Annotated in this window: 33 protein-coding genes, 1 tRNA gene, 2 rRNA genes, 2 pseudogenes, 1 riboswitch and 1 other annotated feature (1 of these 40 running past the window's edge); of the genes and pseudogenes, 24 read left to right on the top strand and 14 right to left on the bottom strand. The window is 50.4% G+C overall.

Translation table 11 applies throughout. The features are described 5' to 3' along the window. From DS739_RS08160 to DS739_RS08150, 3 genes are all read left to right on the top strand, one after another. Positions 1-1,748, top strand: a 23S ribosomal RNA gene (locus tag DS739_RS08160); it begins 995 nt to the left of the window's first position. Between the two features lie 106 nt (positions 1,749-1,854). Beyond that, positions 1,855-1,970 (top strand): 5S ribosomal RNA (rrf, locus tag DS739_RS08155). Positions 1,971-2,027: 57 nt separating this feature from the next. Then, positions 2,028-2,104, top strand: a tRNA-Met gene (locus DS739_RS08150). A 170-nt stretch (positions 2,105-2,274) separates the two neighbouring features. Here DS739_RS08150 and DS739_RS08145 read toward each other — a convergent pair. After that, positions 2,275-4,542 (bottom strand): annotated as a pseudogene (locus DS739_RS08145) (error-prone DNA polymerase); the annotation flags it as partial. A 53-nt stretch (positions 4,543-4,595) separates the two neighbouring features. On the opposite strand from DS739_RS08145, the gene DS739_RS08135 reads away from it, so the two are divergent. Continuing rightward, positions 4,596-5,806, top strand: a protein-coding gene (locus DS739_RS08135) for an IS3 family transposase (protein ID WP_096884300.1) whose coding sequence is annotated in 2 segments (ribosomal slippage) — positions 4,596-4,881 and positions 4,881-5,806 — 1,212 coding nt in all. Because the reading frame shifts where the segments join, the coding sequence is not laid out codon by codon here. Next, positions 4,874-4,990: a sequence feature (AL1L pseudoknot), on the top strand. It overlaps the preceding gene by 117 nt. A 139-nt stretch (positions 5,807-5,945) precedes the next feature. Here DS739_RS08135 and DS739_RS08130 read toward each other — a convergent pair. The 3 genes from DS739_RS08130 to DS739_RS08120 form a co-directional block, all read right to left on the bottom strand. After that, positions 5,946-6,689: an SDR family oxidoreductase gene (locus DS739_RS08130; protein WP_006117279.1), complete on the bottom strand. Its 744-nt coding sequence runs from the start codon at positions 6,687-6,689 to the stop codon at positions 5,946-5,948. Positions 6,690-6,795: 106 nt separating this feature from the next. Continuing rightward, positions 6,796-7,152, bottom strand: a complete 357-nt coding sequence (locus DS739_RS08125) for an MmcQ/YjbR family DNA-binding protein (protein ID WP_006117278.1) — start codon at positions 7,150-7,152, stop codon at positions 6,796-6,798. A gap of 52 nt (positions 7,153-7,204) precedes the next feature. Then, positions 7,205-7,552, bottom strand: coding sequence for a cyclophilin-like fold protein (locus DS739_RS08120; RefSeq protein ID WP_035352020.1), 348 nt, complete (start codon positions 7,550-7,552; stop codon positions 7,205-7,207). Between the two features lie 467 nt (positions 7,553-8,019). Between DS739_RS08120 and DS739_RS08115 the strand changes: the two genes are divergently transcribed. Continuing rightward, a complete protein-coding gene (locus DS739_RS08115; RefSeq protein WP_006117276.1) occupies positions 8,020-9,234 on the top strand; it encodes an MFS transporter in 1,215 nt (404 codons plus the stop codon). A 67-nt stretch (positions 9,235-9,301) separates the two neighbouring features. Here the strand turns inward: DS739_RS08115 and DS739_RS08110 are convergent, their stop codons facing one another. Together DS739_RS08110 and soxR are read right to left on the bottom strand one after the other, a co-directional pair. Further along, the gene (locus tag DS739_RS08110; RefSeq protein WP_006117274.1) at positions 9,302-10,204 is read right to left on the bottom strand and encodes a LysR family transcriptional regulator; all 903 of its coding nucleotides are present in this window, start codon (positions 10,202-10,204) and stop codon (positions 9,302-9,304) included. Between the two features lie 83 nt (positions 10,205-10,287). Beyond that, positions 10,288-10,737, bottom strand: a complete 450-nt coding sequence (soxR, locus tag DS739_RS08105) for a redox-sensitive transcriptional activator SoxR (RefSeq protein ID WP_035352024.1) — start codon at positions 10,735-10,737, stop codon at positions 10,288-10,290. 150 nt (positions 10,738-10,887) lie between these two features. Between soxR and DS739_RS08100 the strand changes: the two genes are divergently transcribed. From DS739_RS08100 to DS739_RS08080, 5 genes are all read left to right on the top strand, one after another. Next, positions 10,888-11,631 (top strand): SDR family oxidoreductase, encoded by a 744-nt coding sequence (locus DS739_RS08100; protein ID WP_035352002.1) that lies wholly within the window; start codon positions 10,888-10,890, stop codon positions 11,629-11,631. Positions 11,632-11,887: 256 nt separating this feature from the next. Beyond that, positions 11,888-15,079, top strand: coding sequence for an efflux RND transporter permease subunit (locus tag DS739_RS08095; protein ID WP_035352004.1), 3,192 nt, complete (start codon positions 11,888-11,890; stop codon positions 15,077-15,079). Further along, positions 15,069-16,247, top strand: a complete 1,179-nt coding sequence (locus DS739_RS08090; RefSeq protein ID WP_035352005.1) for an efflux RND transporter periplasmic adaptor subunit — start codon at positions 15,069-15,071, stop codon at positions 16,245-16,247. The genes DS739_RS08095 and DS739_RS08090 overlap by 11 nt, the downstream gene beginning before the upstream one ends. 2 nt (positions 16,248-16,249) lie before the next feature. Continuing rightward, positions 16,250-17,722, top strand: a complete 1,473-nt coding sequence (locus tag DS739_RS08085) for an efflux transporter outer membrane subunit (protein ID WP_006117270.1) — start codon at positions 16,250-16,252, stop codon at positions 17,720-17,722. 39 nt (positions 17,723-17,761) lie between these two features. Further along, positions 17,762-18,046 carry a LysR family transcriptional regulator gene (locus DS739_RS08080; RefSeq protein WP_052055146.1) on the top strand — a complete coding sequence of 95 codons (285 nt, stop codon included), beginning with the start codon at positions 17,762-17,764 and terminating at the stop codon, positions 18,044-18,046. Between the two features lie 420 nt (positions 18,047-18,466). On the opposite strand, the gene DS739_RS08070 is transcribed toward DS739_RS08080, so the two are convergent. Further along, on the bottom strand, positions 18,467-19,354 hold the full coding sequence (locus tag DS739_RS08070; RefSeq protein ID WP_006117269.1) for a LysR family transcriptional regulator: 888 nt from the start codon (positions 19,352-19,354) through the stop codon (positions 18,467-18,469). A 222-nt stretch (positions 19,355-19,576) separates the two neighbouring features. On the opposite strand from DS739_RS08070, the gene metF reads away from it, so the two are divergent. The 3 genes and pseudogenes from metF (at position 19,577) to DS739_RS14170 (ending at position 21,884) form a co-directional block, all read left to right on the top strand. Beyond that, the gene (metF, locus tag DS739_RS08065) at positions 19,577-20,629 is read left to right on the top strand and encodes a methylenetetrahydrofolate reductase [NAD(P)H] (protein WP_006117268.1); all 1,053 of its coding nucleotides are present in this window, start codon (positions 19,577-19,579) and stop codon (positions 20,627-20,629) included. Further along, positions 20,541-21,199, top strand: a pseudogene (locus tag DS739_RS14645) (epoxyqueuosine reductase QueH). Before metF ends, DS739_RS14645 begins: the two are co-directional and overlap by 89 nt. Positions 21,200-21,395: 196 nt before the next feature. Next, on the top strand, positions 21,396-21,884 hold the full coding sequence (locus DS739_RS14170; RefSeq protein WP_139018875.1) for a hypothetical protein: 489 nt from the start codon (positions 21,396-21,398) through the stop codon (positions 21,882-21,884). Positions 21,885-21,903: 19 nt separating this feature from the next. Here the strand turns inward: DS739_RS14170 and DS739_RS08055 are convergent, their stop codons facing one another. The 3 genes from DS739_RS08055 to DS739_RS14575 form a co-directional block, all read right to left on the bottom strand. Next, positions 21,904-22,935, bottom strand: a complete 1,032-nt coding sequence (locus DS739_RS08055) for a methionine synthase (protein WP_006117266.1) — start codon at positions 22,933-22,935, stop codon at positions 21,904-21,906. 27 nt (positions 22,936-22,962) lie between these two features. Further along, positions 22,963-23,946 (bottom strand): DUF1852 domain-containing protein, encoded by a 984-nt coding sequence (locus DS739_RS08050; protein ID WP_006117265.1) that lies wholly within the window; start codon positions 23,944-23,946, stop codon positions 22,963-22,965. Positions 23,947-24,191: 245 nt separating this feature from the next. Next, positions 24,192-24,320 carry a hypothetical protein gene (locus DS739_RS14575; RefSeq protein ID WP_255411702.1) on the bottom strand — a complete coding sequence of 43 codons (129 nt, stop codon included), beginning with the start codon at positions 24,318-24,320 and terminating at the stop codon, positions 24,192-24,194. Next, positions 24,304-24,536: riboswitch (cobalamin riboswitch) on the top strand. (Overlaps the previous gene by 17 nt.) A 326-nt stretch (positions 24,537-24,862) precedes the next feature. On the opposite strand from DS739_RS14575, the gene DS739_RS08045 reads away from it, so the two are divergent. The 4 genes from DS739_RS08045 (at position 24,863) to DS739_RS08025 (ending at position 27,971) form a co-directional block, all read left to right on the top strand. Beyond that, positions 24,863-25,957, top strand: a complete 1,095-nt coding sequence (locus tag DS739_RS08045; RefSeq protein ID WP_006117263.1) for a Rieske 2Fe-2S domain-containing protein — start codon at positions 24,863-24,865, stop codon at positions 25,955-25,957. Next, positions 25,954-26,355 carry a hypothetical protein gene (locus DS739_RS08040; protein ID WP_231621197.1) on the top strand — a complete coding sequence of 134 codons (402 nt, stop codon included), beginning with the start codon at positions 25,954-25,956 and terminating at the stop codon, positions 26,353-26,355. Before DS739_RS08045 ends, DS739_RS08040 begins: the two co-directional genes overlap by 4 nt. Positions 26,356-26,381: 26 nt before the next feature. After that, positions 26,382-26,663 carry a hypothetical protein gene (locus DS739_RS08035; RefSeq protein WP_231621198.1) on the top strand — a complete coding sequence of 94 codons (282 nt, stop codon included), beginning with the start codon at positions 26,382-26,384 and terminating at the stop codon, positions 26,661-26,663. Between the two features lie 306 nt (positions 26,664-26,969). Beyond that, positions 26,970-27,971 carry a CRISPR-associated endonuclease Cas3'' gene (locus tag DS739_RS08025; protein WP_006117261.1) on the top strand — a complete coding sequence of 334 codons (1,002 nt, stop codon included), beginning with the start codon at positions 26,970-26,972 and terminating at the stop codon, positions 27,969-27,971. A gap of 17 nt (positions 27,972-27,988) precedes the next feature. On the opposite strand, the gene DS739_RS08020 is transcribed toward DS739_RS08025, so the two are convergent. Next, on the bottom strand, positions 27,989-29,062 hold the full coding sequence (locus DS739_RS08020; protein ID WP_006117260.1) for an alkene reductase: 1,074 nt from the start codon (positions 29,060-29,062) through the stop codon (positions 27,989-27,991). Between the two features lie 225 nt (positions 29,063-29,287). On the opposite strand from DS739_RS08020, the gene DS739_RS08015 reads away from it, so the two are divergent. From DS739_RS08015 to DS739_RS08005, 3 genes are all read left to right on the top strand, one after another. Beyond that, entirely contained in the window at positions 29,288-30,430 is a 1,143-nt protein-coding gene (locus tag DS739_RS08015) for an SMP-30/gluconolactonase/LRE family protein (protein ID WP_114012462.1), read from the top strand. Positions 30,431-30,837: 407 nt separating this feature from the next. Continuing rightward, positions 30,838-31,230 (top strand): hypothetical protein, encoded by a 393-nt coding sequence (locus tag DS739_RS08010; RefSeq protein ID WP_035352011.1) that lies wholly within the window; start codon positions 30,838-30,840, stop codon positions 31,228-31,230. A 284-nt stretch (positions 31,231-31,514) separates the two neighbouring features. Then, positions 31,515-32,870: an MFS transporter gene (locus DS739_RS08005; RefSeq protein WP_006117256.1), complete on the top strand. Its 1,356-nt coding sequence runs from the start codon at positions 31,515-31,517 to the stop codon at positions 32,868-32,870. A gap of 791 nt (positions 32,871-33,661) precedes the next feature. On the opposite strand, the gene DS739_RS07995 is transcribed toward DS739_RS08005, so the two are convergent. Beyond that, on the bottom strand, positions 33,662-34,126 hold the full coding sequence (locus DS739_RS07995; RefSeq protein ID WP_006117255.1) for a nuclear transport factor 2 family protein: 465 nt from the start codon (positions 34,124-34,126) through the stop codon (positions 33,662-33,664). A 306-nt stretch (positions 34,127-34,432) separates the two neighbouring features. Between DS739_RS07995 and DS739_RS07990 the strand changes: the two genes are divergently transcribed. After that, positions 34,433-35,503, top strand: coding sequence for an NAD(P)-dependent alcohol dehydrogenase (locus DS739_RS07990; RefSeq protein ID WP_006117254.1), 1,071 nt, complete (start codon positions 34,433-34,435; stop codon positions 35,501-35,503). 100 nt (positions 35,504-35,603) lie between these two features. Here DS739_RS07990 and DS739_RS07985 read toward each other — a convergent pair whose 3' ends face one another. Beyond that, positions 35,604-38,117, bottom strand: coding sequence for a TonB-dependent siderophore receptor (locus tag DS739_RS07985; RefSeq protein WP_035352013.1), 2,514 nt, complete (start codon positions 38,115-38,117; stop codon positions 35,604-35,606). Between the two features lie 284 nt (positions 38,118-38,401). Here DS739_RS07985 and DS739_RS07980 point away from each other — a divergent pair, with 284 nt between their 5' ends. The 3 genes from DS739_RS07980 to DS739_RS07970 all read left to right on the top strand — a co-directional run bounded on the left by DS739_RS07980 (position 38,402) and on the right by DS739_RS07970 (position 41,170). After that, the gene (locus DS739_RS07980; RefSeq protein WP_006117252.1) at positions 38,402-38,647 is read left to right on the top strand and encodes a hypothetical protein; all 246 of its coding nucleotides are present in this window, start codon (positions 38,402-38,404) and stop codon (positions 38,645-38,647) included. A gap of 166 nt (positions 38,648-38,813) precedes the next feature. Next, positions 38,814-40,436: an ABC-F family ATP-binding cassette domain-containing protein gene (locus tag DS739_RS07975; protein WP_006117251.1), complete on the top strand. Its 1,623-nt coding sequence runs from the start codon at positions 38,814-38,816 to the stop codon at positions 40,434-40,436. Positions 40,437-40,891: 455 nt separating this feature from the next. Then, on the top strand, positions 40,892-41,170 hold the full coding sequence (locus DS739_RS07970; RefSeq protein WP_006117250.1) for a hypothetical protein: 279 nt from the start codon (positions 40,892-40,894) through the stop codon (positions 41,168-41,170). Between the two features lie 318 nt (positions 41,171-41,488). Here the strand turns inward: DS739_RS07970 and DS739_RS14165 are convergent, their stop codons facing one another. Further along, a complete protein-coding gene (locus DS739_RS14165; RefSeq protein WP_156100428.1) occupies positions 41,489-41,665 on the bottom strand; it encodes a hypothetical protein in 177 nt (58 codons plus the stop codon). Positions 41,666-42,158 lie beyond the last annotated feature (493 nt).

Raw genomic sequence — 42,158 nt, 5'->3', positions numbered from 1 at the left:
GTGGCTAAGTGGGAAAGGATGTGGGGATTCCATAACAACCAGGAGGTTGGCTTAGAAGCAGCCATCCTTTAAAGAAAGCGTAATAGCTCACTGGTCTAATAGAAACCCTGCGCCGAAAATGTAACGGGGCTCAAGCCACGTGCCGAAGCTGTGGGTGCATATCTATGATATGCGCGGTAGCGGAGCGTTCCGTAAGTCAGTGAAGGAGACGGGGTGACCCTCTCTGGAGATATCGGAAGTGCGAATGCTGACATGAGTAGCGACAAACAGTGCGAGAAACACTGTCGCCGAAAGTCCAAGGGTTCCTGCGCAAGGTTAATCCACGCAGGGTTAGTCGGCCCCTAAGGCGAGGGCGAGAGCCGTAGTCGATGGGAAACAGGTGAATATTCCTGTACCTGCCAGAAGTGACGAATGCGATATGTTGTCAGGTCTTAACGGATTGACCTGGCTTTTGGAGCATTCCAGGAAATAGCTCTGGCGTATAGACCGTACCCGAAACCGACACAGGTGGACTGGTAGAGAATACCAAGGCGCTTGAGAGAACGATGCTGAAGGAACTAGGCAAATTGCTCGTGTAACTTCGGGATAAGCGAGACCCGTTGGTGGGCAACCATTGGCGGGTGGCACAGACCAGGGGGTAGCGACTGTTTATTAAAAACACAGGACTCTGCGAAGTCGAAAGACGACGTATAGGGTCTGACGCCTGCCCGGTGCCGGAAGGTTAAGAGGAGGTGTGAGAGCACTGAATTGAAGCCCCGGTAAACGGCGGCCGTAACTATAACGGTCCTAAGGTAGCGAAATTCCTTGTCGGGTAAGTTCCGACCTGCACGAATGGCGTAACGACTTCCCCGCTGTCTCCAGCATCGGCTCAGCGAAATTGAATTCCCCGTGAAGATGCGGGGTATCCGCGGTCAGACGGAAAGACCCTATGAACCTTTACTGCAGCTTTACAGTGGCATCAGAGACATTCTGTGTAGGATAGGTGGGAGGCTTTGAAGCAGGGGCGCCAGTTCCTGTGGAGCCATCCTTGAAATACCACCCTGAATTTTTCTGATGTCTAACCGTGGTCAGTTAGCCTGATCCGGGACCCTGTATGGTGGGCAGTTTGACTGGGGCGGTCGCCTCCCAAAGTGTAACGGAGGCGCGCGATGGTGGGCTCAGGCCGGTCGGAAACCGGCTGTTGAGTGCAATGGCATAAGCCCGCCTGACTGCGAGAGTGACAGCTCGAGCAGAGACGAAAGTCGGCCATAGTGATCCGGTGGTCCCGCGTGGAAGGGCCATCGCTCAACGGATAAAAGGTACTCTAGGGATAACAGGCTGATCTCCCCCAAGAGTCCACATCGACGGGGAGGTTTGGCACCTCGATGTCGGCTCATCACATCCTGGGGCTGGAGCAGGTCCCAAGGGTTCGGCTGTTCGCCGATTAAAGTGGTACGTGAGCTGGGTTTAGAACGTCGTGAGACAGTTCGGTCCCTATCTGCCGTGGATGTTGGAGACTTGAGAGGATTTGTCCCTAGTACGAGAGGACCGGGATGAACATACCTCTGGTGCACCGGTTGTCGCGCCAGCGGCACCGCCGGGTAGCTAAGTATGGAAGGGATAACCGCTGAAAGCATCTAAGCGGGAAACCCACCTCAAAACTAGGTCTCCCTGAGGGTCGTGGTAGACCACCACGTTAATAGGCCAGGTGTGAAAGCGTGGTAACACGTGCAGCTAACTGGTCCTAATCACCCAATAGGCTCACTCTCTTACTGTCCCCTTAAAAGGACAGCCCGTGCACAGAAATCATCCATATATACGCCTACTTCTTCTACCAACCGTCTTCCACACACCCTTACAGGGTGGACTGGATGACCTGGTGGCCATGGCGGGGAGAGATCCACCCGATCCCATCCCGAACTCGGCCGTGAAAACCCCCAGCGCCTATGATACTGTGGCTTAAGCCACGGGAAAGTCGGTCGCCGCCAGGTCTTCCAATCCACCCTGCCAAAACTTACTACCCCTACAAATTTCAACACAATCACAACCGCGGGGTGGAGCAGCCCGGTAGCTCGTCAGGCTCATAACCTGAAGGTCATAGGTTCAAATCCTATCCCCGCAACCATGAATTCCGTTTAATATCAAACGCTTAGGCCGCCTCATGGGCGGCCTTTTGCGTTTTAGCTCCACGCGCAGGATGCGTATAGGATGCAAATGGGAGTGAAAGCACAGCGTAGTTAGTCTTAAAACGCGGCATTATCACGATGACGTGATTCCTGCTGGATGACCCTTTGTTCAGTGGAAATTGCGCGATCGGACGACGAGGCGCTCACTGCCAGAGTCTATGCTGGCGGTGGTATCTGCGGAGGATCGGTTCCCGACATCCGCCAGTAGCCCGGAGAGGTCGGTGATCTCCTTCGCGACCAGATGTACGACCTCACCTTCTTTCTGGAGCATGCCTTTCACGGCAAGCATTTGCCCGCCCAGCATGACGCGCCGGTTGGCGTCGAATAGATCCGGCCAGATGATGACGTTCATGTTGGCCGTCTCGTCCTCCAGCGTCATGAATACCACGCCTTCGGCAGAGCCTGGTCGCTGCCGGACCAGCACCAGTCCCGCTACCGCTACGGTGAGACGCTTCCCGTCCTTGGCATTCAGGGCATCCCGACAGGTTACGATGTCCTGTGCCCGAAGGTCCTCGCGTAGAAAGGTCAGCGGATGATCCCGCAGGGTCAGGCCAAGCCGGTTGTAATCCCGCACCACTTCCGCCCCGTCACGCATGGGCTGGAGCAGCACATCCGGCTCCTCCGCTTCTCGCGTTACTTCCGCAGCCGCAAACAGGGGCAGCGGTTCATCGCGCAGAGCTTTGATCGCCCAGAGCGCCTCGCGCCGTGCCAGTCCGAGCGAGGGTCGGAACGCGTCCGCCTCGGCCAGATGGGTGAGGGCTGCTGCTTTGACACCCGCCCGACGCCATAGGTCATCGACCGATGTAAAGGGTCGGGAGGATCGTGCGGCAACAATGCGGGCCGCATCGTCATTGGCCAGCCCCTTCACCAGACTCATGCCCAGCCGCACGGCGAACATCCCGTCAGGTCTTTCCGGTCCTTCCAGCGTGCTGTCCCAGCGCGAGGCATTGACGCAAACGGGCCAGATTTCCACGCCATGTTCCCGCGCATCGCGAACCAGTTGCGCGGGGGCATAGAACCCCATCGGCTGGGAATTCAGAAGTGACGCCAGAAACACATCCGGGTGGGTGCATTTCATCCAGGACGACGAATAGGCGAGAATGGCGAAACTGGCGGCATGGCTCTCGGGAAATCCGTAAGACCCGAACCCTTCGAGCTGCTGATAGATCCGTTCTGCAAATTCTTCCGGGTAACCGTTGGCACGCATACCCTCAATCAGACGTTTCTGAAACTGTGAAACGGTGCCGGTATTTTTGAAGGTCGCCATGGCCCGGCGCAACTGATCGGCCTCGGCGGCGGTGAATCCCGCACAGATCATGGCCACCTGCATCGCCTGTTCCTGAAACAGCGGGATGCCTAGCGTTTTACTTAGAACCGCTTCCAGTTCTGGTGTCGGATAGTCTTCGCGCTCAAGGCCCTCGCGGCGACGCAGATACGGATGCACCATGTCCCCCTGTATGGGGCCGGGCCTCACGATCGCCACTTCAATGACGAGGTCATAAAACACCCGCGGCTTGAGCCGTGGCAGCATGGACATCTGGGCACGGGATTCAATCTGGAACACACCGATCGTATCGGCCTTGCGGATCATGGCGTAGGTGCGCGGATCTTCGGCCGGGATGCTCTGAAGCGTGAAGTGCTGGTCCTTGTGCTCGGCCAGCAGGTCTAGCCCCGTTTTCATGCAGGTCAGCATGCCGAGAGCCAAAATATCCACCTTCATGAATTTCAGGACGTCGATATCGTCCTTGTCCCATTCAATGATCTGGCGGGCCTCCATCGAGGCCGGTTCGATCGGCACCAGTTCATCCAGCCGGTCATGCGTCAGCACAAATCCTCCGGGGTGCTGTGACAGATGGCGGGGTACGCCGATCAGGCAGCGAACCAGATCCAGCGTCAGGCGAACACGTCGGTCTGACAGATCAATGCCGCTGTCATGCAGGGCGTCATCGTCCAGCTTACGCCCCCAGCCGTGAATTTGGCCCGAGAGTGTGCGGATGAGATCTTCCGGCAACCCCATGACCTTGCCGACATCGCGCAAGGCCCCCTTGGCGCGATAGCGGATGACCACGGCCGTCAGGGCCGCCCGGTCGCGACCGTAATGCTCATAGACCCACTGGATGACCTGTTCACGTCGCGCATGCTCGAAATCCACATCAATGTCCGGTGGTTCGCCGCGTTCCTCGGAGACGAAGCGCTCGAACAGCAGCGAGTTGCGGGCCGGATCGATGGCGGTGATGCCGAGCACATAACAGACCGCAGAATTGGCAGCCGAGCCGCGTCCCTGACAGAGAATATCCTGACTGCGTGCATAGCAGACGATGCTGTTAACTGTCAGGAAATAGGGCGCGTATTCCATGCGCCCGATCAGACCGAGTTTGAATTGCCCCGGGTTTTGTGGAGACAGCAAGACCCGTGAGGTAAGAGATAGTCATGAGCAATAAATCGAAGCGTTTTCCGCCTGAATTTCGTGAACGTGCAGCCCGCATGGTTCTGGAGGAAGAGAAGAACCATCCTTCGCGGTGGTCTGCGGTGATGGTGATCGCCCCAAAGCTGGATATTCACCCTGACACGCTGTCAAAATGGACCCGTCTGCATGAGCGGGCCAATGCGCCTGCGGTAAGTGAACTGCCTGATCGGGAGAAGATCAGGCAACTGGAGCGAGAGAACCGCGAATTGCGGCAGGCCAATGAAATCCTGCGTAAGGCTTCTGCGTATTTTGCCCAAGCGGAACTCGACCGCCGGTTCAGGCCATGACGCGCTTCATTGATGAGCACCGGCAGACATATGGTGTCGGGTCAATCTGCAGGGTTCTGTCGATTGCGCCATCTGTCTATTATGCAACCGTTGCCAGGCAGAAAAATCCTTGTGTGCGCAGCCAGAAAGACAAAGAGCTGAGCGATGACATCCGTAGAGTGTGGAATGATAATTTCTGCGTCTATGGAGCGCGCAAGGTCTGGCATCAGTTCAAACGTGAAGGCTTGGATGTCGCCCGCTGCACGGTAGAGCGGCTGATGCGCCGGATGGGACTGAAAGGCGTCATTCGTGGCAAGGGGGTCAGAACCACACGGCCAGATCCGGCACGGCCCTGTCCACAGGATCTGGTGCAGCGCCAGTTTCATGCACCAGCCCCTAACAGGCTCTGGGTTTCGGATTTTACTTATGTTTCCACTTGGCAGGGCTTTGTTTATGTAGCCTTCATCATTGATGTGTTTGCCCGGGTCATTGTGGGCTGGCGTGTCTCATCAACGGCCCATACCGACTTCGTGCTGGATGCCCTTGAGCAGGCTCTGTGCCAGAGGCAACCTGAGGGAAAAGTGACCCATCATTCAGATCGCGGCTGTCAGTATGTGTCCATTCGCTACACGCAAAGACTGGCTGAAGCGGGGCTCGTTGCCTCAGTCGGAAGCGTTGGAGATTCCTATGATAATGCCCTCGCGGAGACCATTAACGGGCTCTACAAAACCGAACTCATCTATCGGCAGGGGCCATGGAAAAACAGGGAAGCGGTTGAACTGGCCACACTTAAATGGGTCGACTGGTTCAACAATCGGCGGCTCCTGTCCTCCATTGGAAACATCCCCCCAGCAGAAGCTGAGGCTCGCTTTTATGCTCAGAAGAAATCACATGCATTAGCTGCGTAGTTCAGATAAAAAATGTCTCCACAAAACCCGGGGCAATTCAATGATTATTCTCGTGAACGCGCGGATATTTTCAAACCGGAAAAACGAAGCGGAAATGTCAGGCTCGTAAAAGGAGCGAGCCTGACACTATGCCTGCCTGTTACCAAGGCTGGTTTACAGGACCGACCGTAAATTCATTGACAGTGGTGTCTTCCGGTAGGTCGATGGCAAACGCAACGACTTCGGCAACGCGATCAGGCGAGATGCCATACGTCTTGTAAAGACCCTGCATCTGTTCCTGCACGGCACTGTCCGTGATGGAATCAAGCAACTCGGTGTTGATCGCAGCGGGGTAGAGCGTTGCGGTACGGATGTTGCTGTTCGCGGATGCGGACTCCATACGCAGCACTTCCATGAAATTGCGCACGAACCATTTCGTGCCGCCATAGACAGCGCATCCCGGATAGGCCTTGATGCCGGCAACGGATGACGTCGCAATGATCTGTCCGGATTTCTGCTCCAGAAAAGACGGCATGACGGCTGCGACGCCGTTCAGGACGCCCTTGATGTTGACGTCGACCATCCTGTTCCAGTCATCGGTTTTGAGTGCCGAAACCGGAGAATTGGGCATGAGGCCCGCGTTCAGGAAGATGACATCCAGACGACCGAACGTGTCCTTGGCGAATTGTACGATGCGTTCGTTATCAGATGGCTTCGTGACGTCCAGAACCTGATAGGCAGCCTGACCGCCGGCTTTTTCAATGTCGGTCACGATCTGTTTTAGCAGGCTTTCCCGGCGCGCACCGAGGACAACTTTTGCCCCTTTTGCGGCCAGTAGCTTTGCCGCGGCTTCGCCGATCCCCGAGGATGCGCCCGTGATGAGGACGACTTTATCTTTAATCATTTATGGTAATCCTAAGCGGTTTAAGTGTTGCCACGCAGCAATCGACAGAGTGTTCAGAGACTACGATTTTTAGTCTGTCTGAAGCCTTGTGCATGGGAAAAAATCTCTAGAGCGTCAGTTCAAAACTGGCGTCGATAAGATTTTCGATGAGAGCATCAGAAACGCTGCCATCCAGCAGGATACTGATCCAGTGCGCCTTGTTCATATGGTAGGCCGGAACAATTCCTTCTGTCGTAAGATAATCCTGTATATGTTCTGGACGGCATTTGACGTCGAGAATATCGATATTCCCGCCTTCACTCAGCTTGAGTGTCTGACGGGGCACATTCATGATAAGTCCAAACCACGTCTCGCGATCTTCGTGCCGGAGTGCGATATAGTCGGGAAAGTAATGAAAAGGATGGTCTGGGATCGTATCGTATTTTCTTTTGACGTAGGATAAAATAAACTGTTTCTGGTTCATATGGTGATTCCTCGAACAATTCTTAATACATTAATAGCAGTATGTATTTTGCTTAAAGAGCTTCCACCTGCATTTTTAGGCGACCGGTGAGAGCAAGCCCCTCAAGGTTGTCTTCAATCTGGCCGAGCTTGATGAGGCCAGATGAATATTCAAAGTTACGATAAAAGATGGCGATATTCCCCCAAGGAGCATAATAGGCAATGTCGCCTGCGGAAGGAGCATATCCTTTGGGTGCTTTGTCGCTCGACAAATGCCGGGGAAGGTCACAGATCTTCTCAGTCGCATTGTAATCTTCAAGCATCAAGGTCATTGGCAAAAGAGAGAGAAAATCTCTCCCGGAAGGAGTGTCTTCCAACGAAGCAAAGATCACTTGTTCTCCAAGTGTCAGACGTATTTTCATATTTACCTTATCTCCCATCTGGAGATGAAACCTTTGCGAAAACCCGTAACGTGGGTGACACATTCAGACCGACTTACGCAGTAGATGGTCTCACCGAGCTTTGTAGAAACAAAATACGTCGTGATCTTGCCGCTGAGAATCACTCATCCGGTAAGCCTGACTCAACCATTATAGCGATATAAAAAGCTTGGGTTTAGAGGCGATATTTAGAACATAGAGATGAGTATATTTCATGAATGCTGCTGGGCGGGATCTTAGTCTAATTCATGAAATCTGCTCATTTTGATCATGATATTATACGGTCTAGTTCTGGCACGTCATCTGGTTTATTCAGCACATGCTTGATGAGTTCCTTATTGTGATTAAAATTATTTCTCATGTTTTATTCACAATATACTTAAGAAAATACAGACTAATTCAAAAAATGGCCCTTATATTCCGAAAGGGGGCCACTCAGTTGAGGTATAATGAAAGAAGTATCTGGAATATCCCAAGTGGGGCCAGAAGCGAGATCTGGCTCGTGGAGTGGCGTGCTCGCCATGTCTCTCGGGGCATTCGCTCTTATTGCATCCGAATTTATGCCCGTCAGTCTCTTGACCCCGATTGCAGCTGATTTACAGAGCAGTGAAGGACAGGCTGGGCAGGCCATTTCAGTTTCTGGTGCTTTTGCCGTATTGACGAGCCTGTTCATATCTTCCCTGACCAGAGGGCTCGATCGCAAATGGCTCCTGTTGGGGCTAATTGGTGTGATGATTGTTTCGGGGAGCGTTGTGTCCGTCGCACCAAATTATCTCATTTTCATGCTCGGCCGCGCTTTGATCGGGGTGGTCATTGGCGGCTTTTGGTCGATGTCGGCTGCTACAGTCATGCGGTTGGTCGAAGAACATCATGTTCCACGGGCTCTGGCCATTCTGAACGGCGGAAATGCCCTGGCAACCGTTATCGCCGCTCCTGCAGGCAGTTTTCTTGGCGGTCTGATCGGTTGGCGTGGAGCATTTTTTTGTGTTGTTCCAGTTGCTGTTATTGTCTTCCTTTGGCAACTGGTAAGTCTGCCATCCATGACGTCTGGCAAGACCCATGCGTCACCAAACGTTTTCAGGTTGCTCAAAAAGCCTTTAGTCGCCGTTGGTATGGCGGGAGCAGGCCTTTTCTTTATGGGGCAATTTAGCCTGTTTACTTACGTAAGACCATTTCTTGAAATTGTTGCTCACGTCAACGTCTCCACTCTGTCATTCATTTTGTTGCTGATAGGGGTCTCCGGTCTTGTTGGAACTCTGTTGATTGGTGGGTTGTTGAAGAACAGTGTTTATCCGGTTCTTATCATCATTCCATTTATTATGGCGTTGCTGGTTGTCGGGCTTCTTTGCTTGGGTAAATCGATCGTGATGTCTGCCGTCATTCTTACCATCTGGGGGCTGTTTGCGACATCTGCTCCTGTTGGCTGGTGGACCTGGCTGGCGAGAACGCTTCCCAATGATGCTGAAGCAGGAGGTGGGCTTATGGTTGCAGTCGTACAATTGGCTATTACCATGGGAGCAACCTGCGGGGGAATTCTCTTCGATGGCAGCGGATATCGAGCTACTTTTGGTGTGAGCGCACTCATTCTTATAGCAGCGTCACTCAGCGCGTTAATGGCAAACCGCATATACAAACGCGGAGTATACGTCGCCATATTGAAATGAAGTCTAATGTAATATTTTTTAATACCACCCCATTTTCAAGCCTGAAAATGGGGTTTGTTGTCAAAATTTAAGTATTGCTTTTATGAAGGCGCATTTCGTCAATAAAAAGAGAGAGAGGAGCAACATTTTCATGATGTCTGGGGAAGCAGAGATGGTACCCTGACCAGTAGGGGCACCAGTCTTCTAAAACCTGCAGGAGGCGTCCTTCCTGAATGTATTTTCGTGCTACCATTTCAGGCATATGAGCCAAACCTAAGCCTTCCAGGCAGGCATCTCGAATAGGAAAAATGCTATTAAAAATTAAAGATCCTTCTACCTTCACGGTTATGTCTTTCCCCTTTTTCTCGAACTCCCAGGCGTAAATGCGACCATGCGTTGGAAGCCGTAAGGTTAGACAATTATGATTTAATAAATCCTTTGGGTGTTTCGGTTTGGGATTTTTTGAAAAATATTCAGGTGATCCAGCCACAACAAAACGAATATCTGGTGTGATAGGGACAGATGTCATCTCTTTTGTTATATTTTCACCAAGTCGAATTGCTCCATCAAAATCTTCAGAAAAAATATCAATAAGTTTAAGATCTGCTACAAACTCCACATTGATTTTGGGGTATTTTTGGACGAATTCTTTTATCTTAGGCAGGACAACGTAAGCCAGAGCATCATCAGGCATTGTAATTCGAAGATTTCCAGATTCCTGATTTCTTAATTCTCCCAATGATATCAGTTGATTTTCTATTTGGTCTAAATGTGGTGCAATGCCGCTGATCAGTTGCTGTCCAGCAGTTGTGGGGGTAACACTTCTTGTCGTGCGGGTCAGCAACCTCAAGTCAAGGCGCTCTTCCAAAAGACGAATGGTATGGCTGAGTGCCGATTGTGATACGCCTAATTTCGCGGCAGCTTTTGTAAAACTTTTTGCCCGTGCAACAGCGACCAGAGCGGTCAAATCATTCAAGTTTTCGCGTGCCATGTAATCGTCCCGATCCGCTGTATTTTAGTTAAGAAATAGACGCGTTATATGCGAAGAAATCCCTGATGTAATGAACTCAATGATCAGGAGAGAACGACCGCGCCGCGACCCTTCTTGGAAAGACAGTCTGAAGGATTGACCAATGGGCAATCGGTTCGGGACAAGCATCCGCATCCGATACATTTATCAAGATGATTACGGAGTTTTGTCAGTCCTGCAATACGCTCATCTAGCATTACAGACCATTTCCGTACCATTTGATCAATATCTTTGGCGGAAATTTTGTCAGTGAGCGGAAACGCAGCCAATATGGCTGTAATATCCGCTAAAGAGATACCCAAGGATTGCGCGGCTTTAATCAGAGCAATTCGTCGCAGCATATCCCGCGCGTATCGCCTTTGGTTGCCTTGTGTTCTGATTGAAGAAATTAGATTTTTACTTTCGTAAAAATGTAAAGCCGACACGGCAACGCCACTACGACGCGAGACTTCCCCGACCGTTAGAAAATTCGCTGATGATTTTTGTTCTTTCATTTTAGCGCTTGACCTCAAGTTAGCTTGAGGTTTTATACGGGTTGTCAGCCTGATTCCGCAAGGCTCTCGCTCATTTATGATCGGGTCCGTTTCTTCAGGATATGTTGCAAATTTTCTGCTCATATCCGATTACGTTCTGGAAGACTGACAATGTCTCAATCAAGCAATCAGAAAAAAATAGCCTTGGTAAGTGGGGCAAATAGGGGCATCGGTTTTGCAATCGCCAAAGGTCTGGCGCGGCAAGGCGTAACGGTTCTTTTAGGGAGCCGGAATCTGGAAAAGGGGGATGAGGTTAGCGCCGCTTTAAGGCAGGAGGGGCTGGATGTCCGTGCTGTCCAGCTTGATACGACAGATGATGCAAGCGTGTGGAAAGCCTGTGGCCTTATCCAGCGTGACTATGGACGCTTGGATATTCTGGTCAACAATGCCGGTATAGGTTTAGATTTTGCCCAGGATCTGACGCTCGTTGAGCGTATGGAACAGACTTTGGCCCTCAATGTCGTCGGCACGCTTCGCATGATGGATGCCTGTATTCCGCTCCTTGAAGAGGCGCCCTTTGCGACCATCGTGAATGTCTCCTCGGAACTGGGTTCGTTTGGTCTTCGGAATGACAAGGCATGGCAGTATTCAGCCTTTGTTCTGCCGACCTATCAGGCTTCAAAGGCGGCTGTAAATTCACTCACACTCACTTATGCGACACTGTTGTCCGAGAAGGGCATCAAGGTGAATGCCGTCTGCCCTGGATATACAGCAACGGATGCAACGAAAGACGCTGTGGTTGCTCCAACGCGCAAACCCGAACAAGCCGCTGGTATCGCCATCAAACTGGCATTGATCGGGAAAGATGGACCAACCGGAACGTTCCAGAATGAAGACGGTCATCTCCCTTGGTAATTTCAGGACGACCGGGATAGTTTTTTGAATCTCATGAGGTGCCTCGATAAGGCATTCCTCATGAGATCATTGATGAATTTGTCTCATAATCATGTTCGGAAAAAACCGACTAGTCTCAATATGGAGCTTATGAATATTCTGCTCCTCTAATTGTTCGATAAATGTGCAGTGTACATTCCAAGATGATTGACTGTCTCGATGTCAAAATCATCGTGGTCGCGTGCGCTCCCGGTTAAAAGCAGGATTTTCAGAAGATATGGGCATTGTTGGTCTCGCACTCCGAAAGCCCTATACTTTTATCGTCGGTGCAGCGCTGATACTGTTACTTGGCATTTCCGCCATCTTCAGAACGCCGACTGACATTTTCCCCAATATCGATATCCCTGTCGTAACCGTCGTCTGGTATTATGATGGCCTGTCTGCACCGGAAACCGAAAAACGCATTAGTACCTATACAGAGTTTTCTCACAGCTTTTTCGTCAACAATCTGCGGACGATTGAAAGCCAGACCACGCCCGGTCTTGTGCTTCAGAAGCTGTATTTCCAGCCCGGGGTGGATATCGGGGTCGCTCTCGGGCAGACCGTTGCCGCCACGCAATCCATCCGTGCCCAGCTGCCACCGGGCGTGCAGCCACCCATTATCATGCAATACAGTGCCTCCAGCGTAGCTGTTCTCCAGCTTTCCCTGTCGTCAGACAAGCTGACGGAAAGCGAGCTGTATGATTATGGCGTGTATCGTCTCCGGCAACAGATGGCGCCTGTCCCCGGCACACTTCTGCCGCCACCGCATGGTGGCAAGATCCGTCAGATCATGGTCGATATTGACCCGACCAAGTTGCAGGCGATGAAAATCAGCCCGCTGGATGTGTCCAACGCCATTAACGCCCAAAACCTTACACTTCCGGGCGGCACGGTGAAATTCGGGCCGTCCCAATACAACATCCAGATGAACGGCATTCCGTATTTTTCAAAGCAGCTGAACGATATTCCGTTGCGGAAAGACCCAAACACAGGTGCCATTATCCGTATTCGCGATGTCGCACAGGTCCGTGACGGCTGGGAGGTGCAGCATAACGTGGTGCGCCGCGAAGGGCAGCGCTCGGTCCTGCTGCGGATTATGAAAGCCGGGAACGCGTCCACTCTGGCGGTGGTGAACGCCATGCGGGACACGGTTCTGCCCATCTCACGCGCCGCAGCGCCTCCGGGCATGAAGATTGACGAACTGTTCGATCAGTCCCTGTTTGTGAAAGCTGCCATCAAAGGCGTGGCGTCTGAAGCCGTGATTGCTGGTCTGCTGACAGCCGCCATGATCCTCGCCTTTCTGGCAAGCTGGCGTTCCACGCTGATTGTGGCGGTCTCCATTCCGCTTGCGATCCTGTCGTCGATTGCCATTCTTTCCGCAACCGGAGAGACTCTCAATCTCATGACACTCGGCGGTCTCGCGCTGGCTGTCGGCATTCTGGTGGATGATGCCACGGTTACGATCGAGAACATCCACCGTCTGCATCATGACGGAGCTGAACTGCGCAAAGCTGTTTTGGATGGTGCCGCGGGCATTGCACTGCCGACACTGGTGTCCACGCTGGCGATTTCCTGTGTGTTCGTGTCTGTGGAATTCCTGACCGGACCATCACGCTTCCTGTTCACGCCTATGGCGCTGGCCGTTGTGTATGCGATGCTGGCCTCCTACGTCATTAGCCGGACACTGGTGCCGATCTTTGCGGCTCTTCTGCTGCGCTCCGAAGAACAGGCCAAAAAACGCCGTGAAGAGGCTGGGAAGCCCCCCACGATTTTTGAACGGTTCGGTGCAAAATTTGATGCCCGGTTCGAGCGCTTTCGGAAAGGTTATGAAAAGACGCTATCCGGACTTCTGCACAGCGCATGGAAAGTTCCGGCTCTGGGCGGCATCTTTATTCTGGGCGCGGTGCTTCTCGCAACGCAGGTGGGCCAGGATTTTTTCCCGGTTATTGATGCCGGCGAGTTCAAACTCCACGTCCGTGCGCCTGCGGGTACGCGAATTGAGACGACCGAACGGATTTTCGATCAGGTGGAAGATACCATTCGCGAAGTTGTTCCCCAGACTGAGCGCGAACTAGTGCTTGACGATATCGGCATCCCGTTTCGTTACTCCATGCCCTTTGATGATGGCTCAACCATTGGCCCGAATGACGGACAGATCATGGTGGCCCTGAAGGAAAAGCATCGCCCGACAGCGGAGTATATCAGCCGCCTGCGCACAGTTCTGGCCAAGCGTTTCCCCGATGTCGTGTTTTATTTCCAGCCTGCCGACATGGTGACACAGATCCTGAACTTCGGGCTGACATCCCAGATTGATGTGCGGATTACGGGGTATGATCAGGCCAATAATCGTGCCGTTATGAGCAAGATCATGGAGGACATGCGCCATGTGCGCGGTCTGGTGGATGTGCACCTGCATCAGCAGCTTGCAGCACCTGCCCTGAACGTATCGATCGACCGTGAACGGGCACAGGACCTCAATCTCGTTCTGAACGACGTAGCCCGTAGCGTCATGGTCTCGCAGGCGTCCTCCAACACCGTCACGCCGAACTTCTGGCCTGATCCGCAGATGGGAACGCTTTACCCGGTTGCCGTGCAGACGCCGCAATATCAGGTCAACACCGTTGATGATCTGGGCAAGCTGGTGGTGGCAGGGAATGCATCGCAGGCGGCCGGTATCCCGACCCTGCTGAGGAACGTGGCAACCATCGAGCGCGCGGTAGCGCCTGACGTGATTTCACACAGCAACATCCAGCCGGTTCTGGATATCGACGCCAGCGCCGAGGATCGCGACCTCGGGAGCATTGCGCGGGATATCGGGCGGATTGTCGAACGCCATAAAGGCGACCTGAAACCCGGCAACAACATCGAAGTGGCAGGGCAGATTGACAGCATGAACACCTCGTTCACGCGCCTTGAAATAGGCCTGCTGGTGGCGGCTGTTGCGGTCTATCTGCTGATGGTTGTGAACTTCCAGTCCTTCATGGACCCGCTGGTTGTCATACTGGGTCTGCCCGGCGCCATGTGCGGCATTGTGCTGATGTTATTCGTGACAGGAACAACTTTTTCCGTGCCCTCACTCATGGGCGCGATCATGAGTGTGGGTGTGGCGAGCGCCAATTCCATCCTGCTGGTCACCTTCGCCAAGGAATGTCGTGCCCATGGCATGACCGCCATGGAGGCTGCCATGGAAGCCGGGCGGGAACGTCTGAGACCAATTTTAATGACGTCCCTTGCGATGGTGATCGGCATGCTGCCGATGTCGCTGGGCCTCGGAGACGGCGGCGAGCAGAACGCACCTCTGGGTCGCGCCGTAATCGGTGGGCTGATGATTGGCACCTGCACCACGCTTTTTGTTGTCCCCTGGCTCTATAGCCGCCTGCGCCGTCGTGAATCCCGCATGCTTGAGGAATATGAGAATGTCGTCTGAGCCTGTCATGTCCCACTCTGGCCACGAACGCAGGCGGCTTTCCACCGGCATTGTTGCCGGACTGGCTGTTATCGTCGCAGTTGGTTATGGCGTTTATACCCATGTCGAACGCGCACACGCGGTCACGGCAACGGCCAGAGAACGCGATCAGCAGGTTCCGGATGTGCGGACCATGATCGCGCGTGCTTCGACACAATCTTTGTCGCTGGATCTGCCAGGCGAAACCGTGGGGATTGAGACAACACCCATTGGGGCCCGCGCTTCAGGTTATATCGACAAGCGGTTTGTCGATATCGGAACATCTGTGCATGCCGGACAGGTTCTGGCCATTATCCGTGCGCCAGAACTCGATCACCGTGTTGAGCAGGCGCAGGCGACACTGGCGCAGGCTCGCGCCAATCTTGCTCTGGCGCAGATTACCGCGCGGCGGTCTAGCGGGCTTGTGGGCGGCGGAGCTGTCAGCAAGCAGAATTTCGATGTGGACCGCCTGACCCAGAATGCCCGGCAGGCCGAACAGAAAGCCGCTGATGCCGTGCTGGCTGAAACCGCGCAGCGTCAGGCCTATACGACGGTGAGCGCCCCTTATGACGGGGTTGTCACCGTCAGGAACGTGGAGGCCGGAGATCTGGTCAGTGCTGATAATGCCACGTCGCGCCCCCTGTTTGTGGTCACCCGCACCGACCGGTTACGCGTACGTGTCCACGTTCCCCAGGATGCTGCTCTGACAGTCAAAGTGGGTGAGCCAGCCTCGATCGTGGTGCCGGAACGACCTGGTCAGACTTTCAAAGGCACAGTGACGCGAACTGGGCACGCGCTGGAACAGGGAAGCCGTATGCTGCCCGTCGAGATTGAAATTGATAACCACGATAATCACCTGACAGCCGGGCTTTATGCGGAAATCCATTTTGATCTGCCACGGGCGGCCTCTGTCATCATGGTGCCCTCAGAAGCCCTCAATTATGAGGCTGATGGTCTGTCTGTTGAAACTGTCACGGCTGACAATAAAATCGCGGTTCACAAGGTCAAGATCGGCCGGGACTATGGCGATCATCTGGAAATTCTGGATGGGTTGCCAGATGGCAGTCAGCTTGTGGTGCATCCCCCGTCCGCCTTGCATGAAGGCAGTGTTGTTGCGCCGCAACTCGACAAGAACCTGAAGGTGCTCTGAGCGTGCGGGCTTCATTCCTTCTTCACGGGATCGCGCTGACGGCTTTGCTCGGCGGTTGCACCATGATCCCGCATTATCACAGACCGGCTGCACCGGTTTCCACGACATGGCCATCCAGCGGTGACCATCCTACGCAGACTCAGGATGATACGGCGCTCATGCAGGATTGGCGCGATTTCTATCGCGACCCCGTCATGCAGACCCTCATCGCCACGGCTCTGGAGAACAACCGGGATCTGCGCATTGCGCAGCAGCAGACGGCCGCAGCCAGTTCACAATTCGACATTGAGAACGCAGCCCTGTTCCCGACTTTGAACGGAACGGCGGGTGCCAATGTCCAGAAAATGAACTCTCATATCTGGAGCCTGTCCCGCACGGACGAACCGATTTACATGCGGCAGTATGCGGTTGGTTTCGGCGTTTCCGCCTATGAAGTGGATCTTTGGGGGCGCATACGGAGTGCCTCAAGAGCTTCTTTTGACCGCTATATGGCCAGTGCGCTGAACCAGCAGTCCATGAGGCTGAGCATTATTTCCAGTGTCGCGACGGCGATGCTGAACTGGGTGGCAAATGCGCAGGCGCTGACCCTGACACAGGCCGTTCTTGCCAACAGACAGCGTACCTACGATCTGGTCAGGCAGACGGCGGACGTGGGCACTGGAACGCAACTCGATGTTGCGGAGGCTGAATCTGCTTTGCATGATGTGGAAACGAATGTTGAAATTTACACCCGTCAGAAAGCCGAAGCGTTTAACCAGTTGACCCTGCTTGTCGGGATGCCGTTACCGGACGCGACTGTCCAGTCGCTCAACGCGAAAGCATCTCTTGAAGCGGTCAGTGCTTTTCCCGAGGTTCCCGAAGGTCTGCCTTCAGAGATGATTGCGCGCCGACCAGATATCCGCGCAGCAGAAGCGGATCTGCGCGCCGCTAACGATGATATTGGTGCAGCCCGTGCTGAATTTTTCCCGAAAATCCAGATCACGGCTGCCAATGGCACAGCAAGCAACAATATTACGCGCCTGTTCCAAAGTGGGATGGGGGCGTGGAACGTGGCGCCTCAGATCACATTACCTTTGTTCGATGCAGGCCGCCTGACCGCCCAGCTTAAGCAGGCTCATAGCCGCAAAAGTGAGGAAGTGGCGCGATACGAAAAAACAGTTCAGCAGGGATTCCGGGAAGTTGCGGATGCTCTGATCGGACGTGAAACATATGAGCGACAGACGAGCGCGCAGCAGAAAGCCGTTGCAGCCAATCAGCGGCAATATGCTCTGGCGTTGCAGCGCTACACGGCGGGGTATGATCCGTATCTGGAGACTCTCGTGGCACAGCGGGCACTTTATACAGCGCAATTGAGCGCGATTACAACGCAGCTTCAGACGCTCTCTAACAGTGTCACCCTATACAAGGTGTTGGGGGGAGGTTGGAATGATACGCCCCCCACGCATAAGTCATCTTTCAGGGAACATATTTTGTAAAAATTCGAGAGAGATACTGTCCCGCATAGCGATGCTGTTATGAAAAATCCTTTCGAAGGAGTGAGCGTCTTTCTCGCAACGGTCGAAGCCGGAGGTTTTGCCTCAGCTGCTAAATGTTTGGGCCTCTCGCGCTCCGCCGTTGCGAAAACAATTGGTCGCATTGAGCATCGGTTGGGCGTAAAATTGTTCAATCGTATGACCCGTCTCAACAGTTTGATGGAAGAGGGGCATCTTTACTACGAACGGTGTGTTCGTACCCTCAAAGAACTTCGAGCTTGTGAATATATCTGGAGTGCGGACACTTTAATGTCAAAGGTAGATTGAAAGTTGCGATACCGGCATCGTTCGGTGGGCATTGTGTGGCACCATTACTGCTCGATTGGGCAGAGAAATATCAAAACCTGAATTTGGATCTTCGTTTCTCGGATACAGACCATAATTTTGTTGCCGAACGATATGACCTGACTATTCGTTGCGGATCAGTTTAGGAAGCCAATAATTTTCTAAACGTACGTAAACTTCCTGCTTGTAGATGGGTACTATGTTCAGCGCTTTCTTATGTTGTTCGATGTAGCCAACTTTATGATGTTGAAGACATTCAACACCATTATGGGGCGGCCCATGGAAAGACCATGCATTCCTCCCAGAAATGTTTCTATCAATTCGCAGCGCATTTTCACTAGGGATACCCCGACGTAAGCTGTTCCATCCGCAGAATGCTCAATTATTTCTGAATTGAATTTATCAGCTTTCTGAAGCAAACGTTATAAAATCTTCAAGGTATTTAATATCTTCATCGGTTTCCCGATGACCAAGGAATATCTGTTTCGCAATGCCTTGTTTGCCAAGTTTCACCGGATAAAGTTCAAAGCGTGTGGCATATTCTTCCACAAGCCAGCGAGGAAGTGCTGCAACGCCCCTTCCATGCGCCACCATCACCAGCATGATGTCCGTCGTTTCAATCTGCTTCTGCTGCCGTGGTCCAATTCCCGCTGGTTGCAGAAACTGCGTGTAAATATCGAGCCGTTCAGATGGAACTGGATAGGTAATCAATGTTTCGTCTGCCAGTTGTTCCGGCAAGACAAATTTGGCTTTCCGAAGAGGATGTTCGGGGCCGACAGCCAGAACCAATTCATAGTCAAATACTGGTGTGAATTTGAGACCGGGTTTGTAAAGTGGATCAGGGGTCACCAGAATATCGATTTCATTACTGAACAGTGCGCCGATCCCGCCGAACTGGAATTTCTGTCGCACATCCACATCGACCTTTGGCCATCTTTCCAGATAGGGTGAAACGACTTTCAGAAGCCACTGATAACAGGGATGGCATTCCATTCCGATGCGCAATGTACCGCGCCCGCCATTTGCGAATTGTTCAATACGGCTTTCCGCCAGTTCAAACTGAGGGAGCAGACGGTTTGCCAGAGACAAAAGCCATTCACCAGCCTGCGTAAGAACAAGGGATCGCCCCTCCCGCCGCCATATCCTGACACCAAGCTGCTGTTCAATCTTGCGGATAGAATGGCTGAGTGCTGGTTGGGTCAGATTCAGACGCGCTCCGGCAGCCGTCAGCGAACCTTCCCGTGCAACTTCCCGAATGATTGTTAGATGGCTGCGTTCCAGAATGCCCATGTTTTGTCCGATAAATGCACGAAATTCATATAGCCATAAAAATATATCATTTCAGTTCATTTTTATAAACTTCTACTATGAAGGATCAATCATTCATGCGGATGCAGACCATGGTCTCCAACGACATTCACGACCACTTTCACAGTGGATCGAACGGTGGCTTCAATCTTTCTCCCGACATTTTCAAGGAAAAGTTGGACGCGGTGAGAACTTCCGGCTGACATGACAGGCATTTTGAGCACATGGCTGTCGGAAAAGCGTATCGACAGACTGTTGTCGTGTAATTCCGAAACCCCAATTCTGTCCTTCGAGTTTGTCCCACCGCGAACTGACGCAATGGAGCAACGACTTTGGCAGTGTATCCGGCGTTTGGCACCTCTCGCACCCCGCTCTGTCTCAATCACTTATGGGGCTGGCGGAACCACGCAGGTCGGCACTCTTTCCACGGTGTTGCGTCTGAAGCGGAATACAGACCTTATCCCCGCCGCCCACCTGACTTGTGTCGGTGCGCCCCGCGAGGCCGTAGATGATCTTGCCCGTTGCTATCGGGATGCTGGTGTTCATCATATCGTGGCCCTGCGTGGCGATCCTTCCGCAGGCGCTGTTGATGATAGTCCGCGACCGGGTGGCTATACCTATGCCAGTGATCTTGTTGCCGGTCTGCGTCGTATCGCGGATTTCGATATTTCTGTCGCCGCTTATCCCGAAACCCATCCTACAGCGTTAAGCCCGGAAGCTGATCTGGATAACCTCAAGCGCAAGCTTGATGCGGGGGGCACGCGGGCCATCACGCAGTATTTCTTTGATAGTGAAATTTATCTGCGTTTTCTGGATCGGTGTCTGGCGGCCGGAATTACTGCCCCCATCATTCCTGGCATTATGCCGGTTTCAAATTACGAGCAGATCGTGCGCTTCTCGGCTGTGTGTGGGGTAACTGTCCCGGCATGGTTGAGGCATCTGTTCGATGGGACGGCGAAGAATCCTGAACTTCGTCGTATCGTTGCCAGTATGGTGGCGGTGGAACAGATCCGTACCTTGCAGACCTATGGGATTAACGAGTTTCATGTCTCCACGTTGAACCGTGCTGACCTGACGTACGCGATTGCCCATATCCTTGGGGTGCGTCCGATGCAGACGAACGCATCTCATAATGTGACAGGCCTTTTGGAAAAAACGGAAGTCTCCGATGAACGAGAAACCCCGGCAGATTTTGACTCCACCGCATGGGCACAGGAAGGTGCTCCTCCATTCATGCTGCGCACCCTGTTCGGGTGAGGTGATGGAGGCCATGACCGCATCGGGTATCGACTACACGATCTTCTTCTACAATCCGAACATCCATCCCGAGCGGGAATATCTTCTTCGCAAGGACGAAAACATCCGGTTTGCTGATAAGCATGGCATCCCCTTCGTCGATGCCGATTATGACAGGGATAATTGGTTCGCCCGTGCGAAAGGCATGGAATGGGAACCGGAACGCGGTGTGCGTTGCACCATGTGCTTCGATATGCGCTTCGAGCACACAGCGCTTTACGCTCATGAGCATGGTTTTCCGGTGATGACCAGTTCACTCGGTATTTCACGATGGAAGAACATGGCGCAGATCAATGACTGCGGCCAACGCGCCGTATCCCTTTATGAAGGACTTTCCTACTGGGATTTCAACTGGCGCAAAGGGGGGGCTCCGCGCGAATGATCGAGATTAGCAAGCAGGAGAAGTTCTACCAGCAGGAATATTGCGGCTGCGCCTATTCCCTGCGTGATACCAATGCTCACCGCCGCAGTCAGGGGCGTTCGCCGATCGAGCTTGGCAAGCTCTATTATGGAACTGATGATGAGGCCTGATCACACACAAGATGACGAAGCTTGTTTGTTCGGTGAAGTTCCACCCACTACGACACGTGATAATAAACCACAGCACGAACCAGTTCTGAGATGTGATGAACCGGAGGACAGCATCCCTGATGAGGAAAGTCAGTTCGGGTGTCCGTGTTGTGTAAACCCGTGGTTCCGTTGATCTGGACAAAATACTGTTTGAACGGTGAAACGACCCATACATCATGCCCTTGTCAGAGATATTCTGTCTTATCTCCATGCACCTGAACGTCTGGCCCTTTCAAAGGGCGAACGTCTGACGCGATTTGTGGATTTTCTTTCAGAACATCACAGGATTATTGTTTGCCGAAGGCAGGAATGTCGGAAACGACTGCGTCGGTTCGAGCACATTCTGGACATGGCGTGCCCCACGACCAATAAAGCGCGCGATATTGGAAAACTGATCACGACAGTGGAGGAAATCTGCACACGCCCTTTCACACCAGCCACTCTTCAGGATGCTTTGGGAGTTTCCAGTCGGGAACGTATCAGATGGACGCGTGACGGCAAGCTTCGGCCGATTGGAACGAAAATGATAAAGGATCGAGGGCGTTTCTCGCTGGCTTTATACAGCGCGGAAGACGTGGTGAGACTGCTGATGTCTCCGGAAATTCTGGCATCATGGAGGGCAAGACCTGTGTCCTGCCGTCCATGATAGAAACCCGCAGAGCTACCTAGCCGGCCGAAAGTTCTTTTCGAACAATTTCCGCACCTGCGCCCAGAGCATCCAGTTTTCCACGCGCTACATCACGCGGTAACGGTGCCATACCGCAATTGGTGCAGGGGTAAAGCTTGTCAGCATCAACAAACTGAAGTGCTTTTCGCAGAATATCGGCGACTTTTTCAGGCGTCTCAATGGTTTTGGTGGCCACGTCAATGGCGCCAACCATGACCTTTTTTCCACGAATGAGTTCGATCAGATCCATTGGAACGCGGGAGTTCTGACATTCCAATGAAATCAGATCGATATTGGATTTTTGCAGTTTGGGAAAGATTTCTTCATACTGACGCCACTCTTCCCCAAGAGCATTTTTCCAATCGATATTGGCTTTGATGCCGTAACCATAACAGATATGAACTGCTGTCTCGCACTTCAGCCCTTCAATAGCTTTCTCTAATGTGGCAATGCCCCAGTCATTGACCTCATCAAAGAAAACATTGAAGGCGGGTTCATCGAACTGGATGATGTTGACACCAGCCGCTTCCAGTTCTTTTGCTTCCTGATTGAGAATTTTGGCAAATTCCCAGGCGAGTTTTTCACGGCTTTTGTAGTGGCCATCATAGAGCGTGTCGATCATCGTCATGGGGCCGGGGAGCGCCCATTTGATAGGTTTCTTTGTCAGGGTGCGTAAAAACTTTGCATCCTCGACAAAAACCGGTTTTTCACGCGCTACGGCGCCGACAACGGATGGTACGCTCGCATCGTAGCGGTTGCGAATTTTGACTGTCTGACGGTTCTCGAAATCGACACCACTGAGATGCTCAATAAAGGTCGTGACGAAATGCTGACGCGTCTGCTCGCCGTCACTGACGATATCAATGCCAGCACGGTTCTGATCGTCCAGCGTCAGGCGAAGCGCATCCTGCTTACCTTCGACCAGCTCTTCCCCCTGCAATTTCCAGGGGGACCAGAGTGTCTCAGGCTGTGCGAGCCATGAGGGTTTCGGCAGGCTGCCAGCCGTTGAGGTGGGGAGGAGTGTTTTCATGAGAGGTAACCTTGTATTTCTGATGGATCAGGCGACGTAACCGGCAGACCATTTTTCGAGAATGTCGTGATATGGCTTGATGAAATGCTCGTCCGTATAGTGTCCCTGTGAGATCGCCAGTTGTGTACGTTCCTCCCGATCGTAGACAATGCGGGTGTTGGAATAGTCCTGATGTTTTAGGCTCGGTTGATAACAGTCAGCCGCGGCAGAATTGGCATTGTAAATTTCAGGACGGTAAATTTTCTGAAAAGATTCCATCACGCTTATGGTGCTGATCAGTTCAAGAGCAGAGTAGTCAGACAGCAGATCACCAAAAAAATAGAAGGCCAGTGGCGCAGCACTATTGCGCGGCATGAAATAACGAACTTGCATTCCCATTTTTTTAAAATACTGGTCTGTCAGAGAAAATTCACGCTGTTCATACTCAACGCCGAGAACAGGATGCTGATTTTCCGTTCGATGATAGGTGCGATTGGTCGAGACACTGAGGCAGATAACCGGTAATTTTTTAAAATTCTGCTTGTAAGCAGACGAGTTCATAACGCTTTTAAAGAGATTTCCATGTAGGTCTCCATAATTATGGGGAACACTGAATTTGGCTTTTTCTTTATTGTAAGCCGGTAACAACACGCTGAAGTCGTAATCCCGCACGTACGAGGAAAAACTGTTTCCGGCGAGGCCCTCTATCCGTTTGTCGGCGTTTTTATCAACAATTGTTGTGTAGAGGACTTCGATCAGAGGAAAGCTACCGCTTTTGCCTGCAAAGGCGAGATCCATCTCCACAGAAACGATTTCAAGTTCAAGAGTGTAACGATCTCTGTTGGCATTATCCCAATGCGCCAGATCATTGAACCGGTTGTCTATCATCCGCAGGACATTGCGCAGGTTTTCCTGACGGCTTTTCCCTCTCGCCAGATTGGCAAAATTGGTTGTAAGGCGGGTTCTGTCGGAAGGATGATAGTTTTCATCGAAACGAAGCCGATGGATACTGAATGTCGAATCCTGAATCATTGTTGTTCTGCATTCCTATTTCCACCGCAAACCAGAATGCGGGCACGGGGGCATGGCGTCCCCAAGTTTGTCTTCTGAGTTTTTTAGGCGGTGGTGGTCATCGTCATGGTAGCTTTATGCCTGAACGAACCCGTGAGCAGAAATGATTTGATTTCATCAATACATCAATATTGTTCATGGACTAATGTGGCTGCATTGCCTCAGGAAAAGACGCAGTCAGAAACTGATTGGCGTAATGTTTGTTTTCAGGGCATCAGCTCAATCCGGTCTCGGTCTACATGCGAAAAACTGATATCTGCCTTTCGCAGCTCCAGAATGTTCCAGCTTGCACGTGGGATGCGTTTGGCGGCATGGTGCAGGAGCAAACGCTTCAATGGTCCCGCGCGAGCGGGTTAATAGGGAACTCCGTTATGTTCTGGTCAGACAATCGGCCGGAAGCAAAGTCGGAGGCTGCTCCCGCAACTGTAGGCGGTATGCCGCTGGTTCGTTCACTTTGAACGTGGACCACTGTTCTCATAGGAACGGGAAGGTTGGAACCAGTTGGCCATGATCCGTGAGCCAGGAGACCTGCCATTGCTCAGCCACCAACCGTCGGGCGGGATGACCGAAGGAAGGAGAGAATATATGCCTGTCTGCCTCATGCCTCGGTCACTCCTGATGAATCAGGCGATGGACTCTTTTCAGGTCAGGGGGGCTTACCCCATCATTTCTGGCCGATATACAAATGATGCTTTTGTGCTGCAAACAGCATTAGTTCGTTAGACACTTCAGAGTCAGTCACCGGACAATCATGCATTCTGTCCGATAATTGATAACGGGTACACTTGCTCAGACAAAATGTGAGAGACGACACGATGCTCCATGACGAGGGATTGTATTGTTTCCTTTGCGCTGAGCCAGTTGAAAAGCCGAGGCAATGGAAAACGAACTTCACCAAATTTCAGATCATTCAGCGTGCGTGGTACAGATTGATTTAAGACGTGTCAGAACCAATCCGAACTTTTGGTATCCTGTCGCATGGTCCCGTGAATTGGGACGGGAAAAGGCAATCGATGTCCGGTTTGCAGGACAGCATATCGTCGTCGTGCGCCCCAAAAGCGGCATTCCTTATGCTCTGGATGGCCTGTGCGCCCATCGGCAGGTTCTGCTTGGCAAAGGAAACGTCCATGGTGACCTGATAAGCTGCGTTGCTCATGGTCTGAGATATAACCGGCACGGCCAATGTGTTTCGCCGAATGTTTCAGCCGAAGCGCAATGTCTGCGTCTCAAAAGTTGGGCCTGCCGCGAAAAAGATGGGCTCATTTTTGTTTTCATGGGAGACCAGTCTCTTGCGGCGACGACCGCGCTTCCTGATTTTCCAAGGGTGAGAGACAGGCGCTATCGCACGCGGCGCTTCGGGCAGGTGGTGAACTGTCATTACAGTTTCATGCATGAAAACCTGATGGATATGAATCATCAGGTTTTGCACAGTCGGTTGGTCGGGAAAATGAAGCCTCGGTTCCTCGGAATGGATCACGGAGAGGATTTTGTGGAGGCCCGCTACACCTTTGCACGAACCGGCGGCAAACAGCCTTTGAGCGAGGCGCTGATCTACGGCCAGAGACGCCGTGATGGTCGGGATTTTGCCTACCGGGATGTCATGACCATCAGGACACAATATCCTTACCAGATCCTGCGTATTGAAACGCAAGGGAGTGAGGAACCCGTGATGGAGTTATGGATCTCTTATGTGCCGCAGGATCGTGAGGAGCTGACCAACCGTGTTTTCGGTTTGTTGTCGATCAAACGACTGAAAGTGCCTTTTTTACTGGATATTGCCTGGCCAATACTGGTCGCATTCACGGAGCGCGTCTTCTTTGAAGATCGCGAGATTGTCGAGCTGGAACAGGCTGCATGGAAAGACCTCGGTGGAGATCACAATCGGGAAGTCTTCCCGGTTATCAATCAACTTCGTGATCTGCTCAGGCGATGTGGTCAGGCGCCAGAGAGTGTAGAAAAGGCGGCCCCATGAGATTGCCTTTTATCGCGCCACCTTCCCATGCTTTTCATCCTTTGCTGGAAAAGATCATTCTTCTGGCGCCTGATCGAACCTGTATAATTTCCTTGCTGGGAACAGATGCTGCTTTACCTGAAGAAGAACAATTGCAGCAGAATGGCTATGATCTTTTCCAGATGACTGTTTCCAATCTACCAACAGACCATCAGATGCGTGGTGACTATCTGGAAGCACATTTCAGGCCGCTTCTCGATACAGCGATAGAAATGGCGATGGCGCTGACTGACAGGCCAGCGCACGTGCCGGAAGCAAGTTACGTGCAAACCTATATAGCGGTTCAGAATCTGATTGGTGCACAGAAAGCTGCGATGGATCTGTATTGTCGTGTGCAAGTTGAATTTATGATTTCTTGAACAGTGTGAACCTGAAGAGACAGATCATGAGTAATGTCATAGATTTCCCCACCCAGAATGGGGCAGGCAGGCCCTATCTGGCGGCAAAAGATCTCACAAAAGAACAGTGCCGTTTTATTCTCTCTCTACCGATAAGCGGCGAGTATGGCATCCCCATAGCGGATCGCGGTGCCATTCGCGGATCATTGATATTGATGGGATATGTCGCGGCCGGATTTTCCGTACGCTGGGGCAGTGCTGCTGCTCGTCTTACCAGTCGAGGACGAAGCATGCATCGGGAATTGATGTCTCGTGAAAATCATTGGTGAAGTGGAATAGGATCTGAATAGAAAAAGCGAACACTTGTCATTTGAATGCTATCTTGAATTTCGAATTAAGAAACTATGCAATGTTGTCAGAACTAAAATTAGGCGATCACTGATAAAACAATGTCGGTTTTTTGGACGTCTGAAACGATTTTCTTAAGACCGACATGACGGCGAAAGCGGGAGATCCGCTTAGCGCGCAGCAACCAAACTGGACTTGCAACGGTTTTGTGCCGGTCCGTGGTAAATTTCGCTATGTTTTTAGCAAGAAATAGCTGCATCGCTGATCGTTGAAAAAAGGAATGAAACATGCCGGACACACAAGAAGGGAAAGGGCTAAAATTTTTCTGGGGTAAGGCTCGCCCGGCATCAGTCGGCTTGGGGGAAGACACTTTAATACATCCGCTTATCGCCCATATGCTGGATGTGGCGGCAGTAGCAATTCTTTTGCCCGGTAGTCAGCGGTTAGGGTTGGACAATCGCCAGTTGGGGATGCTGGTTGCTTTGCATGATATTGGCAAACTAACGCCAGCTTTTCAGGCAAAAGTTCCGGAGTGCTGGCCAGAGCAGGCATTGGGAGAGTGTCCTGATGAAGTCGTGGCATCACGTCATGACGTGGATGGCGTATTATTTCTTGATCGCGTTTGCCGAGAGGAACTGGCACCGCTATTTGGCACTAATTCCGAAGGGGAAGGCTGGCTGCTTTCGGATAAAAGGCGGTTATGGCGTGCTGTGGCAGGGCATCATGGACAGCCAGTCTCAGTAAACGATTATCAAACTCGTGCTTCTGATATTAAGCTATCGACACCATATGCTCACAAACTTGTTAGTCTGTTATTTGATGTTTTTCGTCCTCCTCCTATCAAGCCTTATCATTCATTAGATCATCTACTCCAGTTGGAATGGCAGTTAGCTGGGTTGACGGTTCAGGCGGATTGGATTGGTTCACGGCAGGAATGGTTTCCATATGTCAGGCCGGATGATGTTGATGATCTTTCAGGTTATTTTTGGAACAAAGCCCTTCCTCGTGCTCAAAGTGCGATTGTGCATGCAGGGCTTGCTCCCGCAAGCATTTCACCATTCCAAGGCATTGCACATTTGTTTCCGCATATCAGGACGCCTTCGCCAGTTCAGGCGCTGCTGGACGTTACGTCTCTTCCTGCCGGACCAACTCTGGTGGTGATTGAGGATATGACGGGTTCCGGCAAAACTGAAGCGGCGTTGGTGGCGGCGCATCGGCTGATGGCATCCGGGCGGGGCGTACATGTTCCCCGCACACGCGGGGATGAACTGGTGAAACCCTTACTCTAGTGGAAAAGGCATGGGGGTTACCGAGCAAGTGGGTAATCGGTATAGCCTTCTGCCCCCTGCGTGTACCAGGTTTGGATATCATCCTTATTCAGGGGAAGGTTATCTTCCAGACGGTGCACCAGATCCGGATTAGCTAAAAAAGGTCGGCCAAATGCAATGGCATCGGCAATACCGGTTGCGACCGTTTCAATCGCTTCGTCCCGTGTGTAATCCTGATTCAGAACCAATGGTTTTGTAAAAACTTTGCGGATCGGAGCATGCAGCTTCGGCTGATCGGTCTTGCCAAATGTGCCATGAGGGCCGGGCTCGCGCAGTTCGAGAAATGCAATATCGAGATCGTTCAGAAGCTTTGCGGCGGGTAAGAAAACCTGATCGGGATGGCTGTCGATGCAGCCTTGTGTATTGCCATTTGGTGAAAGCCTGACAGATGTTCTGTCCGCGCCAATCGTGGCGATTACTCGTTTCGTGACTTCATGCAGAAAGCGAATACGGTTTTCAGGAGAGCCACCATATTCGTCAGAGCGATGGTTGGTGCCGTCTCGCAGGAATTCATCAATCAGATAACCGTTGGCTGCGTGAATTTGTACACCGTCAAAGCCAGCCTCCAGTGCATTGCGGGCGGCTTTTTCGTAATCATTCAGAATACGGGCAATGTCATCCTTGGTAAGGGGCCGGGCAACTTCGGGAGGCTGCTTGCCGTTATATGTATGAAGTGGCTCAGGTGCCTTTGTTGCTGAGCAGGATACAGGTTGCTGGCCCGTTACACTGGAATGCACCATGCGGCCCATGTGCCAGAGTTGGGCCACAATCTTTCCGCCCTTTGCATGCACTGCCGCAGTAACGGGCTTCCATGCTTCTACTTGCTCTTGTGACCACAGGCCCGGCGCATAGGGCCATCCAAGACCTTCTTGGCTGATTCCGGTTGCTTCCGAGATGATCAGACCAGCGGTGGCACGTTGCGCATAATACTCGGCCATAATGGGGGTTGGAACATGCTGGCGGGTGCTTCTACCGCGCGTTAGCGGTGCCATGAGAATTCTGTTTTTAGCGTAAATGCTTCCCAATTTAATCGGTTCAAACAGGCTGGGCATGACATTATCCTTCCTAAAAAGCGCAGTTCTTATGAGTTGGAGAGAAACGCTTGCTTCATAACAGCGTTTTTACATGAAAAATAAATAATAAAATTTTGTTATTGTTATAATTATCAACGTTAACTGCTGCCAGCAGGAAGTTCTAGAATTGGAGAGGGCAGGGTTATCTTCCTACTTTTTGCCCAATATGAAAAATGTGGGTCACTCTTTTCTAAGGAATATTCCATGTCATCAAGCTTTGTAACAAGAAGGCTGTTTTTGAGTGGTATAGCAGTTGGTGTGGCAGACTCCTTTTCTGGAAAAGTCGAAGCAAAAGAACAGATTTCCGTTGCTGCCCACTCTCCTTTTATTGCCAGCGGTGTTGCTGTCTCACACGAGGGAGTGGTTTTTCTGGGTCTGCCACGTTTCCCCGGAATGGAAAAAACGCCCTCAGTGGCGCGGGTAAATAACAGGGGAGAGCCAGTACCTTTTCCCGGAGGGCGCTGGAACACATGGCAAAAAGGGAAGAATGGTTCTCAAGCCTTTGTTATGGTAAATGCTATTCACCTCTTTCGAGATAATACGCTCTGGGTTGTGGATCAGGGAGCACCCGTAGGCAGCCAGCCGGAGCCGGGAGCGCAGAAGCTGGTACAACTTGATGTAAAAACTGGCGACATCATGCAGGTGCTAAGCTTTTCTGCGGCCATTATGCCACCCGGTGCGCGGTTTAATGATCTGAGAATACACGGTGATCTGATATTTGTAACGGATAGTGGCCTTGGTGGCGTTATTGTCCATAATCTTTCTACTGGAAAGACGCTTCGGCGGCTGTCTGGCCAAAAGGTCATGCGGAATGATGGTGTGCATCTGCACAGGGGGATTGGTGGGCGTATTCTAGCAGATGGAGAAGGGAGACGCCCCGATATTGCCAGTGATGATATTGAAGTAGATGCCAGTGGAACGTGGCTTTATTTTGCGGTTCCGGCTGGCCCTTTGAAGCGTATTGGCGTTGCTGACCTTCTGGACATGGCCCTGACGGATGATCAGCTTGCGCAAAAGGTCGAGATTGTTGCGGAAATTCCTAGCATTGGGGGAACCTGCATGGATACGCGTGGAAATATCTATCTTGCAGATGCGGAAAACAGCCAGATTACCGTGCTGTCGCCATCAGGAAAGCGGGCAACGCTGGTGCAGGATCACCGCTTGATTTCTCCCGATGCGCTTTTCATAGACCGTAATCGCAGGCTGTATGTCCCATGCCCCCAGTTACAGAAACTGGCTTTTTTGAATGATGGACGGAATGAGGTGCAGGCCCCATTTCTGGTTTTTTCCATACCTTTACCAGATAGTCTGGACGGAATTCCTTTAGGGACGGGTGTGGAAGGATGAAAAACATTCCATCAGGTTGGTGCTCAGCACTCTGTCTGTTGCTGGCCGCCACGATCCTATTCTTTAGCTCACACGCTAAGGCGGCCTGTGTGCCAAATACCGAGCAGATAGGCAGTTTTCCTATATCGCAAAGAGAAATCATCTTTTAATACTTTTTATAGGCATTTCTATAAGCTGCAATTGCATTGTGGTGTCACTCTGCCATGAGTTCGCTCCTGCCACGACATCTGGTGTGAGTATATCGGCGCAATTTTCTCTCTCACTCTGCATGGCGAAGGAACTGGGGGAATGAGTTGGTGAGAAAATCACATTTAGCAAGCCAATGGTAACATCCAGATAGACCATCTGTATTGATACAATACAATAGAGTATACAGAAAATACACATCTAAAAGGACCGATTACAGAATGAAGATCATCAGAACCGCCGTGGCCATGGTTATTATTGCCAGTACGGGTGCCTGCACATCTTCGGGTGATGCTTCTATAAAACATACAACACTTACGGAAGTTAACCAGAATATTCATGATGGCGTGACAACTTCATCTCAAGTGCATCAAATTTATGGTGAACCGGGGCAGAAAGGTTACGAAAACGGCTATGAGTTCTGGGTTTATAGTTTTACGGTCGGGAGAGAAGATGGTCTCTCAATAGCTCAGGATGTTGTTGGTCTGGGTATGCTTGGAGCAAGAACAAACAACAAAAGCAAAACACTTACTATCGTATTCAACAATGGTATTGTGCTGAACCATAGTTTTTCCACTGCGAATTTTAGCTCCAGTAGCGGAATAAGACAGTAGCATTATGAATTTATTTTTGGGGACACACAAAGGAAAATCGTGCCTGCTGCGCAGTATCGTAGATGATACAAGTTTTGGCTGTTTTCTTTAAAAATATGAGCCACAGAAGCAATGTGACATGTGCTGTCTGTAAATACGAATTGTCGAATATGATAAAATGCTCGTATTTTCTTTCACGGCTCACAGCAGCATATGCATGATCAGGAAACCGGTAGCTTTCATGGCCCCTTCAATATTTAAGCCACATCACGTGCAAACACTCACAAACATAGTGCTTTCATCCCATGAATAACCAACCGGTTTCCGATACGCAACGCCGCTTGGTGATGCTTTGCGCTGTGCTCGGAATTGTATTGGGAGGGCTAGATGGCGCCATTGCCAATATCGCTCTTCCTACCATTGCACGAGATCTTTCATGTAGCGAAACGCTGACTGTCTGGATTGTTAACGGATATCAACTTGCTGTTGCGGTCAGTTTGCTACCTGCTGCGGCATTGGCTGAATCTCTTGGCCTTAAAAGAGTATACGCTTTTGGTCTTGCCCTATTTACTGCGGCTTCTCTGGCTTGTGCGCTTTCCGGATCCATTGGTCTTCTTGTTGGTTCACGCGTTTTACAAGGCGTTGGTGGTGCCTGTATGGCAGCATTAAGCGGCGCACTCGTAAGAAGCGTTTACCCGCGAGAATTTTTGCATAAAGCCTTCGCAACAATTGCACTTGCAGTTGCTATTTCAGCCGCTACGGGCCCCACATTGGCTGCTGCGGTTTTATCTGTTGCCACCTGGCCTTGGTTATTCCTGATCAATCTACCAATCGGTCTTATAGCGGTTCCACTTTTCCTCCGGGTAGCACCACATAGCCCGCGCCGTTCATTTACATTTGATTGGCTGGGCGCTTTGCTAAATGTTGGTGCTCTGGGGCTCGGTGTTCTTGGTGTTGATGCGCTTGGGCAGAAAGAGCCCAGATGGGCGGGTATTGAGATTGGAACAGGCTTTTTGTGCGCCGTTATGCTGTATATGCAGCAGCGCCGCCAGAAGGCCCCTATGCTCCCCCTTGATCTTCTAGCCATCCCCCTGTTTTCGCTCTCAATCCTCACATCTGTTTGTGCCTATGCAGCACAAATTTTAGCCTATGTTGCTCTGCCATTTCTGTTTCAAACAGTTATGCATCAGTCTGCGGTTACAACTGGCTTGCTTGTTACACCTTGGCCATTGCTTGTTGCCGTGGCTGCACCTTTTGCTGGCCGGTTGGCAGCCCGCCACCCTGCATCTGTTTTAAGCAGTATTGGGCTGACTATTCTGGCGGCTGGATTAACCATGTTGAGCATTATGCCTGCTCACCCACCATTTTGGGATGTCGCTTGGCGGATGGGGGTGTGCGGCATTGGGTTTGGTTTTTATCAAACACCCAATAATCTTACAGTCATGACTTCTGGCCCAACAACGCGCAGTGGCGCGGCCAGTGGTATGTTAGCTGTTGCGCGTACGATGGGCTGGGCGCTGGGCTCAGCTTTGGTGGCACTGGTTTTTGGTTTATCAGAAGGAAGTTCTGGGGCTGTTCATTGCCTAGAACTGGCAACAGGATTTGCCCTTACCGGTGCTCTTCTCAGTGTTTCTCGCCGTGTTATCCGAGATAAGCAATAGCACCAAAAAACAGAAGAGGTTGTGAAAGCCAGATAATAAACCACGCTTTGTCCGTGAGGATCGGTTATCATCCGCACATGAAGGCTGTGAGCATTTAGATGAGTGCCTAGAAACGCCTTATGAAAGACCTCTGGATACTGTAGCTGGGGTGTATGCTGTTCATTGGGAAATTCAACCAGTTTTGCATTAGGAATGGCGGCTGCCGCTGCCTCGCCAAGTTCAGGGTAATGCCTCAACTTTGCACTTACGTTGGAAGGCGCGCTATTACTCCCTATTGCGGTCACATCCTTGTCCCCGATCATCAAGGTTGTAGGGGATTTGAGGCGTGGCAGCTCATAGATAACCGGCTGTGTTGCGATCATGTCGTACAGCAAAGCAGAATTCCACGCGACAATATCAGCATCAGGCCTCCGGTACATGCAGGCAAGCTGCCCGAAACTGAACTGATAGGCTCGTGGCTTACTGGACTTTCAAAACCCAATCTGGTTTGGAGCAATAACCCGATATCCTCGATTAGTAAGAACATGAATTGTGTTTTTCCATGTTGCTGTACAGAAGTTTTACCATGCACAACCACCTGTTCCTTAGGATGCTCCGGTTGGATATTCATGTAAGCCATGTGTAATGTTTGTTGCTGGGACTGAAATGAAAACTCTCAAACAGGACATGGGTATGAAAAACCCTGTAATTCAGAACCATAAACAGAAGTATCCTGTGGGGTAGTAGCTCATTTTATGAAGAAACTCGAATTTATTAAATAGCAGTTTGGAAAACGTTCTCTTTTTATGCTGCTAAAGTCCAAGATCGGAAAGCTCAGGATGATCGTCCGGCCGACGTCCTTGGGGCCAATGAAACAAGCGGTTTTCTGCTTCGATATGTAAATCATTAATTGATGCAAAGCGGCGGAGCATCAGTCCATCGGGGTTAAACTCCCATACCTCATTGCCGTAAGATCGAAACCACTGTTCCGCGTCATCATGCCATTCATACGCAAAGCGAACAGCCATGCGGTTATTGCGAAAACCCCAGAGTTCCTTGATGAGACGATACTCATGCTCTGTTTTCCATTTGCGCTTTAGAAAATCTACTATTTCATTACGGCCATGAATAAATTCCGTTCGGTTGCGCCATTGACTATCTACAGTATAGGCCTGTGCCACTTGTTCAGGGTTTTGGGAGTTCCAAGCATCTTCGGCAAGGCGGACTTTGCGTGTTGCGCTCTCGATATCAAAAGGTGGAAAGGGCGGTCGTGACATAGTGGACTCCTGATCTGATGCAGCATTTAACGTTGCTACAGCACAGTGTTTGAATTCACAGGTTATCTAGTGAGTAAGAATTATAGTCTGAACATGGATGTTTTGAAAAAGAATTTATTATTTATATGTATTTCATTTTATGGGAGCGATTTTTGCTGCGCATACAACACAGGAAGCGCCGATGTTACGTGCCTGTCCAAAATGACAATGCAGAGGTCAAGTTGATGTGCTTACATCAGGCAGGAAATTTCTGTTAGTTTTGGCTGGTTATCTGAAACCTGTTTTCAGTTTTAATAGGGGTGTTTTATGTTTACTTGCGTCGGCTACGCTGTCTCCAGCGCGACTACTCCGCTGGCTCCTTTTACCTTCCAGCGTCGTGATTGCGGCCCTCTCGATGTGCAGATTGATATCACCCATTGTGGTATCTGCCATTCTGATATTCACACTGTTCGGAGCGAATGGGGCCCTGCGTCTTATCCATGTGTGCCCGGGCATGAAATCATCGGGCGAGTTGCTGCCGTGGGTGTGGATGTTACGCGCTTTAAGCTGGGTGAGTTGGTGGGTGTGGGGTGTATGGTTAATTCCTGCCAGACATGTGCTTCTTGTGAAGCCGGGTTAGAGCAATACTGCGATGCCGGGCCAACGTGGACTTACAATAGCCCAGACCCGGATTTTCCCAAAACGGATGCCTATACGTTTGGTGGATATTCACGCGCAATTGTGGTGAATGAACGTTTTGTGCTGCGTGTACCAGAAAATTTGGATCCGGCTGCCGCAGCGCCTTTGCTTTGTGCGGGCATTACCACATGGTCTCCGCTGTCGCATTGGAAAGTGGGGGTTGGCCATAAGGTTGGCATTGTTGGGTTAGGTGGGCTTGGCCATATGGCAGTAAAGTTTGCTGTGGCACTGGGGGCGGAAGTAACGCTTTTCACCACCTCTGCAAATAAGGTGGAAGATGGCAAACGCTTGGGGGCTCATCACGTAGTTATTTCGCGGGATGCAGAGGCCATGGCAGCAGAAGCCAACCAGTTTGATTTTATTTTGGATGCTGTTTCTGCCGAGCATGATATTAATGCCTATCTTGCGTTGCTTAAGCAGGACGGACACATGGTTCTTGTTGGTCTGCCAGAAAAGCCGATGTCTATTGGCGCATTCAGCCTTGTGGCTAAGCGGAGAAGCCTTGCGGGTTCAGCAATCGGTGGTATTCAGGAAACACAGGAAATGTTGGATTTTTGCGGCAAACACAATATTACAAGTGATATCGAAGTTGTGCACGCAGATCAGATTAACGAGGCTTATGGGCGAGTTTTGCGTTCTGATGTAAAATACCGCTTTGTTATAGATATGGCTTCTATGCCGAACAGTGCTGCAGCCTAACACGAGGGCATTACAGCTTTCGTGCAGCATAGTTTTGCAGCTATTTTTCTACGGGGCCAGATCATGATGGCCCCGTAGATGCGGGGTGGATGCGATATTTCTAAAATCTCACATCCGCTTTTAAGTAGTAAAAACCACCATTAATACCAAGTTGTGATGTGCTCATGTAATACTGAGGCACACCGAGGTAGCGGTTACTGTCTGGCACGCGTGAGGGAAGGGCATTGAACAGGTTGTTTGCCCCAAGCGTAAAGGACAGTTGCGGCATAACCCGGTAGGTAATGTCCAGATTGGTTACAAATTTGGGCGTGTTATGGAATTGCGTAAAGGAATAAGCGCTTACGCTGGCGCTATTGGTTGGCCCTGTATAGTCAGTAAGTTCTGAAGTGGTTTGCCCCCAGCGTATTTCATGCACGCCTACAGTCCATTTGCCATCACTGCTGGTAAAGCGGCCACCCCAGATCATTTTGCTACGTGGGTAAGCTGTTGTGATGTAGGCAATACTTTGGGCCGTAAGCAGGGGCGTGCCATCTGCTGCGTTGCTTTGGTGTGTCAGGCGCGTGCGGTTCAGGTTGATACCCACATCCCAGTCAATACGGCCTATTGTAGGGCTTAATTCCGTTGGATACGTGGCGGTAATATCCAGCCCTTGCGTGCGCGTGCTGGCCACGTTTGCAAACCAGTGAGTGGAAAGAGAACTGCCCCACGTGGCGGCATCAGCCGGAAGTGTAAATCCGTTCATTTGCAAAGCAGAAAGAGCATCCGTACCATATACGTTACCGCCTGGCAGAATCTGATCGCGTAGGTTTATCTGGTAAACATCTGCCGTGATATGCAGCCGTTTGACGGGTTCAAGCACAATACCGCCAGAAACATTGGTGGAGCGTTCTGGTTTAAGCGCACTGGCGCCATTTGCACGCGCACCAGGTGAGTTTGCTGCAATAATGCCGCGCGCCGCTGTGGGAGAAACAGCAACAGCACTGTAATATTCTTGCGCCAATGTGGGGGCATGAAATCCGTTTGATATTGTCGCACGGAGGCCAAGCCATGGCAGAGGATCATAACGCAGCGCTGCCTTGCCTGTTTCCGTATCGCCTACATCTGTATAATGTTCGTAACGGCCCGCCAGATCGAGTTGCACGTTCTTGGCAAGATGAGTGGCAATATCAATATAACCACCAATAACATCGCGGCTATAATTGCCTGCATTGGCAGCTACTGTGCCCTGCAATGCATCAGACCCGCTACTATAGGTGGAATCTGGAGATCCTGTGCCAATGCTGTAGCTTTCATAGCGATAGGATGCACCTCCAGCTACGTTGATAGCATACGGCCAGCCGGGAATATGGAAGGCTTTGCTGAGATCAAACGTGTTGCTCCATTGCTCATTATTGTAGCCCTGAGCATTAAAATTTGTAGGTGTGCGGCCTGTATCTGTTGAAAGGGCAAGATTGGCTGAATTGGCAATTCCGATCCGGTCATAATCACGCCCGTAAACGGATGACAGATCCCAGTGCCAGTTATCAATTTCGCCACGTAGGCCTGCCGTTACTTCCCAATCATTTTCATCCATCGTCATGACAGGGGAATAACCATTTGGATAAATGGCGGCGTAAGCCGGGTAATTATCCAAAGAGCTGGCTGTCCGATAATTCTGGAAGGATTCAGCATGGCGGTGCGCATAGGTGGCTACCGCATAAGCTTCCAGATTATCCAGTATATGATATCCGGCTTTTACAGCGACAGTCTCGCGCGTTTGTTCAGGCTGGCCTAGAAGTTTGTTGATTTTTGTGTTCGTGCGCAGGTCTGGCGCACTGCGATATGTGTGATCTTCATGCACATAATCACCGCTGACATGGATATACCCGCGATCTGTCAGCTTTGCGCCACCATCCATGTAAATGCCTTGCTCAAACCCATCCTTTGAGGCCGTGATGCCCGTAAGGGATTGGGCATGAAAGCCATGATCCTGCTTTTTAAGAATGATGTTCACCACACCAGCCACAGCATCTGACCCGTACTGGGCTGATGCGCCATCTCGCAGAATTTCAACATGATCAATGGCAGCAAGTGGAATCATGTCTACATCAACAGGCGTACTTCCCTGTTGAGGGCCGGGGTCTGCATAAATATTGGCTGTGGTGTGCCGACGCTTACCATCCACAAGCACAAGAGTTTCATTCGGGCTTAGCCCGCGCAGACTGAAGGCCGATGTAAGGGCTCCTGCATCGTAACCACTGGTTGGCATGGTTAAAGAAGGGGCAAGTTGGGTGAGTGCTTCACGGAGGGAGGGCATGCCTGTTTCTGAAAGCTGGCGTGCCGTAATGATATCTACAGGCGAAATACTATCTCGTGCCTTTTTGCCAATTTCACGGGTGCCGGTCACAATAACAGCTTCAGTACCGCCAGTTACGGGTTGTGCAGCAACAGGATGCGGCGCGGTTACTGTTGATTGCGGGGCGCGGGAGGTCGAAGGGGCTTTTTTCCCTGTGGTTTGATGCTGTTTAGGTAAGGAGCTGCTTTCATTCTGGGCATGTACCGGTTCAGCCAATAAGCAGAATATGGAGGTTGTTCCCAAAAAGAGAGGGCGTGTGATGTTAGCTGGACGAGCCATGATCGAACGGGATGAACGCACAATAAGCTCCTAAAAAACGCATAGAATTCATATACACGATCATATAAGTAGATTAATATTTTCAACATATTTTTTGTATTATATGGAGGAACTTTAAATTTGTGGCGGATTTGCAACATTTGAGAGAACACACTTTGGTACGTATAAACTGTTTCATTAGAAATAAAGGTGGTCTGATTGTAGATCCTATTTGTGAACGCTTTATTATTGCGGGTAGAAGAATTGATTCTGAACTTAAAAATCTTGTATCCTGCCAATAATTTTTGTCTGGCTTGGCGACCAACCATTATGATTTTGTTTTTGTAAATCTTGCAGATGCATTTACCCTACTTTCCGTAACGATGCTAAGAGAGCTTGGTCGTGATATTATTGATCCCAAAACAAAGTTACGATTTTTACCTGAGATGCAGTTGGAAGCAGGAATGATCTATTTGCAGGAAACGCAACTTAGCGCTGCGGCACAATATGCCAGTGATTTTATAGTTAATAAAATAACAAAAACAATTTAAGAAAATATATATTCATTGTTCTGTTGATATTCTTGGTAATTGGGCCAGATTACGCGCAGTTACGCCCCTCCATATGTAAATTTGAGCTTCCCTATTTACGCTTAGCAAGGGTTACGCAATAAGAGGCCTCCGGTTTTGCTTATTCCATTTAGTTATCTGAGGCCCAATGATCCGTCTTGACACTATCAGCAAGTACAATGGCCATCGTGTCATTTTTGTCGATGCCTCTGCTTCGCTTCAAAAAGGTGAGAAAATCGGGTTAGTTGGGCCAAATGGTGCCGGTAAGACAACACTATTCCGTCTTATTACAAAAGAGGAAGAGCCCGATGAAGGGAATGTCTTGATTGATCGGGGCATCACAATCGGTTTTTTCAATCAGGATGTGGGGGAGATGGCCGGCCGCAGCGCTGTGGCAGAGGTTATGAATGGTGCTGGCCCGGTTGCCGAGGTTGGAGCTGAACTGGCCGAGCTGGAGGCCGCGCTAGCAGATCCAGAACGTTTGGATGAACTGGATGCCATTCTCGAACGGTTTGGCGAAGTGCAAGGGCGGTTTGAGGAGTTAGGCGGTTATGCGTTAGATGGCCGCGCGCGCGAAGTTCTGCATGGATTAGGCTTTAGCCAGGAAATGATGGACGGTGACGTAGGCCGTCTTTCTGGCGGGTGGAAAATGCGTGTGGCACTTGCGCGTATTCTGTTAATGAAACCAGACGTCATGCTGTTGGATGAACCAAGCAACCATCTTGATTTGGAAAGCCTGATCTGGCTGGAACAATTTCTGGCTGGTTATGATGGCGCTTTGCTGATGACCTCGCATGACCGTGCTTTCATGAACCGCGTTATCAATAAAGTAATTGAAATTGATGGCGGTGTGCTCACCAGTTTTTCAGGTGATTACGAGTTTTACGAACAGCAGCGTGCCTTAAATGAAAAGCAGCAGCAGGCTCAGTTTGAGCGCCAACAGGCTATGCTGGCCAAGGAAGTGGCATTTATCGAACGTTTCAAGGCACGGGCTTCTCATGCTGCACAAGTGCAGAGCCGCGTTAAGAAATTAGATAAGATTGACCGTATTGAGCCGCCAAAACGCCGCCAAACGCTTTCCTTCACTTTTCCTCCTGCTCCACGTTCTGGTGATGTTGTTGTGAACTTGCGTGGTGTGGATAAAGCATATGGCAGCCGAGTGATTTACAAAAACCTTGATCTGTTGATCCGTCGGCAAGAGCGTTGTTGCGTGCTGGGTATCAACGGGGCAGGGAAATCAACTTTGTTGAAGCTTGTTACCGGAAGTACAGAACCAGATGCTGGCACGGTTACCCTTGGTGGTAGCGTCAAAATGGGATATTTTGCGCAGCATGCCATGGACCTATTGGATGGTGACCGTACTATTTTTGAAACTCTCAATGATGCTTTTCCGCTTGCATCTCAAGGATCATTGCGGTCATTAGCGGGAAGTTTTGGCTTTTCTGGCGATGATATTGATAAATTATGCCGCGTTCTTTCCGGAGGGGAAAAGGCACGTTTGGTTTTGGCATTGATGCTGTACGATCCGCCGAACTTTTTGGTGCTTGATGAACCAACAAACCACCTTGATATCGCAACCAAGGAAATGTTGATTACAGCTTTGGCTGATTATGAGGGCACAATGCTCTTTGTTTCCCATGATCGTCACTTTCTAGCCGCTCTTTCCAACCGTGTTCTGGAACTTACACCAGAAGGGCTTCTCCGTTACGATGGTGGATATACGGAATACGTTGCGCGAACCGGACGTGAAGCTCCAGGACTGCATGAGTAATGCAGTATTCAAACTGAATTCGGATTTTATTCCGACCTAGTTCGGCCCGTATCTTCTTTTACAGATTTCCAACCATGAGCTTACCATGGTTTCTGTAAGAAGTGCGGGCGATTGTGCTGCCCTGTAGCGCAATAAGAGTAGATGAGTTGCTAAATAGGTAGAAGATTGGAAGAGTAAGTTTTTTCGGTCCATGTGAATAAAAATCTGTTGGCTGCATGAGCCGCGTAAGAGAATGAGTTAATCTTTTCACATATTTTTCAAAATATTATGAATATTCATTGTGGTAAATGCATCAAAACATAAAGAAAATATCTTATTTATTTTAGTATCGTATCGGTTTTCTTATAAAATATTTGTAATCATTTCCCGTTTTTGAAACTTTACACAGACCGAGAGGTTTTGTGTCTGGCGGCTAGATTAAAAGACCGTCTCATCTCAAAAAAAGGAAGAGCGCAATGGTCAATCAAGGCGGCAGCCATGAACAGCACGTAAAAGCTGGTGAGCAAAGCCATAAAAACACCGGTAGCTCGCATACTGAAAAGAATGCGGGCGAACATAGCTCTGGCACGCGGGGCGGCACGCATGAACAGCATGTAAAAGCTGGTGAGCAGAGCCACAAAAATACAGGCACATCGCACGATGAGAGGAACACGGGCAAACATAGTTCTGGCACACGGGGCGGCACACATGAGCAACATGTTAAAGCTGGCCAGCAGAGTCATAAAAACACCTGACTTCGTGCTAAATACTGGAGGCATCAGCAAGATTGCTGGTGCCTCTAGGCACGGCATGTTTGAATGCAGGTAGAAGAAAGAATAGTGTTTTCATTGGGGCGATGTTTAGAAGGACATGTCAATGTTGTCCGATTGATGGAGCTTTATGGTAAATCAGAGCAACGCCATGAGTTTGCTTAGCGCCTCTGAAGCGGAATATTAGCAGGCATTTGGGTTACGGATGGCGCCCCTTTGTTATGATCAAGCAAGCGGTACAGGTGCCTACGATTTTACAGATGTTGTTATTTCTCCAGATTGTAATCTTGCCTCAGCCGGAGACTATTTATGGCAATCCGCATGAGCGCCAATGCGAAATAATTGTCTGGATATCACCTCAAAAGCATCATCAATATATTTATCTTGCGCGATAATTCTCTGTTTTTTCCAAAATAGGTTTTGTCGGTAGACAATATAGGGAATACATAAAGCCGGATTATCAGGATCTTCTGAAGACATAATGATACGCCTTGTCAAAGAAGATTAAGGTGGTTTTTTAAAACATATCAGAGGTATAAAAGTTCAATTTAATATTTCATGGCTCTGATAGCGATGGACACATAATATTTTAAAGTATTGTGAGAATTTACAGTCTCTTAGTGATTATGTTCTACTTTATTTTTCATTGTAAAGCAGGAAATTAATTGATCATGAGAATTTGGCATACGGATACATCTTGGTTTTCTAAATATTCTGCTGATTGATGAAAGAATCTAAGGATGAGTTTTATCGTAAAAGTTAAGTGGAGATATGTATAATTACATTATTTACTCATGGTTTGCGTGGCAGGTATATAAGAAAAACTTGACATTTGTGTCTATTTTAATTTGGAAATTATGAATCTGCATTTTTTTATATATAGTTAAATAATTTATGTTTATACGTTATTCCATGAAAACAATAATATATTATTTATTTATATTTTAATAAAATAAAAATAATACGTTTAAGA

Origin of the sequence: Acetobacter sp. JWB, from assembly GCF_003323795.1 — a bacterium.
GTDB classification, from domain to species: Bacteria; Pseudomonadota; Alphaproteobacteria; order Acetobacterales; family Acetobacteraceae; genus Acetobacter; species Acetobacter oryzifermentans.
The sequence above is the reverse complement of the archived record's forward strand: the minus strand, read 5'-3'. Positions and strand labels throughout refer to the sequence as shown.

What these genes read in the sequence shown, in the direction of transcription:
- DS739_RS08130 (WP_006117279.1), bottom strand. Translation starts at nt 6,689, where the DNA reads ATGATTAAAGATAAAGTCGTCCTCATCACGGGCGCATCCTCGGGGATC.
- DS739_RS08125 (WP_006117278.1), bottom strand. Translation starts at nt 7,152, where the DNA reads ATGAACCAGAAACAGTTTATTTTATCCTACGTCAAAAGAAAATACGAT.
- DS739_RS08120 (WP_035352020.1), bottom strand. Translation starts at nt 7,552, where the DNA reads ATGAAAATACGTCTGACACTTGGAGAACAAGTGATCTTTGCTTCGTTG.
- DS739_RS08115 (WP_006117276.1), top strand. Translation starts at nt 8,020, where the DNA reads ATGAAAGAAGTATCTGGAATATCCCAAGTGGGGCCAGAAGCGAGATCT.
- DS739_RS08110 (WP_006117274.1), bottom strand. Translation starts at nt 10,204, where the DNA reads ATGGCACGCGAAAACTTGAATGATTTGACCGCTCTGGTCGCTGTTGCA.
- soxR (WP_035352024.1), bottom strand. Translation starts at nt 10,737, where the DNA reads ATGAAAGAACAAAAATCATCAGCGAATTTTCTAACGGTCGGGGAAGTC.
- DS739_RS08100 (WP_035352002.1), top strand. Translation starts at nt 10,888, where the DNA reads ATGTCTCAATCAAGCAATCAGAAAAAAATAGCCTTGGTAAGTGGGGCA.
- DS739_RS08095 (WP_035352004.1), top strand. Translation starts at nt 11,888, where the DNA reads ATGGGCATTGTTGGTCTCGCACTCCGAAAGCCCTATACTTTTATCGTC.
- DS739_RS08090 (WP_035352005.1), top strand. Translation starts at nt 15,069, where the DNA reads ATGTCGTCTGAGCCTGTCATGTCCCACTCTGGCCACGAACGCAGGCGG.
- DS739_RS08080 (WP_052055146.1), top strand. Translation starts at nt 17,762, where the DNA reads ATGAAAAATCCTTTCGAAGGAGTGAGCGTCTTTCTCGCAACGGTCGAA.
- DS739_RS08070 (WP_006117269.1), bottom strand. Translation starts at nt 19,354, where the DNA reads ATGGGCATTCTGGAACGCAGCCATCTAACAATCATTCGGGAAGTTGCA.
- metF (WP_006117268.1), top strand. Translation starts at nt 19,577, where the DNA reads ATGACAGGCATTTTGAGCACATGGCTGTCGGAAAAGCGTATCGACAGA.
- DS739_RS08055 (WP_006117266.1), bottom strand. Translation starts at nt 22,935, where the DNA reads ATGAAAACACTCCTCCCCACCTCAACGGCTGGCAGCCTGCCGAAACCC.
- DS739_RS08050 (WP_006117265.1), bottom strand. Translation starts at nt 23,946, where the DNA reads ATGATTCAGGATTCGACATTCAGTATCCATCGGCTTCGTTTCGATGAA.
- DS739_RS08045 (WP_006117263.1), top strand. Translation starts at nt 24,863, where the DNA reads ATGGAAAACGAACTTCACCAAATTTCAGATCATTCAGCGTGCGTGGTA.
- DS739_RS08040 (WP_231621197.1), top strand. Translation starts at nt 25,954, where the DNA reads ATGAGATTGCCTTTTATCGCGCCACCTTCCCATGCTTTTCATCCTTTG.
- DS739_RS08035 (WP_231621198.1), top strand. Translation starts at nt 26,382, where the DNA reads ATGAGTAATGTCATAGATTTCCCCACCCAGAATGGGGCAGGCAGGCCC.
- DS739_RS08025 (WP_006117261.1), top strand. Translation starts at nt 26,970, where the DNA reads ATGCCGGACACACAAGAAGGGAAAGGGCTAAAATTTTTCTGGGGTAAG.
- DS739_RS08020 (WP_006117260.1), bottom strand. Translation starts at nt 29,062, where the DNA reads ATGCCCAGCCTGTTTGAACCGATTAAATTGGGAAGCATTTACGCTAAA.
- DS739_RS08015 (WP_114012462.1), top strand. Translation starts at nt 29,288, where the DNA reads ATGTCATCAAGCTTTGTAACAAGAAGGCTGTTTTTGAGTGGTATAGCA.
- DS739_RS08010 (WP_035352011.1), top strand. Translation starts at nt 30,838, where the DNA reads ATGAAGATCATCAGAACCGCCGTGGCCATGGTTATTATTGCCAGTACG.
- DS739_RS08005 (WP_006117256.1), top strand. Translation starts at nt 31,515, where the DNA reads ATGAATAACCAACCGGTTTCCGATACGCAACGCCGCTTGGTGATGCTT.
- DS739_RS07995 (WP_006117255.1), bottom strand. Translation starts at nt 34,126, where the DNA reads ATGTCACGACCGCCCTTTCCACCTTTTGATATCGAGAGCGCAACACGC.
- DS739_RS07990 (WP_006117254.1), top strand. Translation starts at nt 34,433, where the DNA reads ATGTTTACTTGCGTCGGCTACGCTGTCTCCAGCGCGACTACTCCGCTG.
- DS739_RS07985 (WP_035352013.1), bottom strand. Translation starts at nt 38,117, where the DNA reads ATGGCTCGTCCAGCTAACATCACACGCCCTCTCTTTTTGGGAACAACC.
- DS739_RS07975 (WP_006117251.1), top strand. Translation starts at nt 38,814, where the DNA reads ATGATCCGTCTTGACACTATCAGCAAGTACAATGGCCATCGTGTCATT.
- DS739_RS07970 (WP_006117250.1), top strand. Translation starts at nt 40,892, where the DNA reads ATGGTCAATCAAGGCGGCAGCCATGAACAGCACGTAAAAGCTGGTGAG.
- DS739_RS14165 (WP_156100428.1), bottom strand. Translation starts at nt 41,665, where the DNA reads ATGTCTTCAGAAGATCCTGATAATCCGGCTTTATGTATTCCCTATATT.